Source organism: Pseudomonas sp. FG86, from assembly GCF_057808775.1.
This window is the reverse complement of sequence record NZ_JBMDIS010000027.1, coordinates 1-57671: the sequence shown is the minus strand read 5'-3', so window position 1 is coordinate 57671 and position 57671 is coordinate 1. Positions and strand designations below refer to the sequence as shown.

Here is a 57671-nt window from a genome sequence, read left to right as displayed (position 1 = left end):
CAACTCACGGCGTTCCCAGCCACTTTTGTTGCGTTTTTTCAGTAGCGGGTGCTCACGCAGCGCGGCGAGTGTTTCGCGGCTGACGCGGAGCTTGATTTCGGTTTCTTTCTGCATGGCCGGAAAATCCAGGATCGGGAGCGCAGCCGGGGAAAAGAGTGGCTGCCAAGGTCGTGCAGTGTACAGGACTGAGCCCGGCAGCGCGCCGCAACGGTTTATTGTGTCGTGCAGATGCCTCTATAGTGAGGTTCATCCGGGAAGTAGGGAGACCGCGCATGCCGTTGCCGTCCATGAAAGAGCAATTCGCCGCCTTGATTGCCGCGCCGTCGGTCAGTTGTACCCAGGCGTCTCTCGACCAGAGCAATCGCCCGGTGATCGACCTGCTCGCCAGTTGGCTGGGCGACCTGGGATTCGCCATCGACATCCAGCCCGTCAGCCCCGGCAAGTTCAACCTGTTGGCCAGTTTCGGCAGCGGCCCGGGTGGCTTGGTGCTGGCAGGTCATAGTGACACCGTTCCTTATGACCCGGCGCTGTGGAAGACCGACCCCCTCAAGCTGACGGAAGTCGATGGCCGCTGGGTCGGATTGGGCAGTTGTGACATGAAGGGTTTCTTCGCGCTGGCCATCGAAGCGGTGTTGCCGCTGCTGGAGCAGCCGTTCAAGCAGCCGCTGCTGATCCTCGCCACCTGCGATGAAGAGAGCTCCATGTCTGGCGCCCGTGCCTTGGCGGCCGCCGGGCGCCCGCTGGGGCGTGCGGCGGTGATTGGCGAGCCGACCGGCCTCAAGCCGATCCGCCTGCACAAAGGCGTGATGATGGAGCGCATCGATATTCTCGGCCAAAGCGGCCATTCGTCAGACCCGAGCCTGGGCCACAGCGCCCTTGAGGCCATGCACGATGCCATCGGCGAATTGCGCGGCCTGCGCCTGGCCTGGCAGCGCGAGTACCGCAACCCGCAATTCAGTGTGCCGCAGCCGACCCTGAATTTCGGCTGCATCCATGGCGGCGACAATCCCAACCGCATCTGTGGCCAGTGTTCCCTGGAATTCGACCTGCGGCCCCTGCCGGGCATGGACCCCCAGGCGTTGCGCGCCGCCATCCGGCAGAGACTCGAACCGCTCGCCGAGCGCCATCAAGTCAAGATCGACTACGCGCCGTTGTTCCCCGAAGTGCCGCCGTTCGAACAGGCCGAAGACGCCGAGCTGGTGCGGGTGGCGGAACGATTGACCGGTCATCGTGCCGAAGCAGTAGCGTTTGGCACCGAAGCGCCTTATCTTCAGCGCCTTGGTTGTGAAACCCTGGTATTGGGCCCCGGCGATATCGCTTGTGCCCACCAGCCGGGCGAGTACCTCGAAATGTCACGCTTGACGCCTACAGTGCGTCTATTGCGTGAGCTGATCGAGCATTACTGCCTCAAACCTGCATAAATTAACCCCCGTCCATTCGTACATAAGGAGAGCGAGCGTGTCGCCAAGCCTGTTCCGACGATAACCATCAGCCCGCTGTGCGTTTTCACGACTCATCCTTTTTCGGCTGCTTTTTATTACAGGCCCAGGTTCCATGCCCGAATACGTCAATTGGCTTCGTCACGCTTCGCCCTACATCAACGCCCACCGCGACTGCACCTTTGTGGTCATGCTGCCCGGCGACGGTGTGGAACACCCGAATTTCGGCAATATCGTCCACGACCTGGTGCTGCTTCACAGCCTGGGCGTGCGCCTGGTGCTGGTGCACGGTTCGCGCCCGCAGATCGAAGCACGCCTTGAAGCACGCGGCCTGACCCCGGCTTACCACGATGGTTTGCGCATCACCGATGCCGCAACACTGGAATGCGTGATCGATGCGGTCGGCCACCTGCGTATCGCTATCGAGGCGCGGCTGTCCATGGACATGGCCTCGTCGCCGATGCAGGGTTCGCGCCTGCGGGTGGCCAGCGGCAACCTGGTCACCGCGCGGCCGATCGGCGTGCTCGAAGGCGTGGACTACCACCACACCGGCGAAGTGCGCCGGGTCGACCGCAAGGGCATCAATCGCCTGCTGGACGAGCGCTCCATCGTGCTGTTGTCGCCCCTGGGGTATTCGCCCACCGGCGAGATCTTCAACCTGGCCTGCGAAGACGTCGCCACCCGTGCCGCCATCGACCTGGGCGCCGACAAGCTGCTGCTGTTTGGCGCCGACCTGGGCCTGATCGATGAAAACGGTCGCCTGGTCCGTGAACTGCGCCCGCAACAAGTGCCGGCGCACCTGCAACGCCTGGGCAGCAGCAACTACCAGGCCGAATTGCTCGATGCAGCGGCCCAGGCCTGCCGTGGCGGGGTAGGGCGCAGCCATATCGTCAGCTACGCCGAAGACGGCGCATTGCTCACCGAACTGTTTACCCGGGACGGCGGCGGTACGCTGGTGGCCCAGGAGCAATTCGAACTGGTGCGCGAAGCGGCGATTGAAGACGTCGGCGGCTTGCTTGACTTGATCAGCCCACTGGAAGAGCAGGGCATCCTGGTGCGCCGCTCGCGGGAGGTGCTGGAGCGTGAGATCGAGCAATTCAGCGTGGTGGAGCGCGAAGGCATGATCATCGCCTGTGCGGCGCTGTATCAGATTGCGGAGTCGGACGCGGGGGAGCTGGCGTGCCTGGCGGTCAACCCGGAGTACCGCCATGGCGGCCGTGGTGATGAGCTGCTGGAGCGCATCGAGACGCGTGCCCGGGCGCAGGGCTTGAAGACGTTGTTCGTCCTCACCACGCGCACGGCCCATTGGTTCCGTGAGCGCGGTTTCGTACCGAGCAGTGTGGACCGCCTGCCGTCGGCACGGGCGTCACTGTACAACTATCAGCGTAACTCGAAGATTTTCGAAAAGGCCCTGTAGGCCCGACTCGATAGATGAATGAAATTGCAATGTGGGGCGGGCTTGCTCCCGATGCGGTGGATCAGTCAATGAGTGTCGATCTGAACTACCGAAATCGGGAGCAAGCCCCCTCCCACATTTGATCTGCCCAGGGGCTGATAAATACGTCGGTCACACTGCTTCGATCCCTTCCCCATACCTTCAAAACCCTTGCCTTGTCCCCTTTAAGCGGGGCGTCGGCTTGTCGCGCCTGTGCATTCTGGAATGTAAGGCCGGCCAACGGTTCGGGGATACCGGCGGTGTTTAAACCTGTCAGTTTAGCGATTTTCTGTGCCGGTTAAAATCCATCATCCGGCCGTCTTTCTGGGCCACCTGGTCGGCGGATTTCAGGTTCACGCCGTTGATTTGTCTGGTGCCCAGCCCCCAAAGGCGCCAGTGCAACAGGCAGGCCGTAATGAGACAAGGAGGGGGTAATGGTTTTTGTCGAGCCGGTCTTGGGGTGCGTCAATTTGGCTGCCGTGAACCCCTACTAAAGTTTCAGAATTCTTGATTTGAGCCGATACGATCAAGGCGGCAGTGGGTAGATTGCACTAGGCTGCCGTGGTCAGAACGCTCCATACGACGGCTTTAATCCCGGAAAAAATATTAGCGATACAAAAACTGTAACAAATTGACGGGAGGATGCGCGTTTGGCCATGATGGCGTCGCTTTTTTGATCGTGGGTGACGTATGCAACCCCGCGGCCACACTAAGCGATCTAAAAAAGGCTAACAAATACCCTTTAGGAATTAGCTCGTGGAGTAGTTGGTCTAGGCTGACTCGCTCACCCCATGCTAGGGCTTATTCCCAAATCGTATGAAAAAGAATGAAACAATTCTTTTTGGGTGTATGAAAAACTCATTACCCTGCAGGGACCAAATCAACTGCAGTTAGACGAAGGTAGTAGACACACAAGGTTACGATTGACTTGTCAGTCACTATCCGGTGCTAATCGCGCATCTGTGGATCGAGGGCGTCAGACCCGAGACCAAAGAAATACAAAAATTAGAAATGAGAGGAGCGGTACATGAAGAAGTCCACCTTGGCACTGTCTGTAGCTTTGGGCGTAATCGCTCAGCAAGCAGGCGCTGCCGGTTTCATCGAAGACAGCCACGCCACACTGAGTGCGCGTAACTTCTACATCAACACTGATAACCGTGATGGCCAGCCATCGGCGACCTCGAACACCCGCAGCAAGAACGCTGAATGGGGCCAAGGCTTCGACCTGCGTTTCATCTCGGGTTACACCCAGGGCACTGTCCAGTTCGGCGTTGATGCGATCGGCCTGTACGGCGTGCGTCTGGATTCGAGCCGTGCAGAACACGGTAACTACACCGGTACTGCTTCCGGCGGCACCGTGTTCCCAAGCGACGGCAACACCGCTGTCAATGATTTCGCCAGCCTGGGCGTGACCGGCAAGGTCAAGATCTCCCAAACCGAACTGAAGCTGGGCACCCTGCAGCCTAAGCTGCCAGTTATCGTGACCAACGATGGTCGTCTGCTGCCGCAAACCTTCCAAGGTGGCCAGATCACTACCAACGACATCAAGGATTTGACCTTGGTTGCTGGTCAGGTCGAAAAGGCCAAGGGTCGTAACTCCAGCAACAACGAAAACCTGTCGATTGGCGGTGCCAACGGCAGCTCCAACTACAACGCAGGCAAGTTCACCAACAAGTTCTACTACGCCGGTGGTGACTACAAACTCACCAAAGACCTGACCGCCCAGTACTACTACGGCAACCTGGAAGACTTCTACAAGCAGCACTTCCTGGGTCTGACCCACAACTGGGCAATCGGCCCGGGCGTTTTGAAATCTGACCTGCGTTATTTCAACAGCTCTGACGATGGTAAAAACGGCAATACCCCTGCTTACTACAGCAGCGGTAACTACAACGGCTTCAGCGGCGGCAAGGGTAAGGTTGACAACAACCTGTACAGCGGCCTGTTCCTGTACACCGTTGCCGGTCACACCTTCGGTGGCGGTTACCAGGTCAGCAACGGTAGCAGCGACTTCCCTTGGTTGAACCAAGGCGACGGTTCGTCGGCTTACCTGACCACTGACATGCAGATCCAGAAGTTTGCCCGTGCCGGCGAACGCACCTGGCAAGCTCGCTACGCTTATGACTTCGCTAAAGTCGGCGTACCTGGCCTGACTGCTGGTGTTGTTTACCTCAAGGGTAGCGACATCGACACTGTTGGCACCAACGCTGCTCGTACTGAAATCACCGGTCAATCCGAGTGGGAACGTGACATCACCGTTGCCTACGTGATTCCAGAAGGCCCGCTGAAAAACCTCGGCGTTGCCTGGAAAAACGCTATGTGGCGTACCGACCTGGCGAACACCCGTTCCCAGGACGAAAACCGCCTGATCGTCAGCTACTCGCTGCCACTGTTCTAGTAGCGTAACGCTGTTGTAAGACTGTAAACCTTGCCCGGCGCAACGCCGGGCAAGGTGTCTTGCTTTTCAAGTCGGGCTCAACCCCCGCAAGCCCTTCCTGAACCCCTCTTCGTACAGCGTCTCAAGGCCTTCTCAAACCTTGAAATGGATGTTGCTCCTTGCCCGTTCCGGCGTCCAATGAACAGATTTTTAATATTCCATTATCATCTAGATAAATCGATATTTATTCTTTTTAAATAATCCACAATGCATGCACAGTGGGCTCCATAGCACTCACCAGGAGCCACACCATGAGCCTAAGACTGGGCGACATCGCCCCCGACTTCGAACAGGATTCCAGCGCTGGCAAGATTCGTTTCCACGAATGGCTGGGCGACAGCTGGGGGGTGTTGTTTTCCCACCCGGCAGACTTCACCCCGGTGTGCACCACCGAGCTGGGCTTTACCGCCAAGCTCAAGGACGAATTCGCCAAGCGCGGTGTCAAGGCCATCGCCCTGTCGGTAGACCCGGTGGACTCGCACCACAAGTGGATCGAAGACATCAACGAAACCCAGCACACGATCGTCAACTTCCCGATCCTGGCCGATGCCGACCGCAAGGTCTCGGACCTCTACGACCTGATCCACCCGAACGCCAGTGACACCCTCACCGTACGTTCCTTGTTCGTGATCGACCCGAACAAGAAGATCCGCCTGACCATCACATACCCGGCCAGCACCGGTCGCAATTTCCACGAAATCCTGCGGGTGATCGACTCGTTGCAACTGACCGACAACTACAAAGTCGCGACGCCCGCCAACTGGCAGGACGGCGATGAAGTGGTGATCGTGCCGTCGCTCAAGGACGAGGAAGAGATCAAGAAGCGCTTTCCGAAGGGGTATCGAGCGGTGAAGCCATACCTGCGTCTCACCCCGCAACCCAACCGCTGACACAGGACCCATGTGGGAGGGGGCTTGCTCCCGATAGCGGTGCGTCAGGACTGAATGTGTCGACTGACACGCTGCTATCGGGAGCAAGCCCCCTCCCACAGGTTGAGCGCATTTCAAGTCACACATAGCAGGGGTTTTCAGGCCGTTTCGACGGCCTATTTTTTCGCCTGTGAATTTATCTATGCTTTATGCATTTAAAGAATAAACAAATGAAAAAATAAGATTTATAGATATATAAATCTGCTGATATGGTCTGTTCCATCTTGGCGCCATCGCCACACAGCGAGCCGCCGACACTTGCTTAAGGAATTTCCTAGATGCTGGTCGTAACACTTGGAGGCAGTCCCAGCCAGCGTTCGCGCTCCGGGGTGTTGCTGGATAAAACCCGTCAGTGGTTGCAACACAAAGGCGTGGAAGTCGTGAGTTACCAGATACGGGACTTCCCGGCCGAAGACTTGCTGCACGCCCGGTTCGACAGCCCCAAGGTCATCGACCTGCTGCAACAGGTGGCCAATGCAGACGGCCTGGTGATCGCCACGCCGGTGTACAAGGCCTCGTTCTCCGGCGCGCTGAAGACCGTGCTCGACCTGCTGCCGGAACGCGCCCTGGCCCACAAGATCGTGCTGCCCATGGCGACCGGCGGCAGCATCGCCCACATGTTGGCGGTGGACTACGCGCTCAAGCCGGTGTTGTCGGCATTGAAAGCCCAGGAGCTGCTCCACGGGATTTTCGCCGAAGACAGCCAGATCGCTTATGGCGAAGGCAGTGCCCAGGCGCAGTTGGTGCCGGTGCTCGAACACCGTTTGCACGAGGCCCTGGAGACGCTTTATGGCGCCATGGCCCGTCGCCCGAAACCGCTGGACCCGCATGTGTTGAATGAACGTTTGTTGAGTGCTCGCTGGAGCATTTAAGTAAGCCTCACCGCTATATAGAAGTACTCACCTTACTCAGCCGCCAACGGCCAAGCAGGTGCAGCCAACCCCTTCATCGCATTTTTGGAGAGAGCGCCATGCGCACTGTCATCTTGCGTCGTGGTCTGGTCGCGCTGTTTGCCGCGGCTGTGTCCTTCGGCGCCATCGTTCAAGCCCACGCCGCCGAAACCCTGCGGATCGGTTATCAGAAGTACGGCACCCTGGTGCTGCTCAAGGCCAAGGGCACCCTGGAAAAACGCCTGGCCGCCCAAGGCGTGCAGGTGCAATGGACTGAGTTCCCTGGCGGCCCGCAGTTGCTCGAAGGCTTGAACGTGGGCTCCATCGACTTCGGCGTCACCGGCGAGACCCCGCCGGTGTTTGCCCAGGCGGCCGGTGCCGACTTGCTCTACGTTGCCTACGAGCCGCCCGCGCCGACCAGCGAAGCGATCCTGGTACCGAAAGATTCGCCGATCAAATCCGTGGCCGAACTCAAGGGCAAGAAAGTTGTGCTCAATAAAGGCTCGAACGTGCACTACCTGCTGGTACGTGCCCTGGAAGACGCCGGCCTGAAATACACCGATGTACAAACCGTATTCCTGCCGCCCGCCGATGCCCGTGCCGCATTCGAGCGTGGCAGTGTCGACGCCTGGGTTATCTGGGACCCGTACCAGGCCGCCGCCGAGAAACAACTGCAAGCGCGCACCCTGCGTGATGGCACCGGCATCGCCGACAACCACCAGTTCTACCTGGCTACCAAACCCTATGCCGAAAAACACCCCGAAGTGATCAAGGCGCTGGTGGAAGAAGTGCGCGCGGTGGGCGAATGGTCCAAGGCCAACCCCCAGGAAGTCACCGAACAAGTCGCTCCGCTGCTGGGCCTGCCGGCTGACATCACCCTGACTTCGGTGAAGCGCCAAGGCTACGGCGCGCTGTTCCTGACCCCGGAAGTGGTGGCGGCCCAGCAGAAAATCGCTGACAGCTTCTACCAACTCAAATTGATCCCCAAACCCTTGAGCATCAAGGACGTGATCTGGACGCCACCTGCTGCCGTGGCCAAAGCGCCGTAATTCGACTTCTTCAGGAGACAACTCCATGAGCCTCAATATTTTCTGGTTCCTGCCTACTCACGGCGACGGCCATTACCTTGGCACCGCCGAAGGCGCTCGCGCCGTCGACCACGGTTATTTGCAACAAGTGGCCCAGGCCGCTGACCGCCTCGGTTTCGGCGGGGTATTGATCCCCACCGGCCGGTCCTGCGAAGACTCGTGGCTGGTGGCCGCCTCGCTGATTCCGGTGACCCAGCGTTTGAAATTCCTTGTGGCGCTGCGCCCCGGGATCATTTCCCCGACGGTGGCGGCGCGTCAGGCCGCGACCCTCGACCGCCTGTCCGGTGGCCGGGCGTTGTTCAACCTGGTGACCGGTGGCGATCCGGAAGAATTGGCTGGCGACGGTTTGTTCCTCAGTCACGAAGAGCGCTACCAGGCCTCGGTGGAATTCACGCGCATCTGGCGGCGCGTGCTGGAAGGCGAGACCGTGGATTACGACGGCCAGCACATCAGCGTCAAAGGCGCCAAGCTGCTTTACCCACCGATCCAGCAACCACGTCCGCCGCTGTACTTCGGCGGTTCCTCGGAAGCGGCCCAGGACCTGGCGGCTGAGCAAGTGGACATGGTGCTGACCTGGGGCGAGCCACCGGCTGCCGTTGCCGAAAAAATCGAACAGGTGCGGGCCAAGGCGGCGAAGCTGGGGCGCACCGTGCGTTTCGGCATTCGTCTGCATGTGATCGTGCGCGAAACCAACGCTGAAGCCTGGAAAGCCGCCGACAAACTGATCTCCCACCTGGACGACGACACCATCGCCCGTGCCCAGGCTTCCCTGGCGCGCTTCGATTCCGTCGGCCAGCAACGCATGGCGGCCTTGCATGGCGGCAGCCGCGACAACTTGGAAGTCAGTCCCAACCTGTGGGCGGGCGTTGGCCTGGTACGCGGCGGGGCAGGCACTGCGCTGGTGGGCGATGGTCCGACCGTGGCCGCCCGGGTCAAGGAGTACGCAGCGTTGGGCATCGACACCTTTATCTTCTCCGGCTATCCACACTTGGAAGAGTCGTATCGCGTGGCCGAACTGCTGTTCCCACACCTGGATATCGAACGTCCCGAGCTGCCGAAAAGCGCCGGTTACGTCAGCCCGTTCGGCGAGATGGTGGCCAACGATATCCTTCCCAAAGCTGCATCACAGAGCTGAGGCAGCGCCATGAACCTTGAAAAATTGAGCCATCGCGTGGCGCCGTGGGTGTTGCCGGTATTGTTGTTGGCGGTGTGGCAGCTGTCAGTGTCGGCGGGCTGGTTGTCGACGCGCATCCTGCCGGCGCCCAGCGCGGTGATTGAGGCTGGGGTCAACCTGGTGCGCAGCGGCGAAATCTGGACGCACCTGGCGATCAGTGGCTGGCGGGCCGGCCTGGGCTTTGTGATCGGTGGCGGCATCGGCCTGGCGCTTGGGTTTATCACCGGCCTGTCGACGTGGGGCGAACGCCTGCTGGACAGCTCGGTGCAGATGATCCGTAACGTGCCGCACCTGGCGCTGATTCCATTGGTGATCCTGTGGTTCGGCATCGACGAGACCGCGAAGATTTTCCTGGTGGCCCTCGGCACGCTGTTCCCGATTTATCTCAACACTTACCACGGTATTCGCAACGTCGACCCGGCGTTGGTGGAAATGTCGCGCAGCTATGGCTTGTCCGGTTTCAGCCTGTTCTGGCAAGTGATCCTGCCGGGTGCGCTGCCTTCGATCCTGGTGGGCGTGCGGTTTGCCCTGGGCTTTATGTGGCTGACGCTGATCGTGGCGGAAACGATCTCTGCCAGCTCCGGGATTGGCTACCTGGCGATGAACGCTCGCGAATTCCTGCAAACCGACGTGGTGGTGTTGGCCATCGTGATGTACGCCATCCTCGGCAAGCTGGCCGACCTGGCCGCGCGCGGCCTGGAACGTGTATGGCTGCGCTGGCACCCGGCGTATCAAGTCAATAAAGGAGGTGCGGCATGACTGCTCAACAACCTCCACGCCTGTTGAAAGGCATCCCGCTGGCGGTGCGTAAGTTGCGCAAGGCCTTTGGCGCGCGGGAAGTGCTGAAGGGCATCGACCTGCATATCCCCGCGGGCCAGTTCGTCGCCGTGGTCGGGCGCAGCGGTTGCGGTAAAAGTACCTTGCTGCGCCTGTTGGCTGGCCTGGACAAAGCCAGCGGCGGCGAGCTGCTGGCCGGTTCCGCGCCGCTGAGCGAGGCGATTGAAGACACGCGGTTGATGTTCCAGGAAGCGCGCCTGCTGCCGTGGAAAAAGATCATCGACAACGTCGGGCTGGGCCTCAAAGGCAACTGGCGCCCTAAAGCCTTGGAAGCCTTGGAAGCGGTCGGCCTGGCCGAGCGTGCCAATGAGTGGCCGGCGGCCTTGTCCGGTGGCCAGAAGCAGCGGGTGGCGTTGGCTCGCGCCTTGATCCACCAGCCGCGCCTGCTGCTGCTCGACGAACCGCTGGGTGCCCTGGACGCCCTGACCCGTATCGAGATGCAGCAACTGATCGAAAACCTCTGGCAAAAACACGGCTTCACGGTGTTGCTGGTGACCCATGACGTCAGTGAAGCCGTGGCCATTGCCGACCGGGTGATCCTGATCGAAGACGGCGAAATCGGCCTGGACCTGCTCGTCGATCTGCCGCGTCCACGCGCCCGTGGCTCACACCGCCTGGCCGCGCTGGAAGCGCAAGTGCTCAACCGTGTGCTGTCGTTGCCCGGCACCCCGCCGGAGCCCGAACCTGTTTCACCGTTGCCTACGCAATTGCGTTGGGCTCAATAACTCACTTGTCCCACGAAGGAAGAACACCATGACTATTAAAGCCATCAACGTGCGTAACCAGTTCAAAGGCACCATCAAGGAAATCGTGGTAGGCGATGTACTGTCGGAAATCGACGTGCAGACGGCATCCGGCATCGTCACTTCCGTGATCACCACCCGCTCGGTCAAAGAGCTGGAGCTGGTGATTGGCAGCGAAGTGATTGCCTTTGTTAAGTCCACCGAGGTGTCGATCGCCAAGTTGTGATTTGCGTCGCTCTTGAGGCCGTCATCGGGGGCAAGCCCCCTCCCACATTTTGAATGTGTTCACAGATCAACATGTGGGAGGGGGCTTGCCCCCGATGAGGCCATCCCAGTCAACACAAGGCTTATCGCTTGGGCAGATACGCCGGCAAATAAAGCCCGACATAGGCGTCGAACACTCGCATCCCTTCCTCCGCCATGCGCGGCGTGATCAACCCATGCTGATGCACCGAGCGCGCATACACCCGGTCACTCAGTTCCAGCGCCAGGGCAAACACGTCCACATCCTTAGGCAGGCTCGGCACCTCGAAGTGACGATTGAACACCTCCAGCATCAAGTCGCCCAGTTCCAGATCATGCTGGCGATCCGCCTGGGTCACTTCGGTCAGCCCATGCTGCGCCAGGATCAGTTGGCGGGCGGCGGCGTCTTGGTCGTAGATGGTGAGCATGCGTTGCTCGACGATGCAGGACAGGTCACGCCAGTGCTTGAGTGAACCATGCTCGATGGGCGCCTGGATTGCTGCCCGGAAGGCGGCGTGGACGTCCGCCGTCAGTGCCTCGAGCAGCGCTGGCACACTGGCAAAAAAGTGATACACCGATGACGGTGGAATCTGCGCACGCTCGGCCACGCTGTAGATCGACAAACTGGCCACGCCTTCGGCGGCCAGCAAGGTACGGGCGGCATCAAGGATCGCGTCGATCCGGGCCTGGCTGCGGGCGCGGGGTTTGCGAGGGGCGGCGGGGCGGGGTGGCATGGAAGTCTCCTACAAGGCAGCGGGCATTGTATGAGCAGGAACCGGTGTTGTCTGCCAAGGCGCCATCGGGAGCAAGCCCCCTCCCACAGTTGACTGAGTTCCAACCTTGAAATGCAGTCAAGTGTGGGAGGGGGGCTTGCTCCCGAGGAGGCCGACTCGGTCAACCGGAAGAAACCCATAAAAAAACGCCACAGACCAAAGGTCGGAGGCGTTTTTCAGTACAACCACTGCTTACACGGTATGCAGGTACCAGTTGTACTCAAGGTCGGAGATGGAGTGTTCGAACTCTTCCAGCTCACTTTCCTTACAGGCGACGAAGATATCGATGTATTTAGGATCGATGTACTTGGCCATCACCTCGCTGTCGTCCAACTCGCGCAAGGCATCGCGCAGGTTGTTCGGCAGGCTTTGCTCGTTCTGCTCGTAGCTGTTGCCTTCCACGGGAGCGCCCGGTTCGATCTTGTTGGTCAGGCCGTGGTGCACGCCTGCCAGGACCGAAGCCATCAGCAGGTAAGGGTTGGCATCGGCGCCGGCCACGCGGTGTTCGATACGCACCGCATCGGACGAGCCGGTCGGTACGCGAATCGCCACGGTACGGTTATCCAGGCCCCAGCACGGCGAGTTCGGCACGTAGAACTGTGCGCCGAAACGACGGTAGGAGTTGACGTTAGGGCACAGGAACGCCATTTGGGCGGGTAGGGTCTCGAGCACACCGCCGATCGCGTGACGCAATGCGGCGTTCTGCTCGGGATCCTCGCTGGCAAAGATGTTCTTGCCGTCCTTGTCCAGGATCGAAATGTGTACGTGCAAACCGTTGCCTGCCTGGCCTGGGTAAGGCTTGGCCATGAAGGTGGTGTCCATCTCATGGTCGTAGGCGATGTTCTTGATCAGGCGCTTGAGCAGTACCGCGTAGTCGCAAGCCTTGATCGGGTCGGCCACGTGGTGCAGGTTCACTTCGAACTGCGCCGGGGCACTTTCCTTGACGATGGCGTCGGCCGGGATGCCTTGTTCCTTTGCACCTTCCAGGATGTCCTGGAGGCAGTCGACGTATTCGTCGAGGTCGTCGATCAGGTAGACCTGTGTCGAGTGCGGGCGTTTGCCGGAGATCGGCGAGCGGGGCGGTTGCGGGCGGCCGTTCACGTTCTCCTGGTCGATCAGGTAGAACTCAAGCTCGAAGGCAGCACAGATGGTCAGGCCGAGGTCATCAAATTTGCTTACAACTTGGCGGAGCACTTCGCGCGGATCGGCGAAGAAAGGTTCACCTTCAAGTTCGTGCATGGTCATCAGCAGTTGCGCGGTAGGGCGCTTTTGCCAGGGTTCATTGCACAGGGTGTCAGGGATCGGATAACAGATTCGGTCAGCATCACCGATATCCAGGCCCAGGCCGGTGCTTTCCACCGTAGAGCCATTGATATCCAGGGCAAATAGAGAGGCAGGCAGGTTAATGCCCTTCTCGTAAACCTTGTGGAGGCTGGTGCGTTCGATGCGCTTACCGCGCACCACACCATTCATATCCGCAATTAGAAGGTCTACGTACAGAACCTCAGGATGATCCTTAAGGAACGCGTTCGCTTCGTTAAGCTGAACGGCACGCGGGGGTACCGACATGATGCAACACCTTTGTTGTTAAAAATATCAATCATTGATCTTTTCTGGTTTCAGTCAACCCGAACGGCATGCCGAAGTCAAGCGAGGCCTTTTTTGCCCTAAAAAAGCGCCTTGAGGGCTTTTTTGAGGCTTTTTGGGGCTGTTTTTTCGATTTGACCGCCGTGGGACCAGCAGGCTTGAGCGGGCCGTGTTGTATTTTTTACGGGGGTGTTGTGTAAAAAAATGAACAAGGCTAAGCTCGATTCAAACCCATAACAGCAATAATACCGGGGTGTTTCATGTGTCTCCTGCCGCCACTTGGCGTCTTGGCCTGCTCCATACAGGCTTTGTCATCCGTTCATCCGTCCTGTGTGAACACCCGCGCCCCGGCCAATATTCTTGACGCTTCGGCGGACCTCTTCTATGCCTCTGCGCTTCCCTCGAATTTACCCCTGAACGGCTCCCGTGCAAGGTGCTGCTCATGATTCTGCACGACTTTGGCCTGAGGAATGCAACGCTGCAGCAAATGGCAGGTAAGCTCCTACTCTGAACGAAAAAAACGACGCGGATGCTGCGTCAACCAACGCCTGGCCTTTAATGGATGCCAGGAAACCCAGCCCAGAGGCATTTATGAGTAACAACCTCGACCAGCTCACCGATTGGTTGAAAGACCACAAGATCACAGAAGTCGAATGCATGATTGGCGACCTCACCGGCATCACCCGGGGCAAGATCTCGCCGACCAACAAGTTCATCGCCGAAAAAGGCATGCGCCTGCCCGAGAGTGTGCTGTTGCAGACCGTGACCGGCGACTACGTCGAAGACGACATCTATTACGAATTGCTCGACCCGGCCGACATCGACATGATCTGCCGCCCCGACCAGAACGCGGTATTCCTGGTGCCTTGGGCCATCGAGCCGACCGCCCAGGTGATCCACGACACCTACGACAAGCAAGGCAACCCGATCGAGCTGTCGCCGCGCAACGTGCTCAAGAAAGTCCTCAAGCTCTACGCCGACAAAGGCTGGCAGCCCATCGTGGCGCCGGAGATGGAGTTCTACCTGACCAAGCGCTGCGAAGACCCGGATTTCCCGCTGCAGCCGCCGATTGGTCGTTCCGGTCGCCCGGAAACCGGCCGCCAGTCCTTCTCCATAGAAGCCGCCAACGAATTCGACCCGTTGTTCGAAGACGTCTACGACTGGTGCGAGCTGCAGGAGCTGGACCTCGACACCCTGATCCACGAAGACGGCACGGCGCAGATGGAAATCAACTTCCGTCACGGCGATGCCCTGTCCCTAGCCGACCAGATCCTCGTGTTCAAGCGCACCATGCGGGAAGCCGCGCTCAAGCACGACGTGGCCGCCACCTTCATGGCCAAGCCGATGACCGGCGAGCCTGGCAGCGCGATGCACCTGCACCAGAGCATCATCGACATCGCCACCGGCAAGAACGTCTTCTCCAACGAAGACGGGACCATGAGCCAGCTGTTCCTCAACCACATTGGCGGCTTGCAGAAATTCATCCCCGAATTGCTGCCGTTGTTTGCCCCCAACGTGAACTCGTTCCGCCGCTTCCTGCCCGACACCTCGGCGCCGGTCAACGTGGAATGGGGCGAAGAAAACCGCACCGTCGGCCTGCGCGTACCGGATGCCGGCCCGCAAAACCGCCGTGTGGAAAACCGCCTGCCGGGGGCCGACGCCAACCCGTACCTGGCGATTGCCGCCAGCCTGCTGTGTGGCTACATCGGCATGGTCGAAGGCCATAACCCGAGCGCACCAGTGGTTGGTCGTGGCTACGAACGGCGCAACCTGCGCCTGCCGTTGACCATCGAAGACGCCCTGGAACGCATGGAAAACAGCAAGACCATCGAGAAATACCTGGGTCATAAATTCATCACAGGCTACGTCGCGGTCAAGCGGGCCGAGCATGAAAACTTCAAGCGCGTGATCAGTTCGTGGGAGCGGGAATTCCTGCTCTTCGCCGTCTGATGCGCCGGGCGTGCCGTGGGAACGGCGCGCCCTCACCTGAAAAGTCTAGGAGATTGGTATGTCCAGCAACAACCCGCAAACCCGTGAATGGCAAGCCTTGAGCAGTGAGCACCACCTGGCACCGTTCAGCGACTTCAAGCAATTGAAAGAGAAAGGCCCGCGGATCATCACCAAAGCCCACGGCGTTTACCTGTGGGACAGCGAAGGTAACAAGATCCTCGACGGCATGGCCGGCCTGTGGTGCGTGGCGATCGGCTACGGTCGCGATGAACTGGCCGACGCCGCCGCCAAGCAGATGAAAGAACTGCCGTACTACAACCTGTTCTTCCAGACCGCACACCCGCCGGTACTCGAATTGGCCAAGGCCATTTCCGACATCGCGCCTGCTGGCATGAACCACGTGTTCTTCACCGGTTCCGGCTCCGAAGGCAACGACACCATGTTGCGTATGGTCCGCCACTACTGGGCGATCAAGGGCCAACCGAACAAGAAAACCATCATCAGCCGCAAGAATGGCTACCACGGCTCCACCGTGGCTGGCGCCAGCCTGGGCGGCATGACTTATATGCATGAACAGGGCGATTTGCCGATCCCGGGCATCGTCCATATCGCCCAGCCCTATTGGTTCGGCGAAGGCGGTGACATGAGCCCCGAAGAGTTCGGGGTGTGGGCTGCCAACCAGCTGGAAGAGAAGATCCTGGAGCTGGGTGTGGACAACGTCGGGGCCTTTATTGCCGAGCCGATCCAGGGCGCCGGTGGCGTGATCGTACCGCCCGCGACCTACTGGCCGCGCATCAAGGAAATTCTCGCCAAGTACGACATCCTGTTTGTCGCCGATGAAGTGATCTGTGGTTTCGGCCGTACCGGTGAGTGGTTCGGTAGTGATTTCTACGACCTCAAGCCCGACATGATGACCATCGCCAAGGGCCTGACCTCGGGCTACATCCCGATGGGCGGCCTGATCGTGCGTGACGAGGTGGTTGCCGTGCTGAATGAAGGCGGCGATTTCAACCACGGCTTCACCTACTCCGGTCACCCGGTGGCAGCGGCGGTTGCGTTGGAAAACATCCGCATCATGCGCGATGAAAAAATCGTTAACCGCGTTCACGACGAAACGGCACCGTATTTGCAGAAACGTCTGAGGGAGCTGGCTGACCACCCGTTGGTGGGTGAAGTACGCGGTGTCGGCATGCTCGGTGCAATTGAACTGGTCCAGGACAAAGCGACGCGCAAGCGTTACGAAGGCCGTGGCGTTGGCATGATCTGCCGCACCTTCTGCTTCGAGAATGGCCTGATCATGCGCGCCGTGGGCGACACCATGATCATTTCGCCGCCACTGGTGATCAGCAAGGCTGAAATTGATGAGCTGGTAACCAAGGCTCGGCATTGCCTGGACCTGACTTTGGCGGCATTGCAGGGCTAAGTGCTAGGCTCAGTGCGCGGTGGCTTTGCCGCTGCGTCTGGGCAGCTATAAATATGCATGTATAAATCGAGGGCTTTGGTTGAAAGCCGGCCCTCTAAGTTGCCAGACTGTCGCCCTGTTTTGTTGCCCTTTGTGGGCCGCGAAACACACACAAGCTTGTGGCCCAAAAAAGAAAAATTGGAGCATCACCAAATGAAGGCATTAGGTTTGAAGAACGCGGGCAAGACCCTCCTCGCCTTGTCCCTGATGGGCGCAATGGCAGGCGCGGCCCAGGCAGACGATAAAGTGCTGCACGTCTATAACTGGTCCGACTACATCGCTCCGGACACCATCGCCAACTTTGAAAAAGAGTCGGGCATTAAAGTGGTGTACGACGTTTTCGACAGTAACGAGACCCTGGAAGCCAAGTTGCTGGCAGGCAAGTCCGGCTACGACATCGTCGTACCGTCGAACAACTTCCTTGCCAAGCAGATCAAGGCTGGGGTCTACCAGGAGCTGGACAAGTCCAAATTGTCCAACTACGGCAACCTGAACAAAGCCCTGCTCAAAGCCGTGTCGGTCAGCGACCCGGACAACAAGCACGCATTCCCGTACATGTGGGGCTCGATCGGTATCGGCTACAACCCGGAGAAGGTCAAGGCTGCGCTGGGCGTGGACAAGATCGATTCGTGGGACACCCTGCTCAAGCCGGAAAACATCGCCAAGCTGAAAAGCTGCGGCGTGAGCTTCCTCGATTCGCCAACCGAAATGCTGCCAGTGGCGCTGCATTACCTGGGCCTGCCGACCGACACCCAGAAAAAAGAAGACCTGAAGAAAGCTGAAGATCTGTTCCTCAAGATCCGTCCTTCGATTGGCTACTTCCACTCGTCCAAATACATCTCCGACCTGGCCAACGGCAACATCTGCGTGGCCGTGGGCTACTCGGGTGACATCCAGCAGGCCAAGTCCCGCGCGGCTGAAGCCGGTGGCAAGGTCAAGGTGGCCTACGACATTCCGAAAGAAGGCGCCGGTAGCTTCTACGACATGGTCGCCATCCCTAAAGATGCCGAAAACGTCGACGCTGCCTACAAGTTCCTGAACTACCTGCTCAAGCCGGAAGTCATGGCGAGCATTACCAACAGCGTCCGTTTCCCGAACGGTAACGAAAAAGCCACCGCACTGGTCGACAAAGACATCACCAGCGACCCGGGCATCTACCCGTCGGCGGAGGTGCAGGCCAAGCTCTACGCCATTGCTGACTTGCCGGCGGCAACCCAGCGTGAAATGACACGCAGCTGGACCAAAATCAAGTCGGGCAAGTAAGCCTTAAAACCTGTGGGAGGGGGCTTGCCCCCGATGGCGTTGTATCAGAAACACTTGTGCAAGCTGACACACTGCCATCGGGGGTAAGCCCCCCCCCACACAATAAATGACAGAAAGTTTTGCCGGATCGGTTTATCGAGGGTAAGTTGCGCGCCGGTTTTGTTGCCGGGCAACAACTTTGGGCCCAACTATTTAAGAGGACCTCCACTTGCCATTTTCTTTATTTCGCAAAGCCTTGCTGGTGGGTGCAGGTATCACGCTGGCTGTCAGCGTGCAGGCCGCATCGACCGTGCATGTTTATAACTGGTCGGACTACATCGGGCCCGACACCCTGGCCAACTTTGAAAAAGCCAGCGGCATCAAGCCGGTGTATGACGTGTTTGACTCCAATGAAACCCTGGAAGGCAAGTTGCTCGCCGGGCGCACGGGTTACGACGTGGTCGTGCCGTCCAACCACTTCCTCGGCAAGCAGATCAAGGCCGGAGCATTCCAGAAGCTCGACAAGTCGTTGCTGACGAACTACGCCAACCTTGATCCGGCGTTGCTCAAGCGCCTGGAAAAGAACGACCCGGGTAACCAGTACGCTGTACCGTACCTGTGGGGCACCAACGGCATTGGCTACAACGTCGATAAAGTGAAGGAAGTACTGGGTGTCGACCATATCGACTCGTGGGCCGTGCTGTTCGAACCGGAAAACATGAAGAAGCTGGCGTCCTGCGGCGTGTCCTTTATGGACTCGGCGGATGAAATGCTGCCGGCAGTACTCAACTACATGGGCCTCAACCCCAACAGTACCAACCCGGACGACTACAAGAAGGCCGAAGAAAAACTACTGAAAGTGCGTCCCTACGTGACCTACTTCCACTCCTCCAAATACATCTCCGACCTGGCCAACGGCAATATCTGCGTGGCTGCCGGGTTCTCCGGTGATGTGTTCCAGGCCAAGGCCCGGGCGGCCGAAGCGGGTAAAGGCGTGAACATCGCCTACGCGATTCCGAAAGAAGGCGGCAACCTGTGGTTTGACGTGCTGGCGATTCCCAAGGATGCCACCAACGTCAACGAAGCCCACGCCTTTATCAACTATTTGCTGCAACCTGAGGTGATCGCTCAGGTCAGTGATCACGTCGGTTATGCCAACCCTAACCCAGGGGCGGACAAACTGATGGAGCAATCGATACGCACCGACGCAGCGGTTTACCCACCGCAGGCGGTTCTCGACCGGACATTCGTCAACTTCGAGCTACCCCCGAAGGTGCAGCGTTTAATGACCCGTAGCTGGACCAAGGTCAAGACGGGCAAGTAAGGCTCTAACTATCCAAGGTTCGCCCACCTCGGGCAAACCGCACTCTTTTTTTTGGGAGTTTCGTAAATGGCAGTTGCCTCCGGCGCCTATAAGAAAGCCCTCGAGGGCGACCAGACACCGAAAAAGGTGCTGGTCAAAATCGACCGGGTCACGAAGAAGTTCGACGAGACGATTGCCGTGGACGATGTGTCCCTGGAAATCAAGAAAGGCGAGATATTCGCCTTGCTCGGCGGTTCGGGTTCGGGCAAATCCACCTTGCTGCGCATGCTCGCAGGCTTTGAGCGCCCCACCGAAGGTCGCATCTACCTCGACGGCGTGGACATCACTGATATGCCGCCCTACGAGCGGCCGATCAACATGATGTTCCAGTCCTACGCCTTGTTCCCGCACATGACCGTGGCGCAGAACATCGCGTTCGGCCTGCAGCAGGACAAGATCCCCAAGGCCGAAGTGGATGCGCGCGTGGCCGAGATGCTCAAGCTGGTACAGATGAGCCAGTTCGCCAAGCGCAAGCCGCACCAGTTGTCGGGCGGCCAGCGTCAGCGCGTGGCCCTGGCCCGTTCCCTGGCCAAGCGCCCGAAACTGCTGCTGCTCGATGAGCCGATGGGCGCACTCGACAAGAAACTGCGTTCGCAGATGCAACTGGAACTGGTGGAAATCATCGAGCGTGTCGGCGTGACCTGCGTCATGGTGACCCACGACCAGGAAGAGGCCATGACCATGGCCGAGCGCATCGCAATCATGCACCTGGGCTGGATCGCCCAGATCGGCAGCCCGGTCGACATCTACGAGACCCCCACCAGCCGCCTGGTGTGCGAATTCATCGGCAACGTCAACATCTTCGACACCCAGGTGGTGGACGACGCCGAAGGCCACGCGGTACTCAAGTGCCCGGACCTGGACCGCGACATCTACGTGGGCTACGGCATCGCCACAGCGGTCGAAGACAAGTCGGTGACCTACGCCATCCGCCCGGAAAAACTGCTGGTGACCACCGAAATGCCGACCTGCGAGCACAACTGGTCCAGCGGCAAGGTGCACGATATCGCCTACCTGGGTGGCCACTCGGTGTTCTACGTCGAGCTGCCGAGCGGCAAGCTGGTGCAGTCCTTCGTTGCCAACGCAGAGCGCCGTGGCCAGCGTCCGACCTGGGGTGACCAGGTGTACGTATGGTGGGAAGACGACAGCGGCGTGGTACTTCGCTCATGAATATGAAAAAGTTCAAGCGCCAGCTGCAACGAATAACCCCCGGTGGCCGGCATGTGGTCATCGGGATCCCTTTCCTCTGGCTGTTCCTGTTCTTCATGCTGCCGTTCTTCATCGTCCTGAAGATCAGCTTTGCCGAAGCCGACGTGGCGATCCCGCCATACACCGAGATCTACACCTTCGTAGAGCAGAAGTTGCAGTTGGTGCTGAACCTGGCCAACTACGCGATGCTCGGCGACGACGAGTTGTACATCGCCGCGTACCTGGGCTCGCTGAAGATGGCGTTTTTCAGCACCATCCTCTGCCTGGTGATCGGCTACCCGATGGCCTATGCGATTGCCAGTGCGCGCAAGGAGATGCAGACCGTACTGGTGCTGCTGATCATGATGCCGACCTGGACCGCGATCCTGATCCGCGTGTATGCGTGGATGGGCATTCTCAGCAACAACGGCTTGCTCAATGGCTTCCTGATTTCCATGGGCCTGATCAACGAACCGTTGCAGATCCTCAACACCAACATCGCGGTGTATATCGGCGTGGTCTATTCGTACCTGCCGTTCATGATCCTGCCGCTGTACGCCAACCTGGTGAAGCATGACCAGAGCCTGTTGGAAGCCGCGTCAGACCTCGGGTCGAGCACGTTCAACAGCTTCTGGAAGATCACCGTGCCGCTGTCCAAGAACGGCATCATCGCCGGCTGCATGCTGGTCTTCATTCCGGTAGTGGGCGAGTTCGTGATCCCGGAACTGCTTGGCGGCCCGGAAACCCTGATGATCGGTAAAGTGTTGTGGCAAGAATTCTTCAACAACCGTGACTGGCCGGTGGCCTCTGCCCTGGCGGTGGTGATGCTGGCGATCCTGATCGTGCCGATCATCCTGTTTAACCGCAGCCAAGCCAAAGAGATGGAGGGCAAGATATGAAGCGCGTCAGTTTCTCAAGCTTCATGCTGGTGGCGGGGTTGTTGTTCATCTACCTGCCGATGCTGATCCTGGTGATCTACTCGTTCAACGAATCCAAGCTGGTGACAGTGTGGGGCGGTTGGTCGATCAAGTGGTACGTGGGCCTGCTGGACAACACCCAGTTGATGGGCTCGGTGGCGCGCTCCCTGGAAATCGCCTGCTACACGGCGGTGGCGGCGGTGGCGCTGGGCACCTTGGCCGCGTTCGTCTTGACGCGCATCAGTCAGTTCAAAGGCCGTACGCTGTTCGGCGGCCTGGTGACTGCACCGTTGGTGATGCCGGAAGTGATCACCGGTCTGTCACTGTTGCTGCTGTTCGTGGCGATGGCGCAGATGATCGGCTGGCCCCAGGAGCGTGGCATTGTCACCATCTGGATCGCCCACACCACGTTCTGCGCGGCCTATGTGGCGGTGGTGGTGTCGGCGCGCCTGCGTGAACTGGACCTGTCGATCGAAGAAGCGGCGATGGACCTGGGTGCGCGGCCGTGGAAGGTGTTCTTCCTGATCACCATCCCGATGATCGCGCCGTCGTTGGCGGCCGGTGGGATGATGTCGTTCGCGCTGTCCCTGGATGACCTGGTACTGGCCAGCTTCGTGTCGGGCCCGGGTTCGACCACCTTGCCGATGGAAGTGTTCTCGGCAGTGCGCCTGGGGGTTAAACCCGAGATCAACGCCGTGGCCAGCCTGATTCTGCTGGCGGTATCGCTGGTGACCTTCCTGGTGTGGTTCTTCAGCCGGCGTGCCGAAGAAATGCGCAAGAAGGCGATCCAGCAGGCGATCGAAGAAGCAGCGGCGGATGGCTGGCAGCAGCCGGATGTGCGTCGGGCGCCAGCGCCGGTCTAAAAGCCTGCGCGGTCAAAATGTGGGAGGGGGCAAGTCGAAACGTCGCACCGCCCCTCCCACAGTTGATTGCATTTCAACTCCGCTACGCCAACCACGGCGACTGGCGAATCACCTCGACAAAATTCATCGGCTTGAACCCCGGCTCCTGGTCCACCAGCACATCGGTCTTCACGTTGCCAAACGTGGTCTGCGGACGATGGCGCAAGCCGTCGGCGAAGGCGCAGATGATGCATTCCTTGAACCCTTCACCACGTGGATGCGCATGCACCACGGCTTCGCGCTGCACGCTGGGAAAGGCGGCGTAGTCCATGCCCAGCACGTCCATTTCCACGCCAGCCGTCACCAGCGCCACGGTCGGGCGCAGATGCTGTGGCACACCCGGTGTGGTGTGCAGGGCGATGGACAGCCACACCTGTTCGATATCGTCGTCGCTCAGTCCGTAGGGCTTGAGAAAATCCGCCGCTGCGTTGGCACCGTCTACTTCGAAACGCTCGTTGTCACTGCGATGGCCTTCCACCAGGCCCAGGTCATGGAACATCGCACCGACGTACAGCAACTCGGGGTTGTAGGCCAGTTGCCTGCGCTCACCGCTCAAGGCGCCGAACAGGAATACCCGGCGGGAGTGGTGGTAGAGCAGGTCGGATTCAATGTCGCGGATGTACTCGGTGGTGGCCTTGGCCAGGGCGCTGTCCGGGATCTTGATGCCGGCGATGGTGGTGCTCATGGTGGTTCTCCTCTGGAAAGCCTCCAGTCTGGCCGCGCGCCCGTGAAGCGGCCATGGTGACGAGGGGGCGATCCCGGCCAATCTGCCGTCACATCGTGCCAAGGGGAAATCGACTAGGGTGTAGCGGGCGATATCACTCTCGAAGCCTGCGAAAATCAAAATGTGAGAGGGGGCTTGCCCCCGATAGCTGAGCACCAGGCACTGCATCTGCTGACTGATACAACGCCATCGGGAGCAAGCTCCCTCCCACAGGGTTTGCATTTTATTCCGCTAGAAAAAGGTGTCTGTGAGCATGCACAAGACCGTCGCCATCCTGATCTTCCCCGGCGTCCAGTCACTGGATGTGACCGGCCCCCTGGATGTGTTCTGCGAAGCCAACCGCTTTCTGCCGCCCCAGGATCACTACCAGATGGAGGTCATCGGGCTGGGCCACGGCACGCTGGCTGCCTCCAACGGTTTGTCATTGCAGGCCCACCGGCACTACAGCGAAGCCCTGCAAGCCTATGACCTGCTGCTGGTCCCCGGTGGCCCGCAATTGCCCTTCGAGGAATTTGGCGCCCCGTTCGATGATTGGCTGCGTGGTGCAACCGCCCGGGCGCGGCGCTTCGGTTCAATCTGCAACGGCGCCTTCACGCTGGCGCGCGCCGGGCTACTGGATGGAAAAACCGTCACGACGCATTGGAATGATGCGGCAGGCCTGGCGCGTTTGTGCCCCCGCGCCCAGGTCGAAGCTGACCGCCTCTACGTGCAAGACGGCAACCTCTACACCTCGGCTGGCGTCACGGCGGGTATCGACCTCTCGCTGTACCTGTTGGCCCAGGACCATGGCCCGGAGGTGGCGCTGAGCGTGGCCAAGCGCCTGGTGGTGTTCACCCAGCGCTCGGGTGGGCAGTCACAGTTCAGCCCGTTCCTCACGCCCCATGCCGAAACCACCTCGGCGGTAGCGCTGGTGCAGGTGTACGTCTTGGCGAACCTGACCGGTGACTTGACCATCGCCGACCTGGCCAAGGCCGCGAATATGAGTGCGCGTAATTTCTCTCGGGTGTTCACCCGTGAAGCGCGGATAACGCCTGCGGAGTTTGTCGAGCGGGCGCGGGTGGATGCGGCGCGGATGATGCTCGAAAGCAGTCCCGCGCCGCTCAAGACCGTGGCCTATCAGTGCGGTTTTCGCGATGCGCAGCACATGCGCAGCGTGTTCAATCGCCGCCTGGGCGTGACGCCGCAACAGTTCCGGCGCAACTTTGCGGCGCCGCTCTAAACGGAACACACCGTGGGAAGGGCTGTATTAAACGACGGCATTTTTTGTGGCGAGCGGGCTTGCCCCGCGTTGGGCTGCGCAGCAGCCCCAAAACACAGCCCCGGAGCTGACTGACACACTGCAGCGCTCTTATTAGGGCTGCTGCGCAGCCCAACGCGGGGCAAGCCCGCTCGCCACAAGGGCCCGCTTGCCGCAGGGGGCCAGTTTGCTGGGCGACAGCGCTAAGTCGGAGGTTTAGCGGGACCTCCCACAGGTTTGATCGCGTTTCAGGCCGTTATCGAGCGGGCAATAGCTTCAGCGTACCGCGTGTATTGGCCGTGACTTCCTCATCACTGAAATGCGCCTGCTCGTAACCCCCTTCGATATAGGTTTCCGCTTGATCGCTGTAGTGCTTGTCGAACGGCACGCCGCTTTGCCCCACCGGGTTGATGGTCAGGGCGTGGGCCGGGTCAGCGAAGTCGATCAGGCGGCGGGTCGATGGGCCGTAGGTCACCGGCCATGGCGCCGGGCCGATGGCGGCCGACTGGTTGTTCGGCACTTCGTGGGTGCCGGGCGCCGGGAAGGGGCCGACGTTGACGATCAAGTCCAATGGCTTTTGCGAGCCCAGTGGATGGCTGTGGGTCAGGGTATGGGCCTTGCCCCACTGCCACTGAGTCGGGTCATCGCCGAAGGTGGTCTTGAGGTGCGCCAGGCTGTTGTCCCAGGCCAGTTTGACGAGGTCGGCGCGCTTGCCGTCCCACCAGGGTGAATCCGCCGATGCGGCCAGGCGTGGCAAGGCGGCGTCGATCACGCGGGTGCCGAGCAGGGTCTTGAACATGCCGTCGCCCAGTTTCGGGTGGAAGGTGGCATCGGCCAGGTTGAACAGGAACTGGTTGAACAGCGTGGCGCTGGTGGAGTCCAGCGGGTAGTCGCCTTTCCAGCTGGCAAGCTGTTCCACCAGCTTCAATTGCGCCGGGTCCTTGACCACCTCGCGCAGCACCGGCAGCAGCGGCGCCAGCAGGCGCGGGCCGTAGGCGGTGGTGGTGCCCAGTTGCAAGGCCTGGCTGTTGTTCACATCCCACTTCACGCTCTTGTCGCTCAACTGCGCGTTCAACTGTTGGCCCCGGTCGGCCAGGTTGTAATAACCGGGGATCTCCATGCCCGTGGGCGATACCGGCTGGGCGTTGGCCGACACCACATAGCCACGCGCGGGGTTTTCTTCCTGGGGGTTGGCGCTGAAGGGGTAGAAACCCAGCTTGTCGGCCTGGGCGCTGCTACCGTCGAGGATAAACCCGGCGTTGACACCGGCCGGGCGGATCGGCAACTGTGCCGCCGCCCACCAGCCGATATCGCCCTTGGCATTGGCCCACACGATATTCAGCCCCGGCGCGGAAACCTTGGATGCAGCCGCGCGCGCCTTGGCCAGGGTGTCGGCGCGGTTGAGCTGGTAGAAACCTTCGAGGATCGGGTTCTCGGTGTCGAGGAACGCCCACCACATGGCAATCGGCGTCTTGCCGGCATTGTCGCCAAGCACGTCATTGATGATCGGGCCATGGGGCGACTGGCGCAGGGTGATCGTGACCGGTGCCTGGCCTTTCACCGCGATCTGTTGCTCGCTGCTGGTCATGTCGACCCACTGGTCGTGGTACCAGACCTGGTTGGAATTGTCCGGGTTGACCTTCTCGGCGATCAGGTCGAGGTCATCATTCTGGAACATGGTCAGGCTCCAGCCGAAGTCCAGGTTGTGCCCCAGGAACGCCACCGGTACCAGCGCGTTGTGATAGCCGTACAGTTCGAAGCCCGGCGCCGACAACTGCGCCTCGTACCACACCGACGGCACCGAGAAGCGGATATGCGGGTCACCGGCCAGCAACGGCTTGCCGCTTTTGGTGCGGTTGCCACTGATGGCCCAGGCGTTGCTGCCTTCGAACTGCGGCAAGCCGTTGTCGGCCAAGGCTTGTTCGCTCAGGGACGCGATGGCGCCAAGGGTTTGCCAATCGCCGGCGGCCAGGTTGAGTGCGCCCTTGGGTTGCCAGTCGAGGTCGAACACTTTCAGGTAATCGCTGCCCAACTGGTCACGTACATAGGTCAGCAAGGGCTCTGTACGAAACGCGGCGGCAAAGCTGTAGGCCAGGTAGCCGGCGACGCTGATGGTGTCTTCGGCGGTGAACCGGCGCTTGGGAATGCCCAGCACGTCGAACTCCATCGGGCTGGCGTGGCTGTCCTGATACGCATTGATCCCGTCCAAATAGGCTTGCAGGGCCTTCCACGACGCAGACTCGCGGTCCATATGCTCCACATAGCTCAGGGCGCGCTCACGAATGCGCAGGCTGCGAAACAGCTTGTCGGTCTCCAGCAGCTTGGGCCCCAGCACCTCGGCCAGCTCGCCACGGGCCAGGCGCCGCATGATTTCCATCTGGAACAGCCGGTCCTGGGCCTGCACATAGCCCAGGGCGCGGTACAGGTCGGTCTCGTTCTCGGCGCGGATATGCGGCACGCCACGGTCGTCGTAGCGCACGGTGACCGAGCCTTGCAGGTGCGCCAGCTCAACCGTGCCCTGGCGGGTGGGCAGTTTGCTGTAGACGTACCCGCCGGCGCCGAGAGCGATCAGCACCACCAGAACCGCGAGAGCCTGCAAGACGCGTTTCATGAACATTCCTTAGCAAGAGAGGGGAGTGGGCTACGAACCTGTTGGCCACGAACAATAGCAGCCCACCGCCAGGGTGTGAGTGGCATTCACTGCGCGTCCGTCTTCAAGAGCCTTGAGGATCGGCTCGATAAAGCTGTTGCTGGAATTGCACGTCAGCCCTTCGCTATAAGGCCCGAAATACGCAAGCTTGCCCGTGCGATCCCAGATCCCCACGGCGGGGACGGCGGGTATCTGGTCGGCACCGGGCAGGGCGGTGAGGATTTTCATCTGGCGCAGGTTATCGGGCAATTGGCCGTGGCTGCCGGTTTTTTGCAGGGCGTAGAATTCGACGCCCTGGGGCGCGTAGTGCTCGATCAGCTCGGCCAGGTGTTGCTGGTTGCCGACGTTGCACGGGCAGGCCGGGTCCCAGAAGTGCACCAGGCGGATGTTGCCGGGGCCGGCAAGGTCGGCGGGCAGGCGCAGGGCGTCGCCGGAAAAGACCGCTGTATGTTCGCTGAAGGCGCGCAGGTAGCGGCCTTGGAACCAATCATAGGCGGCCCATAGCACGCCGGCGCAGAGGATCAGGAGCAGGCTGGCGAATAAGGCACTGCGGTAGGGCTGTCGCATTCAGATCTATCCTCGAAGGTCGCGTAGCTTGCCATGCTTGCCCTGACAGATGAATATCGCAGCTCGATATTCATCTGCGCAGTGCGTGAAGCCTCAAGTCTGGAACCTCCTATGCCCGTCACCTTTGACCCCGATCATCTGCGCGAAAGCTTGCGACCCCTGGTGGATGCGCAGCCGCTCAGCGCCGAGGCGCGGGTCTACCAGCGTTTCTACGGCCTGGACCTGGCCGCACGCAAAGTGCCGGCAGTGAGCCGGCTTGGACGTTTCGAGGTCGATGGGTTCCAGGTGGTGGCCCAGGTATGGTGGCCGCCCGCACCGGTGGCGACGATGTTCATGTTCCACGGCTTCTACGACCACATGGGGCTGTATCGCCACGTGGTGGACTGGGCGCTGGACCAGGGCTTTGTGGTGATCGCCTGCGATTTGCCAGGCCATGGCTTGTCCAGCGGCGCGCGTGCCAGCATCGATGATTTTGCGGTGTATCAGGACGTGGTGCAGGCACTGTTCGCTCAAGCCCAAGCGCTGCAATTGCCGCAGCCCTGGCACTTGTTCGGGCAAAGCACCGGAGGCGCGGTGGTGGTCGACCACCTGCTCAGCCGCGGTGCCGACAGCCCGGCCCAAGGCAAGACCTTCCTGCTGTCTCCGCTGGTACGGCCGCGTGCGTGGGGGTGGTCGCAGGTCAGCTATTACCTGTTGCGCCCGTTCGTCAAAGGCATCGCCCGGCGTTTCAGCGAGAACACCAACGACCCGCAGTTCAAGCCGTTCCTGGAGGCCGACCCGCTTCAGCCGCGCCAGCTGCCAACCGCCTGGGTGGGGGCGTTGGCGCGCTGGATCAAACGCATCGAAGCCGCACCGCGCAGCCCACGGCGGCCGGTGATTGTGCAGGGAGAGGAAGACATGACCGTGGATTGGCAGCACAACTTGCAGGTACTGCGGGGCAAGTTCGACCAGCCCGAGGTGTTGATGCTGCCGCGTGGCCGGCATCACCTGGCCAATGAGATTCCGGAGATTCGTGAAGAGTACTTCCGGTATTTGACAGACCATTTGAAATAACGCAATCCAAATGTGGGAGGGGGCTTGCCCCCGATAGCGGTGCATCAGTCAGCTTATCTGTAGCTGACCCACTGCCATCGGGGGTAAGCCCCCTCCCACATTTTCTACTGCGTCAGGCTTGAAGTGCTTTGGCCGACCGCCAGCCCTGCGCGAACCGCTGCCAGCGCCGCCCGGTAATACGCCTTACCCTCCGGCGACTCCGCAAACGTCGCGAATTCTTCCAACTCCGGGTCAGACAAATCTCGATAGACGTACAGCAGTGTGTTGTTCAGGTCATTGCCGATCTGTTGCATCAAGCGCTCGCGTTGCCCATCCAGCATGCCCTGGGCTTGGTCGCCGCCCAACAGGCCGGGAATCATCTGGCTCAAGCTGTCGGCCGCCACGCCGGCGATTGCCAGGCTGACTTCCGCACCGGCTTCACGGGCGGGCAGGGCTTGGGCCAAGTGGCCGATGATCAGGCTGCGGGTGGCGTCGGCTTCGACATGCGGCAGGCCCTGGGCATTTTTAGCCAACTGGTCGCGGCGGGTGGCGAGCAATTCGGCGGCGACGATCTTGCGGCCCAGCGGCGATTGGAAGAACGCCAGGGCCGGCTTGGGGTCAGCCAGGTGCTGGCGCAATTGCGCTTCGGCACGCTGGTCCATGGCCTGGGCGGCGAAGCGTTTGTTGCTGTTGTCCACCAGCGCCTGGTACACCGCCGGCGGCAGGCTGTTGCGGTAGCGTTGCTGGGCGGCACTGAGGGCATCATTGAAATGCGCACGTTGTTCGGCCCAGCCGGCGACCTTGTACAACTGGTCATGGCCGTCTGCCCAGGCGGGCAAAACGCAGAACATCAGCAAGGAAAAAAACAAACGACGCATATGGACTCCTGTCAGTCGGCCACTATTGTCCGTGTCGGGCGTAGGATTTGTCGAGAAGTCCTATCAGTCACCTGACTAAAGTGCATTCAGACGCTCGGCGGCTCTGTCGGATTCATAGGCGTATGGATACTATGCGCGCCATGCAAATACCCTTTGATCACCCGCTGCTGCAACGCATCGTCGACGACCTGGCCGAGAAAGGCTGGTCGCAGCAGAACGCCTTCCTGTCCCAGGCTCTGACCCTGGAACTGGCGGCTGAGTGCCGTAAACGTGCGGCCGAAGGTGAGCTGTCGCCGGCGGCGGTGGGGCGCGGGCCGGCCCAGGAAATTCGTGAGGGTATTCGCGGCGACCATATCCAGTGGCTGGAAGAGGGCGACGCGGCGGTCTGTGGCGACTATATGGCGCTGATGGACAGCCTGCGCCTGGCGATGAACCGCAACCTGTTCCTGGGCCTGGAGGATTTCGAAAGCCACTTCGCGATGTACCCGCCAGGGGCCTTCTACCTCAAGCACCTGGACCGGTTTCGCGATGATGATCGGCGCACGGTGTCGGCGGTGATCTACTTGAACGACGCCTGGCTGCCCGAGCATGGCGGCCAGTTGCGCATGTACCTCAAGGACGGCGTCGAATACGACGTGGTGCCCACCGGCGGTTGCCTGGTGGTGTTCCTGTCGGGCGAGGTACCCCACGAAGTTTTGCCTGCTACGCGTGAGCGCCTGTCCCTGACGGGCTGGTTTCGCCGGCGGGGCAATGAGCCGTTTTGAGCATGCAAAAGATTCTGGTCAGCCGCTGCCTGCTCGGGCACAAGGTGCGTTACGACGGCGGGGCCAGCGGGCCGTTTGACCAGTTGGCCGCATGGCAGGCCGAGGGGCGTGTGGTTGCGATCTGCCCGGAAGTGTCGGGTGGTTTGCCAACGCCACGACCTGCCGCCGAGATCCCAGGCGGGCAGGGTGTGGATGTGTGGGAGGGGCGCGCCCAGGTGCTGACGGCCGAGGGCGAAGATTTCAGCGCCGCCTTTCTCGACGGCGCCTGCCAGGCCTTGGCGCTGGTGCAACGCCACGCTATTCGCATCGCCGTGCTCAAGGCCAACAGCCCGTCGTGTGGCAACCTGCTCACTTATGACGGCACCTTTACCGGCGTGAAAGTGAAGGGCGAGGGCGTAACCGCGGCGCTGCTCAAACGCCACGGCGTGCAGGTGTTCAGTGAGCTGGAGTTGCCTGAGGCTGCGCGGGCACTGGCGCAGCTGTAGTCGGTGCTTCTGCGTCAAACCACTTCTGCGACAGCGCCTTTAACCGGCCATCCTCCTTCACCCGTTTCAGCGCGCCGTCCAGGCTCGTCTTGAACGCGGGGTTACCCTTTTGGAACGGGATCACCAAATCGGGCTTCTCGCGATAAACCTCACTGAAATCGAACTGATCCTCAAGGTCGGCAGTCTTAGCGATATGGTTAATGGCCACGTCGTACTTGCCGGTTGCCACCCCTGGCAGCAAGTCGGCGTCATCGGTGGTGATGAACGAGGAGCGTACGTCCATTTCCTTTGCCAGCAGTTCACCCAGTTCCACTTCAAAACCGGTGAGTTTGTCGCCGTCCTTGAAGTTGAACGGTGGCGTATTGGCTTCAAGGGCGATGCGCAGTTCGCCACGATCGAACACATCATCGACCAGTTCGGCGTGAGCCAGGGGGCTCAGAAGGGGAAGCAGCAGTAACAGGCCAGGCGAAAAGCGCATGGTCACTCCTAGAGAATTTTTATGTGCGAGGCGCCGTTCAGCATCGCTTTGCTATGGTGTTGAGTGCCTTGGACAGCAATTTGTCGCGAAGTTGTCATAACCCTACAGATTTCACAGAAAAACTGGAGAAGCGAATGAAAGCCCTTTTGTCCCGTGCCACGCTGGCCTCCCTGATGCTGGGTGCTTCGATGTTGGCGAATGCTGCTGATGTTCCCCGTACACCCGCCCCCAAGGGCGCTGAGGTGTTTATCGTCTCGCCCAAGGATGGCGCGACCGTCGACAAGACCTTCACCGTCAAGTTTGGCGTGAAGGGGCTGGACCTGGAACCGATCGACAAGCAGGTGCCCGGTGCCGGTCACCATCACCTGCTGGTCGACCAGGACGTGACGGCGCTTAAAGCAGACGAGGCTATCCCGTCCAGCGCCACCTCGATCCATTTCGGCAAGGCGCAAACCGAAACCGAACTGACACTGGCCCCAGGCAAGCACACCTTGCAACTGGTGGCAGGCGATAACGTGCACCACCAGTTCGAGCCCACTGTAGCCTCGAAAGTAATCACGGTTAACGTCAAGTAAGATTTGTTCAGATGCAAAAAAGGGAGCCCCGAGGGGCTCCCTTTTTAGTGGTGCGGTTGAAGCCTTAGAACAGCACGCGGCTACGGATGGTGCCGTTGATGTGCTGCAGCTTCTCTTGCGCCAGGTCCGAGTACTCGGCGTCGACGTCGATCACCACGTAGCCAACCTTCTCGTTGGTCTGCAGGAACTGACCGGAGATGTTGATGCCGTTTTCCGCGAAGACCTTGTTGATCTCCATCATCACACCCGGGATGTTCTGGTGGATGTGCAGCAGACGGTGCTTGCCAGGGTGAGCCGGCAGGGCCACTTCCGGGAAGTTGACGGACGAGACCGACGTACCGTTGTCGCTGTACTTGACCAGTTTCTCCGACACTTCCAGGCCAATGTTGGCCTGGGCTTCAGCGGTGGAACCGCCGATGTGCGGGGTCAGGATCACGTTGTCCAGGCCACGCAGCGGGCTTTCGAAGATGTCGTCGTTGGAGCGCGGCTCCACCGGGAACACGTCGATGGCGGCGCCGATCAGGTGCTTGTCCTTGATCGCCTCGGCCAGGGCGTCCAGCTCGACCACGGTGCCGCGTGCAGCGTTGATCAGGATCCCGCCTTTCTTGATGGCGCGGATTTCCTTCTCGCCGATCATCCACTGGGTCTCAGCGGTTTCCGGCACGTGCAGGGTGACGATATCGGACATGCCCAGCAGCTCGGTCAGGCTCGACACTTGCGTGGCGTTGCCCAATGGCAGCTTGGTCAGGGTGTCGTAGAAGAACACCTGCATGCCGAGGCCTTCAGCCAGGACCGACAGCTGAGTACCGATCGAGCCGTAACCGACGATACCCAGCTTCTTGCCGCGGATTTCGAAGGAGTTGGCTGCGCTCTTGATCCAGCCGCCACGGTGGCAGGAGGCGTTCTTCTCAGGAATACCGCGCAACAGCAGGATCGCCTCGGCCAGCACCAGTTCCGCAACGGAGCGGGTGTTGGAGTACGGTGCGTTGAACACCGCGATGCCGCGCTCGCGCGCTGCGTTGAGGTCGACCTGGTTGGTGCCGATGCAGAAACAGCCGACCGCCACGAGTTTCTTGGCGTGATCGAAGATCTCTTCGGTCAACTGGGTGCGGGAGCGAATGCCGATAAAGTGCGCGTCGGCGATCTTTTCCTTGAGCTGGGCTTCCGGCAGAGAACTGGTGATGTACTCAATGCTGGAGTACCCGGCGGCCTTCAGTACTTCGACGGCCGATGGGTGGACGCCTTCCAGAAGAAGGAACTTGATCTTGCTCTTATCGAGAGAAGTCTTGCTCATCTGCGTAAACCTGTATCCCGGAGAAAAATGGCAGGGAATCGGATCGCTTAAGCTGACCCGGACGGCAGGAAAGCCGTCACCGCAGAAACGCCTTTGGGCTCTGTCCTGCGGGGGCGGTATGCTAGCATACGCGCCCCGCTAAACACCTATTCCTGCGACGTGAAGCGTTCTCAGGATGACCATGAATTGTTCGAGAGTTCTGTCGATGACCCATCCTGCCCTGATTGATGAGCTAAAGACCCTGGTTGAGCCCGGCAAAGTGCTGACCGATGCAGACTCCCTGGAGGCTTACGGCAAGGATTGGACCAAGCACTTCGCTCCCGCCCCCACCGCCATCGTCTTCCCCAAGACCATCGAGCAGGTGCAGGCCATTGTCCGCTGGGCCAATGAGCACACAGTGGCGCTGGTGCCGTCCGGTGGCCGTACCGGCCTGTCGGCCGCGGCGGTCGCGGCCAATGGCGAAGTGGTCGTCTCGTTCGACTATATGAACCAGATCCTCGAGGTGAACCTCACCGACCGCACCGCCAAGTGCCAGCCGGGGGTGGTCACCAAGCAATTGCAGAACGTCGCCGAAGAAAACGGCTTGTACTACCCGGTGGATTTCGCGTCGTCCGGTTCGAGCCAGATTGGCGGCAATATCGGCACCAATGCCGGCGGGATCAAGGTGATTCGCTACGGCATGACCCGTAACTGGGTGGCCGGCATGAAAGTCGTCACCGGCAAGGGCGATGTGCTGGAGCTGAACCGCGACCTGATCAAGAACGCCACCGGCTACGACATGCGCCAGCTGTTCATCGGTGCTGAAGGCACCCTGGGCTTTGTGGTCGAAGCCACCATGCGCCTGGATCGGGCGCCGAAAAACCTCACCGCCATGGTGCTCGGTACCACTGACTTCGATTCGATCATGCCGGTGCTGCATGCCTTCCAGGGCAAGCTAGACCTGACCGCGTTCGAGTTTTTTTCCGACAAGGCCCTGGCCAAAGTCCTCGGTCGTGGTGATGTGCCTGCACCGTTCGAAACCGAATGCCCGTTCTATGCGCTGCTGGAATTTGAAGCCACCACCGAAGAAGTTGCCAACCATGCCCTGGAAACCTTCGAGCACTGCGTGGAGCAGGGTTGGGTGCTGGACGGCGTGATGAGCCAGAGCGAAACCCAGCTGCACAACCTGTGGAAGCTGCGCGAGTACATCTCGGAGACCATTTCCCACTGGACGCCCTACAAGAACGATATCTCGGTGACTGTCTCCAAAGTGCCGGCGTTCTTGAAGGAAATTGACGCGATCGTCGGCGAACACTACCCGGACTTCGAAATCGTCTGGTTCGGCCATATCGGCGACGGCAACCTGCACTTGAACATCCTCAAGCCGGAAAACCTGAGCAAGGACGAGTTCTTCGCCAAGTGCGCCACCGTGAATAAATGGGTATTCGAAACCGTTCAGAAGTACAACGGCTCGATCTCCGCCGAGCACGGCGTGGGCATGACCAAGCGCGATTACCTGACCTACAGCCGCTCGCCGGTTGAAATCGAATACATGAAGGCCGTGAAGGCCGTGTTCGACCCGAAAGGGATCATGAACCCTGGCAAGATCTTCGCTGTTTAACCGCCCCTGAAGGAGTCGTTTCATGAGCTACCAGCACAAGTATGTCGACGGCACCAACATCCACTTTCCTGTGGGTAAAGTGGTGTGTATTGGGCGTAACTACGCCGAACATGCCAAGGAACTGGACAACCCGGTACCGACCGAGCCGTTGTTGTTCATCAAGCCGGGCAGTTGCGTGGTGCCGCTGGAAGGTGGTTTCAGCATTCCGACCGAACGCGGTTCGGTGCACTACGAAGCGGAAATCGCCGTGCTGATCGGCAAGCCCCTGTCGACCAAGCCCAGCCGTGAAGAAGTGCTGGACGCCATCTCCGGCTTCGCCCCGGCCCTGGACCTGACCCTGCGGGACAAGCAGGCTGAGCTCAAAGCCAAGGGCTTGCCGTGGGAAATCGCCAAGTCCTTCGACGGCGCGGCGGTGATTGCCCCGTTCGTGGTCGGCAGTACGTTCCCGGACCTGGCCGATATCGGCATTCGCCTGACCATCAACGGCGAAGTGCGCCAGGACGGCAATAGCGCGCAGATGCTCAACCCGATCGTCCCGATGATCCAGCACATGGCCGGCTGTTTCTCACTGCAAGCTGGCGATGTAATCCTCACCGGCACCCCGGCCGGCGTAGGCCCGCTGAATGTGGGTGATGAATTGGTGCTGGAACTGTCTGGCGTGAACCGCTTCGAAAGCAGCGTTCGCTGAGCGCCTGACGAAACGCGGTAAAAATGTGGGGGGTTGCGCTAACTCTCGCATCCTTGTGGCGAGCGGGCTTGCCCCGCGTTGGGCTGCGCAGCAGCCCCAATAAGAGCGCTGCAGTGTTTCAGTCAGCTCCGGGGCTGTGTTTTGGGGCTGCTTCGCAGCCCAACGCGGGGCAAGCCCGCTCGCCACGGGGTAGTGGGATGTTCCACATTTGGGTCTGCCTGGCGGTGCAAGTCGGAGTTTTTTCAGGCACCGATCTTGATCGACGCCAGCACCTGCTTCTGTCCCATGGAGCACGGCACGCCTTCAGGCTGCGCCCGTACCCCCTCAATCACGCCCAGCAACTGCGCCTTGCTATGAGCCAACTGCGCCTGCATCACCTCGATCTGCGTCACCTTGCGCTCCAGCGCCTCTATTAACTCCTCACGCTTGTGCTCCCCCGGCGCAGGCATCAATGCCTTGAGTTCCTGCAGGGTAAACCCGGCCTGTTGTGCACTCTGGATCAGTTGCAGCGTTTGCAAGGCATCGGGCGCATAGCGTCGATAACCATTGGCCTGGCGCCCCACTTGGCTGATCAGACCTTCGGACTCGTAAAAGCGGATACGCGACGCCGCCAACCCACTCTGCTTTGCCAGCTCACCAATATTCATCAAAACACCCGCTTGACATTAAAGTTAACTTTAAGCTTAGCCTGAGGCCTCCCCCACTCCGGAGTCAACTCATGTCACCCTTTGAGCCCTTGCAACTGCCCAATGGCCAGGTCCTCGCCAACCGCATCGCCAAGGCGGCGATGGAAGAGAATATGGCGGACGCCGATCAAGCACCTTCCCGTGAACTCAAGCAGCTGTACACAGCCTGGGCCGACGGTGAGCCCGGCCTGCTGCTGACCGGCAATGTGATGATCGACCGCCGCGCCATGACCGGCCCCGGCGGCGTTGCCCTCGAAGACGAACAACACCTGGACAGCTTTCGTGAATGGGCCGACGTGGCCCGCGACAAGGGCGTGCACTTTTGGGTACAGCTCAGTCATCCGGGCCGCCAAACCATGGCCAACCTCGGCCAGCAAGCCCTGGCGCCCTCCGCGATTGCACTGGACCTGGGCAGCTTTTCGAAGATGTTTGCCAAGCCCAAGGCGATGACCGAGGACGACATTCAGGACGTGATCAAACGCTTCGCCACCAGCGCACGCCTGGCCGAGAAAGCCGGGTTCACCGGGGTGCAGATCCACGGCGCGCACGGCTACCTGCTCAGTCAGTTTCTCTCGCCGTTGAGCAACCAGCGCACTGACCGCTGGGGTGGCTCGCTGGAGAACCGCGCGCGCCTGCTGCTGGAGGTGATCCACGCGGTTCGTGCCAGCGTCAGCCCGTCCTTTTGCGTCGGGCTAAAGCTCAACTCGGCGGATTTCCAGTGCGGCGGATTCGCAGAGGCCGATGCTCGCGCAGTGGTGGAAATGCTCAACCCCCTGCCCATCGACCTGCTGGAGTTGTCCGGAGGCAGCTACGAAGCGCCAGCCATGCAAGGCGAAGCGCGGGACGGTCGCACCCTGGCCCGTGAAGCCTACTTCCTGGAGTTTGCCAAAGAGCTGGCGACCATCGCCAAGATGCCGCTGATGGTCACCGGCGGCATTCGCCGCCTGCCCATCGTGCAACAGGTGCTGGACAGCGGTATCGCCATGGCCGGCATCGCTACCGCCCTGACCCTGGAACCGCAACTGATCAAACACTGGCACGAGGGGCGCGACCTCAACCCGCAACTCAAACCCGTCAGTTGGCAGCGCAAACCCTTGGCCGCCCTCGCCACCCTGGCCGTGGTGCGTGACCAGATGCGCCGCCTGAGCCGTGGCCGCCTGCCCGATGCCAATGTCGCCCCCTGGCTGGCGCTGCTGCGCGACCAGTGGTTTATCGCGCGGCGCACCCGGCAATACCGCGCGACCATGACGCAATCTTCACATTAAAGGCGGAGCATTCGCCGTGATCGAACTGTCCTCTACTGATCAGCAGCTTTTACCCTCACTGACGATTGGAGTTCTTCATGGCGAAAATCAACCTGGCCCAACAACTGGCGACCACCCTTGAGCAGGCGGGCATCAAGCGCATCTGGGGCCTGACCGGCGACAGCCTCAACGGCCTCACCGATGCGTTGCGCACCATGGACAGCATCGAGTGGATGCACGTTCGCCACGAGGAAGTCGCCGCATTCGCCGCCGGTGCCGAAGCGGCGGCCACCGGTGAATTGACGGTGTGCGCTGGCAGTTGCGGGCCGGGCAACCTGCATTTGATCAATGGCCTGTTCGACTGTCATCGCAACCATGTACCGGTGCTGGCGATCGCGGCCCAGATCCCGTCTTCCGAGATTGGCCTGAACTACTTCCAGGAAACCCACCCCCAGGAGCTGTTCAAGGAGTGCAGCCACTTTATCGAGCTGGTGACCAACCCTGAGCAAATGCCGCACGTGCTGCACCGTGCCATGCGCTCGGCGATCCTCAATCGCGGCGTGGCCGTGGTGGTGATTCCGGGGGATGTGTCATTGCTGGAGGTCGAGAACACGCTCAAGCCCTGGCCGGCCCTGCATGCACCCCGCACCTTGCCAGCGGAACAAGACCTGCAGCGCCTCGGCGAAATCCTCGCCAGCAGCCAGAAAGTCACTCTGCTGTGCGGCAGCGGTTGTGCCGGCGCCCATGACCAAGTGGTGGCGCTCGCCGACGCCCTGGGCGCACCGGTCGTACACGCCCTGCGCGGCAAGGAACATGTGGAATGGGACAACCCATTCGACGTGGGCATGACCGGCCTGATCGGTTTCAGCTCCGGCTACCACGCCATGCTCGACTGCGACACGCTGATCATGCTCGGCACTGACTTTCCGTACCGCCAGTTCTACCCCACTGACGCGAAAATCATCCAGATCGACCGCAACCCGCAGGCGCTGGGGCGTCGCGCCACCCTGGACCTGGGCATCGCGGCGGATGTGAGCGAGACCATCGGCGCGCTCCTGCCGCGCCTGACCCGCAAGACCGATCGCAGCTTCCTCGAGACCTCCTTGAAGCACTACGAGAAAGCTCGCCAGGGCCTGGATGACCTGGCGCAACCGTCCAAGGCCGGCCGGCCGATTCACCCGCAATACGTCGCGCGCTTGCTCAGCGAGCTGGCCGACGACGATGCGATCTTCACCGCCGATGTCGGTTCTCCGACCGTGTGGGCAGCGCGCTACCTGAAAATGAACGGCAAGCGCCGCCTGATCGGCTCGTTCAACCACGGCTCGATGGCCAACGCCATGCCCCAGGCCATCGGTGCCCAGGCCGCCTTCCCCGGCCGGCAAGTGATCTCGATGTCGGGCGACGGGGGTTTTGCCATGCTGATGGGCGATTTCATTTCATTGGCGCAACTGAAATTGCCGGTGAAAGTCATCGTGTTCGATAACTCGTCGCTGGGTTTTGTCGCCATGGAAATGAAAGCGGCCGGCTATCTGGATGCCGGTACCGAGCTGAAAAACCCGGACTTCGCGGCCATGTCCAATGCCATGGGCATCCTGGGGATTCGTGTGGAGCAATCCGAAGACCTGGAACCGGCCCTGCGCCGCGCCCTGGCCCATGATGGCCCGGTGCTGGTGGACGTGGTCACCGCCACGCAAGAGCTGGTGATGCCGCCGAGCATCAAGCTGGAACAGGCCAAGGGCTTCAGCCTGTACATGCTCAAGGCGGTCATGAGTGGACGGGGGGATGAGGTGATCGAGTTGGCGCGGACCAACTGGTTGCGCTGATCCAGTACTGTGAGAGGGGGCAAGCCCCCTCCCACATTGGATAATCAGTGCCGATTCATGCGCTCTGTTTTTCTACCCATTTGCCGTAGGCATCGATAAACGCCTGCAGGAACGGCTTGGTCTTTTCCGATACCGCGCCAGCGTCATCGAACACATTGCCAGCCCCACCCAGATAGGCTTCCGGCTGCTGCATGCACGGCACATCGAGAAACACCAGGGACTGGCGCAGATGGTGGTTGGCGCCAAACCCGCCAATTGCCCCTGGCGAGACGCTGATGATCGCCCCCGGTTTGCCGCTCCAGGCACTTTGCCCGTAAGGGCGCGAACCCACGTCAATCGCATTCTTCAACGGGGCGGGCACGGAACGGTTGTATTCCGGGGTTACGAACAGCACCGCGTCGGATGAACGTACCTGTTGACGGAAAGTACTGTAGGCTGCGGGCGGTGATGCCCCGTCGATGTCCTCGTTGTAGAGCGGCAAATCGCCAATTTCGACAATATTCAATGTGAGGTTGGCTGGGGCCAGTTCGGCCAAGGCCAAGGCGACCTTGCGGTTGATCGACTCTTTTCTCAAGCTGCCAACCAGGACGGCAATCGTGTAGACCTTGCTCATTGAGGTTTTCCCGACGTCTGACTAAAGGAGCTTGTAGTTATAGAGTCTTCGCGGCGGGTTCACCAGAGGGTTTTGATAATCCCCAGGCGTTTGCCTCGTAGCTGCTTACGTAGGACGCATCTGAAAACATCAGCGAATAGTATTTTTTTTCAATAGGTAAACTACCCCGCTCTACGACGGTCTACAGAACCGAAAATCGAGTGTTTATCTCCAGAGGTTCTAAACAGATGGCAGCAGTATTAGTCGGACAGTTTCATGCCAGAGACGCAGAAGGACGTGTGTATTCGGTGCATGAGTTCCAGGAATCCAACCCGGCGCAAGGCGACCTGGCTGGCTCGGCACCCACCACCACCTACAAGCTGGCCATTGGCGACCGTGTAGAGAAACTGGAAGGCGATGAATTCAAACTGATCCAGTCGGGGACCATTATCGTCCGCGAATCGCAAACCACCCTCGCCTCATAAGATTGATCACCCGAGCGTACCTGCTCAGTCCTGGCCATTGACGGCATTGACTGGGCCGGGCGATCACGGACGGCGAATCTCCGTCACTTCAATCCCCTGATCCCCCTCGATCTGCTTGAGCGTCACCATCAGTTGCCCTTTCTCGCCCTCAACGGCATACATCAAGCGCTGGTAGCCCGGCGAGCCGTACGCGGGATACGCCACCACCTGCCGCACCAGCGTGACGCCCAATATCGCCCCGACTTGTTCGCTCACCTGTTCCTGTGAACGGATAAAGGCAACCCGTGCAAGGCTTTCGGGCGTGGCGTCATCGTGATTACTGAAAAGATAAGCGGCCACGCACCCCACGGTCACCAGGACCAGCAGTTGCCTGGCCGTTACCCCGAGGAGTTTCGTGGGCATCGGCATTTGAGACCAGACCTGTTTTTGTTGTAAGTACCGGGTAACCGGCATTGGTCGTTAGTGATCAGACGAGCCATTCTAATCAGGTCGATGGGTAATGCCAGATGAATCAGTTGTCTCCGTAGGTAATATCCTTGTTATCCCCGACACCGCCCAATGTCCGGTCCTTGCCGAATGAGAACAGATCGAACGAGACCTGGGGCTGGGTCGGCGGAAAGTGGTACTGATAGGCAACCCCCCAGGGATCGTTCAGCAGATCCTCGTCGATGTAAGGGCCCTTCCACTTCACCTCGCCTGCAGGCTGCTGGACAAGCACCTCCAGGCCCTCCTTATCTGTCGGGTAGCGCCCCGTGTCGTTATGAAACTGTTCGACAGCCTTGCCCAACTCGGCGACCTGGGCCTTGGCCGTGGCAATTTCCATCAGGGTCACCTCCCCAAACAGCCGCGGCCCCAACGCCAGGGCCAGCAAGCCGATGATGACCAGTACTACCAGCACCGCCCACCGCGTAAAGCCGCGATGGGTGCGCAAATTGCCGACTGCGATTGCTACAGGCATCGTGAGCCCCCCCTTGTCTCTCGGTTGATACGCTCGTTATATGACCTGCTTGTTGCAGTTGCGCAAGGCCAACGTTAGTCGACGCGAATCAACGTTCACGCTGTTTTTTGACAGGCCATTGAATCCCTGCACGGCTGACCCTAGACTCCGGCCATGCGTTTACGTCATATCGAAGTGATTCAGGCTATCTTGCAGACCGGACACCTCGGCACGGCCGCCGAATGGTTGCAACTCCCCGTGGGCGATGTGGACGCCACGCTCAAGGATGCCGAGCAGCAAATGGGTTTCATGCTGTTTGCCAGTGTACGCGGGCGCCTGCAGGCAACCCGGGAAACCCTGGAACTGCAGGCCGAAATCGCCCACCTCTATGAAGCGCTGGAGCCCATACAACGCCTGGCCAGCCGCCTGAAGCACCATCACGCCCCCACACTGCGCGCCCTGTGCACTCCGCCGCTGGCCAACCAACTGTTGCCGCAAAGCATCGCGGTGCTGCGCCGCCGCTTCCAGGACACGCCGTGCAACCTGTCGAGCCAGCCGACCCGGGAAATCGTCAGGAGCCTGTTGCTGCACGAAGCCGATGTTGGCCTGAGCCTGCATGACCCGGAACACCCACAAATCCAAAGCACCGTATTGGCCCAGGGCAAGCTGCAACTGCTCGCACCCCATGGCTGGCTGAAACCCAAGCAGAAGTACATTGCGCTACAGGACCTGGCCGGGCAGTCGATGATCGGGCTGGAAGGCCAGGACCCGCTGAGCCGCCTGCTGGACGCCAAGCTGCAAGCCTTGCGCCCGCTGCCGGTGGTGCAGACGCGGGTACAGACCTACCAGATGATGCGCAGCATGGTGGAGGCCGGTGAAGGCCTGGCGATTGTCGATCCGTTCACCGCATTCGGTGCGCGGGAGGCCGGGCTCGATACCTGCCCGGTGTCGCCGCCGATCCTGGTCAACCTGTACGCACTGACACTCAGGGATGGCGCAACCTCACCGGCGTTGAATGCATTGCTGGAGATTGTCACGCAGAAAGCCGAAGGCCTTCTCTCTGGCGAGGCAAAACCCCTGTAGGCGCGAGCTTGCGCGCGAAGACCTGCAACGCTGGCGCAGGCAGTCAGGCTTAACGCGACGCCGGTGTGTTTTTCGCGAGCACGTTCGCGCCTACTGCTTGAACAACCGGTACCAGAAAATCGCCACCTCCCGGGTTTGTGGGTCGATGCCGCGATAACGCAGGTGGTCGATTCCGCCCATCACGTACCCACAGCGCTCGTACAGCCGGCAGGCACCGAGGTTGTTGTTCTGGGTTTCGAGCATCATGCCCGGCAGGTTTTTCTTGCGGCTCCAGAACTGCGCCACGTCCAGCAGGGCCTTGGCCACCCCATGACGGCGGGCGGGCAAGGCCACCGCCAACTCGTCGACATGGGCAAAGCCATTCCAATTGGTACTGACCACGATATGCCCCACCGCACGGTCATCCAGGAAGGCCATGAAGATCGCGCTGTCCGGCGCATCGCGAAAGCTGGCGAACTCTTCCGGGTCGATGCCATAGCACTTGCGGTACGGCAAGATACGCTCCACGGCCCATTGATCGACCCGCTTGCCCATCTCGGGCACACCATAGGCGCTGACCTCAAAACTGAAATCATTGCCCCATACGTAGGCATCGAAGCCTTCGTCGGCGACCCGCACACTGAGCCCTGGATACTTCGGGTTCATTACAGCTTGCATAAACATCCTTAACCCTTGATGCAATCGACGGTGTAACAACGGCCGTTGCCGTCATCTTCGTGTTGCAATCCATGAACATCCGCGACAAACCCAGGGAAACTGCTATCAAATGTCCGGGCAAACGCCAGGTAGTCGATGATCGATCGCGTCGATTCGGTAAAACGCTCGCCCGGCATAATCAATGGAATACCCGGCGGATAAGGCACCAGCATCACGGCTGCGATGCGCCCTGGCAAGGCATCAATGGAAACCGCCTCCACTTCCCCCTTCACCAACTGGTCGTAGGCGTCGGCCGGTTTCATCGCGATTTCCGGCAACACCGTGTACATCCTCTTGAGGTGCCTGGCAGTGGCATTGCTACGGTAACAGGCGTGCAATTGATCGCACAGGTCGCGCAAACCCAGGCCTTGATAACGGGCGGGGCCTTGGGCAAACACCGAGGGCAGGCAACTGGCCAGGCTGATGTTGGCGTCGTAGCTGCGCTTGAACTCCAACAATTCGGTAAGCAAGGTACTCCATTTGCCTTTGGTGATGCCCATGGAAAACAGGACCAGGAACGAATACAAACCGGTCTTCTCCACCACCAGCCCACGCTCCCAGAGAAACTTGCTGACCACCGCTGCCGGGATCCCGCAGTCGCTCAACGCGCCACCGGCGTTGAGGCCGGGCATGACCAATGTCACTTTGATCGGGTCCAGCAATACGTAATCTTCAGCCACGTCACCAAAACCGTGCCAATCATCCTCAGGCTGCAACAGCCAATCCGCCGTGGCGACGCGATCGATACCCGCTACCGAGGGCGGCTGCCAGATGGAAAACCACCAGTCCTCGGCTGCAATATGCTGGCGCAGGTTGGCCAGGGCACGTCGGAAGCTCAGGGCCTCGTCAAACATTTCCTGCAACAGCGAGCGCCCTGCGGGCCCCTCCATCATCGCTGACGCCACGTCCAGCGAGGCGATGATGCTGTACTGCGGCGAAGTGGAGATATGCATCATGAACGCTTCATTGAAACGGTCGCGGTCCAACTGCCGTGCGCCGCCGTCCTGCACATGAATCATCGAGGCCTGGCTGAACGCAGCCAGCAATTTGTGCGTGGAGTGAGTGGTAAACACCAGCGGGCTGTCGGGGGTTCGCGAAGTGCCCATGCCGTAGCGCCCGGCGAAAAACTCGTGAAACGCCGCGTAGGCGTACCAGGCTTCGTCAAAGTGCAGCACCTCGACACTCCCGCCCAATTGCTGCTTGATCAGCTCGGCGTTGTAGCACAGGCCGTCGTAGGTGGAGTTGGTGACCACAGCCAGCTTCACTTTCGCTGGGCGGCCACGGGTCAGCGGGCTGGCGTCGATCTTGGCGCGGATCGACGCGGGGCTGAATTCGCTGAGGGGGATCGGGCCGATGATGCCAAGTTCGTTGCGCTCCGGGCACAGGTATAGGGGGATGGCACCGGTCATGATGATCGAATGCAACACCGACTTGTGGCAGTTGCGATCCACCAGCACCAGGTCATCGCGACCGACCATCGAATGCCAGACGATCTTGTTGGCGGTCGACGTGCCGTTAATCACGAAGAACGTGTGATCGGCGCCAAAATTGCGCGCGGCGCGGGCTTCGGCTTCGGCCAAGGGCCCGGTGTGATCCAGCAGCGAACCCAGCTCCGGCACCGAGACAGAAAGGTCCGAACGCAGGGTGTTTTCCCCAAAGAACTGATGGAACGCCTGCCCTACCGGGCTCTTGCGATAGGCCACGCCGCCGCCATGGCCTGGCGTGTGCCAGGAGTAATTGGAGTCGGCGGTGTGCTGCACCAGGGCTTTGAAGAACGGCGGCAACAGGCCATCAAGGTAAGTACGCGCCGCGCGCGCGACCTGACGGGCCAGAAACGGCACGGTGTCTTCAAACAGGTAAAGGATGCCGCGCAGTTGATTGAGCTCACTCATCGCATCGGCCGGTGCATTTTCCAGGGTGACTTGCTCGCCCAGGGCAAAGATCGGCAGGTTGGGCGCTCTCACCCGCGCCAGGCGGATCAGCTCGACCATGTTTTGCAGCAAGTGGGTATTTTCCCCGGCGCCTTCGGCAGCAATCAGCATGCATGCCAGGCCGTGATGGGTAGACGCCACCAGCCGGCCTTCGGCGTAGTCCACCGCGGAAAAGATACTGAACCCCTCTTGTTCCAACTCTCTGGCGATGCCTCGAACCCGGTCACCGGCAACGGTGTCGGCCTTGATGTCTCGGTGCACGATAAGGACGGGAAACTTCAGGTCTTTATACATGAGGGCTTGTAGTCCTGAGGGCTATGCACTCAAGGGTAGAAGCTCGGGGACGATCTTGCGAACGTCCTGTGCGGGAGCGAGCAAGCCCGCGCCTACATCAGCTGGGTCCACAACGCCGGCGCACCCGCCGACTTTGCAATCGCTTCCAGCCGCGCCGCGTGCTCGGCCAGGTCCTGCTCGCTGGCGCGGATGATTGGGGTTGGCTTGCGATCGGCCGGCAGACGGCGGATTTCCGAAGGGCGGTTGCCCGAGCCTTCCGCCGAACCGGCACCATCGGAGGCGTTGCCGGCCAGGGACAGGCTGGTCTGCCCGCCGGTCATGGTCAGGTAAACGTCGGCGAGAATCTCGGAGTCGAGCAAGGCGCCGTGCAGTTCACGGCCGGAGTTGTCGACGCCATAGCGTTTGCACAAGGCATCGAGGCTGTTGCGCTGCCCAGGATGACGCTCACGGGCCATCATCAAGGTGTCGAGGATCGTGCAATGCCGGGAAATATCCGCACGGTCCGTCTGCCCCATCAGGGCAAATTCGTTATTGATGAAGCCGATGTCGAACGCCGCGTTATGGATGATCAGCTGTGCGCCGTTGATGAACTCGAAGAATTCATCGGCCACTTCGGCGAAACGCGGCTTGCCCTTGAGGAATTCATCGGTGATGCCGTGGACGCCAATCGCGCCTTCGTCACTTTCCCGGTCCGGTTGCAGGTACACATGGAAGTGGCGACCGGTGAGGCGACGACCCATGAGTTCGACACAGCCGATTTCAATGATCCGGTGGCCGTCGGTCACCGGCATGCCGGTGGTTTCGGTATCGAGTACAACAGATCGGATGGCCATCAGGGTTCAGCTCTCAACGGTGTGGTATGCAGTGTGGTGTGAGTCAACGTGGGCGATGTTAACACGTCAGCCAGCCTCAACTCTGCTTGTAGCCGCGCACTTCATCGACACCACGGTTGGCCAGTTGGTCGGCGCGTTCGTTGCCATGATGGCCGATGTGCCCACGCACCCATTTCCAGGTAATGTTATGGCGATTGCATTGCTCATCCAGCAATTGCCAGAGGTCGGCATTTTTCACCGGCTCCTTGGCGGCGGTCTTCCAGCCACGCTTCTTCCAGTTGACCATCCATTCGTTGATGCCCTTCATCACGTATTGCGAGTCGGTCACCAGCAGCACGTCGCAACGACGCTTGAGTTCTTCCAGCCCACGGATGGCGCCCATCAGCTCCATGCGGTTATTGGTGGTGTTGGCTTCGCCGCCCCACAGTTCCTTCTCCACGCCCTTGCACACCAGCAAGGCGCCCCAGCCACCGGGACCGGGGTTGCCCTTGCAGGCGCCATCGGTGAAGAGTTCTACGCTATCGGTCATCGGTTGCATCCATCAAGACGGGCCGCCGGCCATCGGCCGACAGTATCCCGAGGCCGAGTGACCCGGCCTGAAATCAAAAAAGAGTTTTACGGTTCGCTTTGCTTGCGATTGACCTTGGCCATCGGCATCGGCACCAGCTTGCCCATGGGCTGACGTAGCACCTGGCGTACCGGGCGCAGCCCCACCACGATCTTGCGCGCCACCACTAAATAGAAGCCGCCACCCGACAATTGCCAGGCACCCGCCCGACGTTCCCAGCCGGCCAGGCGGCCCTGCCACTTGGTCGACGCCAGCGGCGGACGATAGCACCCGAAGCGGCGTTTCTCCAGCGCGAAGCCCAGCAGGTTCAGCCAGTCACCCACCCGTGACGGCGAGATACAGCGTGCCTGGCGCAGCCCGTCATGGGCGAATACATGCCGCAGGCCCCAGCTGCTCCAGGGGTTGATCCCGATAATCAGCAAATGGCCGCCTGGACGCACGGCGCTGGCGGCTTCACGCAGCAGGCCGTGGGGCGACAGGCAGAAATCCAGGCCATGCTGCAACACCACCACATCGGCGGCGTGCTCGCTCAACGGCCAGGCCTGTTCCTCGCAGACAATCTCCACCCCCGGCAACGGCGCGCCCAGGCGTACATTGCGTTGCACCTGCGGCGCGGCAGGCGGCGTCTGGGCCGAGGGACCGTAATGCACCAGGTAACCACCAAAGAACCGCCCCAGCTCGTCCTCGAGCATGCGCCGTTCCTCGTCCAGCAAAAACTGCCCGATCGGACCCGACAGCCACTCCCGGGCTGCGCTGATCAGGGCCAGCCATTCAGGATCGGCCTGGGCGAACGCTTTATCAGTCATTGCATTCTCCAACTCGCCTAGACGTTCTAAGATGCACCAATGTGTTCAGCTTGGCGAATCAAAGAATGATACAGATCAGTGCCCTACCCGCCTTCACCGACAACTACATCTGGCTGTTGCAGGACCCCCATACCCACCGTTGCGCCGTGGTCGACCCCGGCGATGCCGCTCCCGTACTGGCCTGGCTCAAGCAGAACCCCGAGTGGCACCTCAGCGATATCCTGGTCACCCACCATCACCATGATCATGTCGGCGGCGTGGAGCAGATCAAACGTGTGACCGGCGCCAAGGTCTATGGCCCGGCCAACGAGCAGATCCCGGCGCGGGACGTCGACCTGCACGATAACGACCGCATCAGCGTACTGGGCTGGGATTTCGACGTGTATGCCGTGCCTGGCCATACCCTGGGGCACATCGCGTTTTATCACCCGGGCGTGCTGCTGTGTGGCGATACCCTGTTCGCCGCCGGCTGCGGTCGCCTGTTCGAAGGCACACCCGAGCAGATGCACGCCTCGCTTGAGCGCCTGGCGGCCCTGCCCGCCGACACGTTGGTGTACTGCACCCACGAATACACACAAAGCAACCTCAAGTTTGCCCAGGCCGTGGAACCGCACAACCGCGATATCGCCGAACGAGTGGAAAGCGTCAACCAACTGCGCGCCCGTGGCGAGATCACACTGCCTTCCAACCTGGCCCTGGAAAAGCGTACCAACCCCTTCCTGCGCACCTCTGAAACATCCGTTAAACAAAAAGCGGACGAACGGAATGGTCGCGACAACCGCTCTGGGGCCGAGGTATTTGCTAGCTTGAGGGCATGGAAAGATAAGTTCTAAGCCAACGCAATCTGATACGTAATTTCTGAATGGTTGACCGGAACCAAAGCGCTTTCTAGAATCGCCCGACATTTTTGCCCGGAACTTACTTCCAGCCAATGTCGTCATCTACTCGTAAATCCAACCATTCAGACGCATTGACCCGCCTGGCTCAAGCCGTGGCGGTGGCTGTCTCCGCAACTCTGGCGGGCTGCCAATCGACAAATTTCGCTGCACAATCCACCGTGCAACCCAAACCGAATCTTGCTGCCAAGATCAAGCAAAAACCTATCTGGCTTTCAGAGAAGCCCAGCCCCGAAGCCCCCCAGGATGTCTGGGAGCGCATGCGCCGGGGCTTTCAATTGCAGGACGGCCTGGGCGTCAACCCGCGCATCGAACAGCAACGCCTGTGGTTCGCGAGCAACCCTTCCTTCCTGGAGAACGCCGGCGAACGCGGCAGTCTCTACATTCACTACATCGTCGAACGCCTTGAAGAACGCAACATGCCCCTGGAACTGGCGTTGCTGCCAGTGATTGAAAGTGCCTACAACCCAATGGCCTATTCGCGCAGCGATGCGGTTGGCTTGTGGCAGTTCATTCCCTCCACCGGGCGCTACTTCAACCTGCGCCAGACCCGCGCCTACGACGGCCGCCGCGACATCACCGCCTCCACCACCGCGGCCCTGGACTACCTGACGCGCTTGCATGACATGTTCAACGGCGACTGGCTGCTGGCGCTGGCGGCGTATAACGCCGGCGAAGGCACGGTAAGCCGGGCCATCGAGCGCAACGAAAAGCTCGGTTTGCCGACGGACTACTGGAACCTGCCCCTGCCCCAGGAAACCAAGGACTACGTGCCCAAGTTCCTGGCGCTGTCCCAGGTGGTGCTGGCCCCGGAGGCCTACGGCGTCAACCTGAACCCGATCGCCAACACGCCGTATTTCGAAGTGGTTGAGGTCAAGCAAAGCATGGACCTGTCCCGGGTCGCGGCACTGGCCGAGATCGATGAAGACGAACTGTTCCAGCTCAACCCGGCGCTCAAGCAACGCACCACCCTGGATGGCCCGCAGCATCTGTTGGTACCCAGTTCGAAGGCACAGTTACTCACCAGCACGCTTTCGACGATGAAGCCGGAAGAATTGCTGGCGATGCGCCCGAAAAAACAGGTGTTCGACGAAGTTGAGACCGCGCGGGTGGCCGGCCGTACCCGCAGCTACAAGGTACGCACGGGTGACAACCTGACGCTGATCGCCAAGGCCAACAAGGTCGACGTACACGACCTGCAACGCTGGAACAAGCTCAATGGCCAGGCCCTCAAGGTCGGCCAGACCCTGGTGATGCAGGACACGCGCAAGCTGGTCGCCAAGGCCGACAGCAAGAAGCCTGTGCAATACAAGGTCAAGAAAGGCGACTCGCTGTACATCGTCGCCAAGCGCTTCAACGTCGAGATGCAACATCTCAAGCGCTGGAACCCACGCACTGGCCAGGCGCTGAAGCCGGGGCAGATGCTGGTGGTTTCCGGGCCGCGCTGATACCTCAAGAACACTGTAGAACCAATGTGGGAGGGGGCTTGCCCCCGATAGCAGTGTGTCAGCCACCAGATTCATTGGCTGATCCACCGATATCGGAGGCAAGCCCCCTCCCACATTGGTTCTCCAGTGTTTCCAACCGGCTTTTTCCAACCGGAACAAGCTGTTACTGTACCGAGCTTAAAGCCCAAGCCGCCTGGATCGGATCTCTGACTTGAAGCGACCCCTCCTTCTACTAATAAGTCTGGCCTTGAGCTTTGCTGCGAATGCGACGATTACCGAGAGTCACGGTTACACGCAGTTCGGCACGCTCAAGTACCCAGCCAAATTCACCCACTTCGATTGGGTAAACCCCGCAGCGCCGAAAGGCGGGACGTTGCGGGTCATGGCTTTTGGTACGTTCGATACCCTCAACCCCTACACCTTCAAGGGCTCAAGCCCGGTCTCCACGCCCAACTTCCTGCAATACGGCGTCAATGAGCTGAACGAGCCATTGATGGTCGGCACTGGCCAATACGCGCCATCCGGCGATGAGCCCACCTCCAGCTACGGCCTGATTGCCCAATCGGTGGAGTACAGCGAGGACCGCAGTTGGGTGGTGTTCAACCTGCGCCCCCAGGCACGCTTCCACGATGGCAAGCCAATCACTGCCTATGACGTGGCGTTTTCCTATCGCACCCTGCTGACCGAAGGCCACCCGCAGTACCGCACCAACCTGCAGGAAGTGGCGCGGGTCGACATCCTCAATCGTCACCGCATTCGCTTCGTGTTCAAACGCGCCGGCAACCCATTGCTGATCCTGCGCCTGGGCGAGTTACCGGTTCTGCCCCAGCACTACTGGAAAAATCGGGATTTCAAGGCCACCACCTTCGAGCCACCGCTGGGCAGCGGGCCGTACCGCATCAGCAAGGTCACCCCCGGGCGGCAACTGGTGTTCGAGCGGGTCAAGGACTACTGGGGCAAGGACCTGCCGGTCAACCAGGGCTTCTATAACTTCGACAAGGTCGAAGTCGAGTTCTACCGCGACAGTGACGTGGCCTTCGAAGCGTTCAAGGCCGGCGAGTTCGATATCTATATCGAACACCAGGCCAAGAACTGGGCGAATGGCTACAACTTCCCGGCCGTCAACCGCGGCGACGTGATCAAGGCGCAGATCGCCCACCAGATCCCGACCCAAAGCCAGGGCCTGTTCATGAACACCCGGCGCCCGACCTTCAGCCAGACCAAGGTGCGCGAAGCCCTGGGGCTGATGTTCGACTTCGAATGGACCAACCGAACGTTGTTCAGCAGTGCCTACAAACGCACCTTGAGTTACTACCCCAACAGCGAATTCTCGGCCACCGGCGTTCCGGTCGGGCATGAATGGCTGATGCTCTCGCCCTACCGCGACCAGTTGCCGGCCAACCTGTTGACCCAACCGTTCAGCCTGCCCCAGACCGATGGTCGCGGGATCCCGCGCGAGACCCTGCGCCGTGCCCTGGCCCTGCTCGGGGAAGCCGGCTGGAAGCTGTCCGGCCAACGGTTGCTCAACAAGGACGGCCAACCGCTGCGCTTTGAAATCCTGCTGGTCAACCCGAACCTGGAGCGCATCCTGCAGCCCTATGTCGAGAACCTGATCAGTGTCGGCATCGATGCACGCCTGCGCACGGTTGACCGAGCGCAATACAAGCAACGCCTCGATCAGTTCGACTTCGACATGATCCTGATCACCCTCAACCAAACCCTCAGCCCCGGCCTCGAACAGTGGCAGTACTTCCACTCCAGCCAGGCGACGATCAAGGGCAGCAAGAACTACGCAGGCATCGCCAACCCGGTGGTCGACCATCTGCTGGAACAACTGCTGGCCGCGCAGACCCGCGAAGAACAACTGGCCGCCGGCCGGGCCCTGGACCGGGTCCTGCTCTGGCAGCACTACAGCATTCCCAACTGGTACCTCAACTATCATCGCTTGGCGTACCGCAACCGGTTCGCCTTTGTCACCACGCCGCCCTATACCCTGGGCCTGAGCGCGTGGTGGCTGAAAGCTTCGGAGAAAGCCCAATGATGTCTTTGCGTACTGCACTGCTCGGCAGCCTGTTGCTGTGCACTGCGGCCAATGCCGCCCCGCAACATGCGCTGACCCTCTACAACGAACCGCCCAAATACCCCGCCGACTTCAAGCACTTCGACTACGTCAACCCGGATGCGCCCAAGGGCGGTACTTTCCGCGAGTCCGCGATGGGCGGTTTCGACAGCCTCAACCCCTACATCAGCAAGGGCGTGCCAGCGGACAACCTGCCGCTGATCTACGACACCCTGGCCATGCAAAGCCTGGATGAGCCCATCACCGAATACGGCCTGGTGGCCGGCAGGATCGAGAAGGCCCCGGACAACAGCTGGGTACGCTTCTACCTGCGCCCGGAAGCGCGCTTCCACGATGGCCATCCGATCCGCGCCGAAGACGTGGTGTTCACCTTCCAGGCCCTGATAAAAGACGGCTCGCCGCTCTACCGCACCTACTACGCCGATGTCGACGAAGTGGTCGCCGAAGACCCACTGCGCGTGCTGTTCAAGTTCAAGCGCACCAACAACCGCGAATTGCCGCTGATCCTCGGCCAATTGCCGGTATTGCCCAAACATTGGTGGGCGACCCGCGACTTCACCAAGGGCAACCTGGAAATTCCGCTGGGCAGCGGGCCGTACAAGGTGGCAGAGGTCAAGGCCGGGCGCATGATTCGCTATGAGCGGGTCAAGGACTACTGGGCCAAGGACCTGCCGGTCACCAAAGGCTTCTACAACTTCGATAACCGCATCACCGACTATTACCGCGACAGCACGGTATCCCTGGAAGCGTTGAAGGCCGGGCAGTTCGACTACTGGCTGGAGTTCAGCGCGAAGAACTGGGCCAACGCCTACAACATTCCCGCAGTGGCCGAGGGTCGGTTGATCAAGGAAGAAATCCCCAACGGCAACCCCACCGGCATGCAGGGCTTCGTGTTCAACACGCGCAAGCCCATGTTCCAGGACGTGCGCGTACGCAAGGCCATCAGCCTGTTGCTGGACTTCGAGTGGAGCAACAAACAGCTGTTCAATGGGGCTTACACCCGTACCCGCAGCTACTTCGAAAACTCGGAAATGGCGGCCACCGGCTTGCCCGGCCCGGACGAACTGGCGATCCTCGAACCACTGCGCGACAAGATCCCGGCCGAAGTCTTCACCCAGGCGTTCGAACCGCCCAAAACCGACGGCAGCGGCATGATCCGCGCCCAACAGCGCGAGGCTTACCAGCTGTTGCAGGAGGCCGGCTGGCGTATCGTCGACGACAAGATGGTCGACACCACGGGCAAACCGGTGACCATCGAGTTCCTGCTGGCCCAGACTGAATTCGAGCGTATCCTGCTGCCGTTCAAGCGCAACCTGGCAGACCTGGGCATCGACTTGGTGATCCGCCGGGTCGACGTCTCCCAGTTCGTCAACCGTATCCGCTCGCGGGATTTCGACATGCTGGTGGGCAGCTTTCCGCAGTCCACTTCACCTGGCAACGAACAGCGCGAATTCTGGAAATCCTCCAGCGCCGACAAGCCCGGCAGCCGCAACTACATGGGGCTCAAGGACCCGGCCGTCGACCAACTGGTGGAAGAGTTGATCGACGCCGACTCGCGCAAAAGCCTGATCGCCCACGCCAAGGCGTTGGATCGCGTACTCCAGTTTGGCTACTACGTGATCCCCAATTGGCACATCAAGACCTTCCGCGTGGCGTACTGGAACCATCTTGGCCACCCGAAAGTCTCGCCGCGCTATGACGTCGGCACCTCGACCTGGTGGGCCAAACCTGACACAAAACCTGCGATCCCCCTGAATACGAGCGCCGATCCGGCGAGCGGAGGCGATTAAATGCTGGCCTATATTGTTCGCCGCCTGTTGCTGATTATCCCCACGCTGTTCGGGATCCTGCTGATCAACTTCATCATTATCCAGGCCGCCCCAGGCGGCCCGGTGGAGCAGATGATCGCCAAGCTCGAAGGCTTTGAAGGCGCCACCAGCCGCATTGCCGGCGGCGGTGCGGAGGTGTCGGTTGCCGGCGCCAGCAGCTACCGCGGCGCCCAGGGCCTGGACCCGGCGCTGATCAAGGAAATCGAAAAGATGTACGGCTTCGACAAGTCGGCGCCGGAACGCTTGTGGATCATGGTCAAGAACTACGCCCGGCTGGACTTTGGCGACAGTTTCTTCCGTGACGCCAAGGTCATCGACCTGATCAAGGAAAAAATGCCGGTGTCCATCTCCCTCGGGTTGTGGAGCACGCTGATCATGTACCTGGTGTCGATCCCCCTGGGGATCGCCAAGGCCACGCGCCATGGCAGCCACTTCGACGTGTGGACCAGCTCGGCCATCATCGTCGGCTACGCGATCCCGGCGTTCCTGTTTGCGATCCTGCTGATCGTGGTGTTTGCCGGCGGCAGTTACTTCGACTGGTTCCCCTTGCGCGGGCTGACCTCCAACAACTTTGACGAACTGAGCTGGGGCGGCAAGATCCTCGATTATTTCTGGCACCTGGCATTGCCGATTACCGCCCTGGTGATCGGCAACTTCGCCACCATGACCCTGCTGACCAAGAACAGTTTCCTCGACGAAATCAACAAACAGTACGTGGTCACCGCCAAGGCCAAGGGGCTGACCAACCACCGTGTGCTCTATGGCCACGTGTTCCGTAACGCCATGCTGCTGGTGATCGCCGGCTTCCCGTCGGCGTTTATCGGGATTTTCTTCACCGGCTCCTTGCTGGTGGAAGTGATCTTCTCCCTCGACGGCCTGGGCCTGATGAGTTTTGAAGCGGCGATCAATCGCGATTACCCGGTGGTCTTCGGCACGCTGTTTATCTTCACCCTGCTCGGGCTGGTGGTGAAACTGATCGGCGACCTCACCTACACCCTGGTCGATCCGCGCATCGACTTCGCCAGCCGGGAGCATTGAGATGAACCTATCCCCCCTCAATCGCCGCCGGTTCGAGCGGTTCAAGGCCAATAAACGTGGCTGGTGGTCGCTGTGGCTGTTCCTGATCCTGTTCGTGTTGAGCCTGGGCGCCGAGTTGATCGCCAACGACAAACCGCTGGCGGTGCATTACGACGGCGACTGGTACTTCCCGGCACTCAAGCGCTACCCGGAGACCACCTTCGGCGGTGAATTCCCCCTGGAGGCCAACTACAAGAGCCCGTATATCCAGGAACTGCTCAAGACCAAGGATGCCTGGACACTGTGGGCGCCAATCCCCTTCAGCTACCAGAGCATCAACTACGACCTGAAAGTCCCCGCCCCCGCGCCCCCCTCGTCGATGAACCTGCTGGGCACCGATGACCAGGGCCGCGACGTGCTGGCGCGGGTGATCTACGGCTTCCGCGTGTCGGTGCTGTTCGCCCTGACCCTCACCGTGCTCAGCTCGATCATCGGCGTGATCGCCGGGGCCCTGCAGGGCTTCTATGGCGGCTGGGTCGACCTGGCCGGGCAACGCTTCCTGGAGATATGGTCCGGCTTGCCGGTGCTGTACCTGCTGATCATCCTCGCCAGCTTCGTGCAGCCGAACTTCTGGTGGCTGTTGGGGATCATGCTGCTGTTCTCCTGGATGAGCCTGGTGGACGTGGTACGCGCCGAGTTCCTGCGTGGGCGCAACCTCGAATACGTACGCGCGGCCCGAGCCCTGGGCATGCAGAATGGCGCGATCATGTTCCGCCACATCCTGCCCAATGCCATGGTCTCGACCATGACCTTCATGCCGTTCATCCTCACCGGCGCCATCGGCACCCTCACCGCCCTGGACTTCCTCGGGTTCGGCCTGCCGGCCGGCTCGCCGTCCCTGGGTGAACTGGTGGCCCAGGGCAAGTCCAACCTGCAAGCACCGTGGCTGGGCATGAGCGCGTTTGCCGTGCTGGCAATCATGCTGAGTTTGCTGGTGTTTATCGGCGAGTCCGCTCGCGATGCCTTCGACCCGAGGAAATGAGATGAATCAGGACAATCTGATCGAAATCCGCGACCTCTCCGTCGAGTTCGTCACGGGCGAGCATCACCACCGCGTGGTCAACAACGTCAGCTTCGATATCAAGCGCGGCGAGACCCTGGCGCTGGTCGGCGAAAGCGGCTCCGGTAAATCGGTGACCGCCCACTCGATCCTGCGCCTGCTGCCCTACCCGCTGGCACGGCATCCGTCCGGCACCATCAAGTATTCCGACCAGGACCTGCTGACCCTCAAGGAAAAAACCATCCGGCACATTCGCGGTAACCGTATCGCGATGATCTTCCAGGAGCCGATGACCTCGCTCAACCCCCTGCATTGCATCGAGAAACAGATCAACGAAGTGCTCGGCCTGCACAAGGGGCTGACCGGCAAGGTCGCCACCCGACGCACCCTGGAACTGCTCGAACTGGTGGGCATCCCCGAGCCGCACAAGCGCCTCAAGGCCCTGCCCCATGAACTCTCCGGCGGCCAGCGCCAACGGGTGATGATCGCCATGGCCCTGGCCAATGAACCGGAGTTGTTGATTGCGGACGAGCCGACCACGGCCCTCGACGTCACGGTGCAGTTGAAGATCCTTGAACTGCTCAAGGAGTTGCAGGCACGGCTGGGCATGGCCTTGCTGCTGATCAGCCACGACTTGAACCTGGTGCGGCGCATCGCCCATCGCGTGTGTGTGATGCAACAGGGTTGTATTGTCGAGCAGGCCGATTGCGAGACGCTGTTCCAATCGCCCCAGCACCCCTACACCCAGGAACTGCTCGCCGCCGAACCCAGCGGCGGACCGGCCAGCACGGCGATCGGGCCGCCCTTGCTGGAGGTCGACGACCTCAAGGTGTGGTTCCCGATCAAGAAAGGCTTTTTGCGCAACACCGTCGATTACGTCAAGGCGGTGGACGGCATCAACTTCAGCCTGCCCCAGGGCCAGACCCTGGGCATCGTCGGCGAAAGCGGCTCGGGCAAATCCACCCTGGGCCTGGCGATTCTGCGCTTGATCGCCAGCAAAGGCGGGATTCGCTTCGAAGGCCAGCAACTGGACACGCTCAGCCAACAGCAAGTACGCCCATTGCGCCGGGAAATGCAGGTGGTGTTCCAGGACCCATTCGGCAGCCTGAGCCCGCGCATGTGCGTCAGCGAGATCGTCGGCGAAGGTTTGCGCATCCACAAGATGGGCACGCCTGCGGAGCAGGAGGCGGCGATTATCGCGGCGCTCAAGGAAGTCGGGTTGGACCCGGACTCTCGGCATCGGTATCCCCATGAATTCTCGGGGGGCCAGCGTCAACGCATCGCCATCGCCCGCGCGTTGGTGCTCAAGCCACGCCTGATTTTGCTGGATGAGCCGACGTCGGCACTGGACCGAACGGTGCAGCGGCAGGTGGTGGAGTTGTTGCGTAGTTTGCAGGCCAAGTACAACCTGACGTATCTGTTTATCAGCCATGACTTGGCGGTGGTGAAAGCGCTGAGCCATCAGTTGATGGTGGTCAAGCATGGGCAGGTGGTGGAACAGGGGGAGGCGTCGGCGATTTTTGCTGAGCCGCAGCATGCTTATACGCGGCAGCTTTTGGAAGCGGCGTTTTTGGTTTGACCGGGGGGACTTGCGGTGGCTGTGGTAATTGCGGCTGGGGGGTCCGGGTACATATCCGTTGCTGCGGGAATGGCCACTGGCGGTTCCGCTCTTACAGCGGGTCACTTTTGGAAAAGAGCCCCAAAAGTAACCAAAAGGCTCATGCCCCACCACTCGGCACCTCGCCTAGGCTCGGTATGCCCGAACGCAGGCTTGAATCCGTGGGCCGCCGTC

General features: G+C 60.5%; 53 protein-coding genes (1 of these 53 running past the window's edge). 35 read left to right on the top strand and 18 right to left on the bottom strand.

Going from position 1 to position 57671, the window contains the following annotated elements; translation table 11 throughout:
* Positions 1-114, bottom strand: the 5' portion of a protein-coding gene (locus ACODSV_RS18515; RefSeq protein WP_024077987.1) for a CYTH domain-containing protein. The gene continues 1254 nt to the left of window position 1, outside the view; the window shows 114 of its 1368 coding nt (coding positions 1-114); it begins with the start codon at positions 112-114; the stop codon falls past the left edge of the window.
* Between the two features lie 158 nt (positions 115-272).
* Between ACODSV_RS18515 and argE the strand changes: the two genes are divergently transcribed.
* The 10 genes from argE to ACODSV_RS18465 all read left to right on the top strand — a co-directional run bounded on the left by argE (position 273) and on the right by ACODSV_RS18465 (position 11198).
* Positions 273-1421, top strand: coding sequence for an acetylornithine deacetylase (argE, locus tag ACODSV_RS18510; protein WP_024077986.1), 1149 nt, complete (start codon positions 273-275; stop codon positions 1419-1421).
* A 133-nt stretch (positions 1422-1554) separates the two neighbouring features.
* Positions 1555-2856: an amino-acid N-acetyltransferase gene (gene argA, locus ACODSV_RS18505; RefSeq protein WP_024077985.1), complete on the top strand. Its 1302-nt coding sequence runs from the start codon at positions 1555-1557 to the stop codon at positions 2854-2856.
* A 1045-nt stretch (positions 2857-3901) separates the two neighbouring features.
* Positions 3902-5272, top strand: coding sequence for an OprD family porin (locus ACODSV_RS18500; RefSeq protein ID WP_069077239.1), 1371 nt, complete (start codon positions 3902-3904; stop codon positions 5270-5272).
* A 290-nt stretch (positions 5273-5562) separates the two neighbouring features.
* Positions 5563-6201 carry a peroxiredoxin gene (locus ACODSV_RS18495; protein ID WP_024077983.1) on the top strand — a complete coding sequence of 213 codons (639 nt, stop codon included), beginning with the start codon at positions 5563-5565 and terminating at the stop codon, positions 6199-6201.
* A gap of 317 nt (positions 6202-6518) precedes the next feature.
* Positions 6519-7112, top strand: a complete 594-nt coding sequence (ssuE, locus tag ACODSV_RS18490; protein WP_024077982.1) for an NADPH-dependent FMN reductase — start codon at positions 6519-6521, stop codon at positions 7110-7112.
* A 98-nt stretch (positions 7113-7210) separates the two neighbouring features.
* The gene (locus ACODSV_RS18485; RefSeq protein ID WP_024077981.1) at positions 7211-8179 is read left to right on the top strand and encodes a sulfonate ABC transporter substrate-binding protein; all 969 of its coding nucleotides are present in this window, start codon (positions 7211-7213) and stop codon (positions 8177-8179) included.
* A gap of 25 nt (positions 8180-8204) precedes the next feature.
* Entirely contained in the window at positions 8205-9353 is a 1149-nt protein-coding gene (ssuD, locus tag ACODSV_RS18480) for an FMNH2-dependent alkanesulfonate monooxygenase (RefSeq protein ID WP_024077980.1), read from the top strand.
* Between the two features lie 9 nt (positions 9354-9362).
* Positions 9363-10151 carry an aliphatic sulfonate ABC transporter permease SsuC gene (ssuC, locus tag ACODSV_RS18475; RefSeq protein ID WP_024077979.1) on the top strand — a complete coding sequence of 263 codons (789 nt, stop codon included), beginning with the start codon at positions 9363-9365 and terminating at the stop codon, positions 10149-10151.
* Positions 10148-10954, top strand: coding sequence for an aliphatic sulfonates ABC transporter ATP-binding protein (ssuB, locus tag ACODSV_RS18470; protein WP_024077978.1), 807 nt, complete (start codon positions 10148-10150; stop codon positions 10952-10954). Before ssuC ends, ssuB begins: the two co-directional genes overlap by 4 nt.
* Positions 10955-10982: 28 nt before the next feature.
* Positions 10983-11198 carry a TOBE domain-containing protein gene (locus ACODSV_RS18465; protein WP_003176783.1) on the top strand — a complete coding sequence of 72 codons (216 nt, stop codon included), beginning with the start codon at positions 10983-10985 and terminating at the stop codon, positions 11196-11198.
* Positions 11199-11319: 121 nt separating this feature from the next.
* On the opposite strand, the gene ACODSV_RS18460 is transcribed toward ACODSV_RS18465, so the two are convergent.
* Both ACODSV_RS18460 and ACODSV_RS18455 read right to left on the bottom strand, forming a co-directional pair.
* Positions 11320-11949: a TetR/AcrR family transcriptional regulator gene (locus ACODSV_RS18460; protein WP_024077977.1), complete on the bottom strand. Its 630-nt coding sequence runs from the start codon at positions 11947-11949 to the stop codon at positions 11320-11322.
* Positions 11950-12180: 231 nt separating this feature from the next.
* The gene (locus ACODSV_RS18455; RefSeq protein ID WP_003213894.1) at positions 12181-13557 is read right to left on the bottom strand and encodes a glutamine synthetase family protein; all 1377 of its coding nucleotides are present in this window, start codon (positions 13555-13557) and stop codon (positions 12181-12183) included.
* 609 nt (positions 13558-14166) lie between these two features.
* Between ACODSV_RS18455 and ACODSV_RS18450 the strand changes: the two genes are divergently transcribed.
* The 7 genes from ACODSV_RS18450 (at position 14167) to ACODSV_RS18420 (ending at position 22560) form a co-directional block, all read left to right on the top strand.
* Complete coding sequence (locus ACODSV_RS18450; protein WP_017845082.1) at positions 14167-15525, top strand: glutamine synthetase family protein; 1359 nt, start codon at positions 14167-14169, stop codon at positions 15523-15525.
* A 58-nt stretch (positions 15526-15583) separates the two neighbouring features.
* A complete protein-coding gene (locus ACODSV_RS18445) occupies positions 15584-16948 on the top strand; it encodes an aspartate aminotransferase family protein (protein WP_150095532.1) in 1365 nt (454 codons plus the stop codon).
* 207 nt (positions 16949-17155) lie between these two features.
* Complete coding sequence (locus tag ACODSV_RS18440) at positions 17156-18250, top strand: polyamine ABC transporter substrate-binding protein (protein WP_150296462.1); 1095 nt, start codon at positions 17156-17158, stop codon at positions 18248-18250.
* Between the two features lie 208 nt (positions 18251-18458).
* Positions 18459-19553 (top strand): polyamine ABC transporter substrate-binding protein, encoded by a 1095-nt coding sequence (locus ACODSV_RS18435; protein WP_454843989.1) that lies wholly within the window; start codon positions 18459-18461, stop codon positions 19551-19553.
* Between the two features lie 66 nt (positions 19554-19619).
* Positions 19620-20762 carry an ABC transporter ATP-binding protein gene (locus tag ACODSV_RS18430; RefSeq protein WP_024077973.1) on the top strand — a complete coding sequence of 381 codons (1143 nt, stop codon included), beginning with the start codon at positions 19620-19622 and terminating at the stop codon, positions 20760-20762.
* Positions 20759-21679, top strand: a complete 921-nt coding sequence (locus ACODSV_RS18425; RefSeq protein ID WP_454843988.1) for an ABC transporter permease subunit — start codon at positions 20759-20761, stop codon at positions 21677-21679. The genes ACODSV_RS18430 and ACODSV_RS18425 overlap by 4 nt, the downstream gene beginning before the upstream one ends.
* Positions 21676-22560, top strand: a complete 885-nt coding sequence (locus ACODSV_RS18420) for an ABC transporter permease subunit (RefSeq protein ID WP_024077971.1) — start codon at positions 21676-21678, stop codon at positions 22558-22560. Before ACODSV_RS18425 ends, ACODSV_RS18420 begins: the two co-directional genes overlap by 4 nt.
* 82 nt (positions 22561-22642) lie before the next feature.
* On the opposite strand, the gene ACODSV_RS18415 is transcribed toward ACODSV_RS18420, so the two are convergent.
* A complete protein-coding gene (locus ACODSV_RS18415) occupies positions 22643-23284 on the bottom strand; it encodes an HD domain-containing protein (protein ID WP_024077970.1) in 642 nt (213 codons plus the stop codon).
* 292 nt (positions 23285-23576) lie between these two features.
* Between ACODSV_RS18415 and ACODSV_RS18410 the strand changes: the two genes are divergently transcribed.
* A complete protein-coding gene (locus ACODSV_RS18410; RefSeq protein WP_150095207.1) occupies positions 23577-24542 on the top strand; it encodes a GlxA family transcriptional regulator in 966 nt (321 codons plus the stop codon).
* Between the two features lie 274 nt (positions 24543-24816).
* On the opposite strand, the gene ACODSV_RS18405 is transcribed toward ACODSV_RS18410, so the two are convergent.
* Both ACODSV_RS18405 and ACODSV_RS18400 read right to left on the bottom strand, forming a co-directional pair.
* A complete protein-coding gene (locus ACODSV_RS18405; protein ID WP_150055955.1) occupies positions 24817-27171 on the bottom strand; it encodes a penicillin acylase family protein in 2355 nt (784 codons plus the stop codon).
* 30 nt (positions 27172-27201) lie between these two features.
* On the bottom strand, positions 27202-27777 hold the full coding sequence (locus ACODSV_RS18400) for a DUF6436 domain-containing protein (RefSeq protein ID WP_150055954.1): 576 nt from the start codon (positions 27775-27777) through the stop codon (positions 27202-27204).
* 111 nt (positions 27778-27888) lie between these two features.
* Between ACODSV_RS18400 and bipL the strand changes: the two genes are divergently transcribed.
* Entirely contained in the window at positions 27889-28830 is a 942-nt protein-coding gene (gene bipL / locus ACODSV_RS18395; protein WP_024077966.1) for a phospholipase BipL, read from the top strand.
* A gap of 104 nt (positions 28831-28934) precedes the next feature.
* On the opposite strand, the gene ACODSV_RS18390 is transcribed toward bipL, so the two are convergent.
* Entirely contained in the window at positions 28935-29687 is a 753-nt protein-coding gene (locus ACODSV_RS18390) for a DUF2059 domain-containing protein (RefSeq protein WP_150054711.1), read from the bottom strand.
* A gap of 131 nt (positions 29688-29818) precedes the next feature.
* Here ACODSV_RS18390 and ACODSV_RS18385 point away from each other — a divergent pair, with 131 nt between their 5' ends.
* The gene (locus ACODSV_RS18385) at positions 29819-30451 is read left to right on the top strand and encodes a 2OG-Fe(II) oxygenase (RefSeq protein WP_024077964.1); all 633 of its coding nucleotides are present in this window, start codon (positions 29819-29821) and stop codon (positions 30449-30451) included.
* Between the two features lie 2 nt (positions 30452-30453).
* Positions 30454-30936, top strand: coding sequence for a 2-thiouracil desulfurase family protein (locus ACODSV_RS18380; protein WP_150054712.1), 483 nt, complete (start codon positions 30454-30456; stop codon positions 30934-30936).
* Here the strand turns inward: ACODSV_RS18380 and ACODSV_RS18375 are convergent.
* Entirely contained in the window at positions 30887-31414 is a 528-nt protein-coding gene (locus ACODSV_RS18375; protein WP_024077962.1) for a transporter substrate-binding domain-containing protein, read from the bottom strand. The two genes, ACODSV_RS18380 and ACODSV_RS18375, sit on opposite strands and share 50 nt — an antisense overlap.
* Positions 31415-31548: 134 nt before the next feature.
* Between ACODSV_RS18375 and ACODSV_RS18370 the strand changes: the two genes are divergently transcribed.
* A complete protein-coding gene (locus ACODSV_RS18370) occupies positions 31549-31989 on the top strand; it encodes a DUF4399 domain-containing protein (RefSeq protein WP_150054713.1) in 441 nt (146 codons plus the stop codon).
* A 64-nt stretch (positions 31990-32053) separates the two neighbouring features.
* Here the strand turns inward: ACODSV_RS18370 and serA are convergent, their stop codons facing one another.
* Entirely contained in the window at positions 32054-33283 is a 1230-nt protein-coding gene (gene serA / locus ACODSV_RS18365) for a phosphoglycerate dehydrogenase (RefSeq protein ID WP_024077960.1), read from the bottom strand.
* Positions 33284-33488: 205 nt separating this feature from the next.
* Here serA and ACODSV_RS18360 point away from each other — a divergent pair, with 205 nt between their 5' ends.
* Positions 33489-34883, top strand: coding sequence for an FAD-binding oxidoreductase (locus tag ACODSV_RS18360; protein ID WP_069077232.1), 1395 nt, complete (start codon positions 33489-33491; stop codon positions 34881-34883).
* Positions 34884-34905: 22 nt separating this feature from the next.
* On the top strand, positions 34906-35571 hold the full coding sequence (locus ACODSV_RS18355) for a fumarylacetoacetate hydrolase family protein (protein WP_024077958.1): 666 nt from the start codon (positions 34906-34908) through the stop codon (positions 35569-35571).
* 242 nt (positions 35572-35813) lie between these two features.
* On the opposite strand, the gene ACODSV_RS18350 is transcribed toward ACODSV_RS18355, so the two are convergent.
* The gene (locus ACODSV_RS18350; protein WP_150055317.1) at positions 35814-36218 is read right to left on the bottom strand and encodes a MerR family transcriptional regulator; all 405 of its coding nucleotides are present in this window, start codon (positions 36216-36218) and stop codon (positions 35814-35816) included.
* A 71-nt stretch (positions 36219-36289) separates the two neighbouring features.
* Here ACODSV_RS18350 and ACODSV_RS18345 point away from each other — a divergent pair, with 71 nt between their 5' ends.
* A complete protein-coding gene (locus tag ACODSV_RS18345) occupies positions 36290-37522 on the top strand; it encodes an NADH:flavin oxidoreductase/NADH oxidase family protein (protein WP_150055318.1) in 1233 nt (410 codons plus the stop codon).
* A 77-nt stretch (positions 37523-37599) separates the two neighbouring features.
* On the top strand, positions 37600-39324 hold the full coding sequence (gene poxB / locus ACODSV_RS18340) for a ubiquinone-dependent pyruvate dehydrogenase (RefSeq protein WP_150055319.1): 1725 nt from the start codon (positions 37600-37602) through the stop codon (positions 39322-39324).
* A gap of 55 nt (positions 39325-39379) precedes the next feature.
* Here the strand turns inward: poxB and ACODSV_RS18335 are convergent, their stop codons facing one another.
* Positions 39380-39937, bottom strand: a complete 558-nt coding sequence (locus ACODSV_RS18335; RefSeq protein ID WP_150055320.1) for an NADPH-dependent FMN reductase — start codon at positions 39935-39937, stop codon at positions 39380-39382.
* A 227-nt stretch (positions 39938-40164) separates the two neighbouring features.
* Between ACODSV_RS18335 and ACODSV_RS18330 the strand changes: the two genes are divergently transcribed.
* On the top strand, positions 40165-40401 hold the full coding sequence (locus ACODSV_RS18330; protein ID WP_027606489.1) for a hypothetical protein: 237 nt from the start codon (positions 40165-40167) through the stop codon (positions 40399-40401).
* Between the two features lie 63 nt (positions 40402-40464).
* On the opposite strand, the gene ACODSV_RS18325 is transcribed toward ACODSV_RS18330, so the two are convergent.
* On the bottom strand, positions 40465-40809 hold the full coding sequence (locus tag ACODSV_RS18325) for a hypothetical protein (protein WP_150055321.1): 345 nt from the start codon (positions 40807-40809) through the stop codon (positions 40465-40467).
* 103 nt (positions 40810-40912) lie between these two features.
* Positions 40913-41359, bottom strand: coding sequence for a type II secretion system major pseudopilin GspG (gene gspG / locus ACODSV_RS18320; RefSeq protein ID WP_150055322.1), 447 nt, complete (start codon positions 41357-41359; stop codon positions 40913-40915).
* Between the two features lie 153 nt (positions 41360-41512).
* Here gspG and ACODSV_RS18315 point away from each other — a divergent pair, with 153 nt between their 5' ends.
* Positions 41513-42421, top strand: a complete 909-nt coding sequence (locus ACODSV_RS18315) for a LysR substrate-binding domain-containing protein (RefSeq protein WP_069075858.1) — start codon at positions 41513-41515, stop codon at positions 42419-42421.
* A 90-nt stretch (positions 42422-42511) separates the two neighbouring features.
* On the opposite strand, the gene ACODSV_RS18310 is transcribed toward ACODSV_RS18315, so the two are convergent.
* The 5 genes from ACODSV_RS18310 to ACODSV_RS18290 form a co-directional block, all read right to left on the bottom strand.
* A complete protein-coding gene (locus ACODSV_RS18310) occupies positions 42512-43066 on the bottom strand; it encodes a GNAT family N-acetyltransferase (protein WP_041160917.1) in 555 nt (184 codons plus the stop codon).
* 20 nt (positions 43067-43086) lie between these two features.
* Positions 43087-45342: an Orn/Lys/Arg family decarboxylase gene (locus ACODSV_RS18305; RefSeq protein ID WP_024075108.1), complete on the bottom strand. Its 2256-nt coding sequence runs from the start codon at positions 45340-45342 to the stop codon at positions 43087-43089.
* A 92-nt stretch (positions 45343-45434) separates the two neighbouring features.
* On the bottom strand, positions 45435-46169 hold the full coding sequence (gene dnaQ, locus ACODSV_RS18300; protein ID WP_168233117.1) for a DNA polymerase III subunit epsilon: 735 nt from the start codon (positions 46167-46169) through the stop codon (positions 45435-45437).
* Positions 46170-46251: 82 nt separating this feature from the next.
* On the bottom strand, positions 46252-46704 hold the full coding sequence (gene rnhA, locus ACODSV_RS18295) for a ribonuclease HI (RefSeq protein WP_069075857.1): 453 nt from the start codon (positions 46702-46704) through the stop codon (positions 46252-46254).
* Positions 46705-46790: 86 nt separating this feature from the next.
* Positions 46791-47549, bottom strand: coding sequence for a class I SAM-dependent methyltransferase (locus ACODSV_RS18290; RefSeq protein WP_150055325.1), 759 nt, complete (start codon positions 47547-47549; stop codon positions 46791-46793).
* Between the two features lie 65 nt (positions 47550-47614).
* Here ACODSV_RS18290 and gloB point away from each other — a divergent pair, with 65 nt between their 5' ends.
* The 7 genes from gloB (at position 47615) to ACODSV_RS18255 (ending at position 57458) form a co-directional block, all read left to right on the top strand.
* The gene (gene gloB / locus ACODSV_RS18285) at positions 47615-48382 is read left to right on the top strand and encodes a hydroxyacylglutathione hydrolase (RefSeq protein ID WP_024075104.1); all 768 of its coding nucleotides are present in this window, start codon (positions 47615-47617) and stop codon (positions 48380-48382) included.
* Positions 48383-48480: 98 nt separating this feature from the next.
* A complete protein-coding gene (locus ACODSV_RS18280; protein ID WP_150055326.1) occupies positions 48481-49893 on the top strand; it encodes a lytic transglycosylase domain-containing protein in 1413 nt (470 codons plus the stop codon).
* 211 nt (positions 49894-50104) lie between these two features.
* Positions 50105-51934, top strand: coding sequence for an extracellular solute-binding protein (locus ACODSV_RS18275; RefSeq protein ID WP_150055978.1), 1830 nt, complete (start codon positions 50105-50107; stop codon positions 51932-51934).
* Positions 51931-53763: an extracellular solute-binding protein gene (locus tag ACODSV_RS18270; protein ID WP_150055979.1), complete on the top strand. Its 1833-nt coding sequence runs from the start codon at positions 51931-51933 to the stop codon at positions 53761-53763. The genes ACODSV_RS18275 and ACODSV_RS18270 overlap by 4 nt, the downstream gene beginning before the upstream one ends.
* Complete coding sequence (locus ACODSV_RS18265; protein ID WP_150055980.1) at positions 53764-54840, top strand: microcin C ABC transporter permease YejB; 1077 nt, start codon at positions 53764-53766, stop codon at positions 54838-54840.
* A gap of 1 nt (position 54841) precedes the next feature.
* Positions 54842-55861, top strand: a complete 1020-nt coding sequence (locus ACODSV_RS18260; protein WP_024075099.1) for an ABC transporter permease — start codon at positions 54842-54844, stop codon at positions 55859-55861.
* 1 nt (position 55862) lies between these two features.
* The gene (locus ACODSV_RS18255) at positions 55863-57458 is read left to right on the top strand and encodes an ABC transporter ATP-binding protein (RefSeq protein WP_150294002.1); all 1596 of its coding nucleotides are present in this window, start codon (positions 55863-55865) and stop codon (positions 57456-57458) included.
* Positions 57459-57671: the final 213 nt, after the last annotated feature.

Bases quoted from the DNA above. Each gene is read 5' to 3' on its own strand.
- ssuC (WP_024077979.1), top strand. From the start codon at position 9,363: ATGAACCTTGAAAAATTGAGCCATCGCGTGGCGCCGTGGGTGTTGCCG.
- ACODSV_RS18500 (WP_069077239.1), top strand. From the start codon at position 3,902: ATGAAGAAGTCCACCTTGGCACTGTCTGTAGCTTTGGGCGTAATCGCT.
- ACODSV_RS18430 (WP_024077973.1), top strand. From the start codon at position 19,620: ATGGCAGTTGCCTCCGGCGCCTATAAGAAAGCCCTCGAGGGCGACCAG.
- ACODSV_RS18345 (WP_150055318.1), top strand. From the start codon at position 36,290: ATGTCACCCTTTGAGCCCTTGCAACTGCCCAATGGCCAGGTCCTCGCC.
- ACODSV_RS18260 (WP_024075099.1), top strand. From the start codon at position 54,842: ATGAACCTATCCCCCCTCAATCGCCGCCGGTTCGAGCGGTTCAAGGCC.
- ACODSV_RS18495 (WP_024077983.1), top strand. From the start codon at position 5,563: ATGAGCCTAAGACTGGGCGACATCGCCCCCGACTTCGAACAGGATTCC.
- ACODSV_RS18450 (WP_017845082.1), top strand. From the start codon at position 14,167: ATGAGTAACAACCTCGACCAGCTCACCGATTGGTTGAAAGACCACAAG.
- ssuB (WP_024077978.1), top strand. From the start codon at position 10,148: ATGACTGCTCAACAACCTCCACGCCTGTTGAAAGGCATCCCGCTGGCG.
- ACODSV_RS18400 (WP_150055954.1), bottom strand. From the start codon at position 27,777: ATGCGACAGCCCTACCGCAGTGCCTTATTCGCCAGCCTGCTCCTGATC.
- ACODSV_RS18375 (WP_024077962.1), bottom strand. From the start codon at position 31,414: ATGCGCTTTTCGCCTGGCCTGTTACTGCTGCTTCCCCTTCTGAGCCCC.
- gspG (WP_150055322.1), bottom strand. From the start codon at position 41,359: ATGCCTGTAGCAATCGCAGTCGGCAATTTGCGCACCCATCGCGGCTTT.
- bipL (WP_024077966.1), top strand. From the start codon at position 27,889: ATGCCCGTCACCTTTGACCCCGATCATCTGCGCGAAAGCTTGCGACCC.
- ACODSV_RS18420 (WP_024077971.1), top strand. From the start codon at position 21,676: ATGAAGCGCGTCAGTTTCTCAAGCTTCATGCTGGTGGCGGGGTTGTTG.
- argA (WP_024077985.1), top strand. From the start codon at position 1,555: ATGCCCGAATACGTCAATTGGCTTCGTCACGCTTCGCCCTACATCAAC.
- ssuD (WP_024077980.1), top strand. From the start codon at position 8,205: ATGAGCCTCAATATTTTCTGGTTCCTGCCTACTCACGGCGACGGCCAT.
- ACODSV_RS18355 (WP_024077958.1), top strand. From the start codon at position 34,906: ATGAGCTACCAGCACAAGTATGTCGACGGCACCAACATCCACTTTCCT.
- ACODSV_RS18290 (WP_150055325.1), bottom strand. From the start codon at position 47,549: ATGACTGATAAAGCGTTCGCCCAGGCCGATCCTGAATGGCTGGCCCTG.
- ACODSV_RS18265 (WP_150055980.1), top strand. From the start codon at position 53,764: ATGCTGGCCTATATTGTTCGCCGCCTGTTGCTGATTATCCCCACGCTG.
- ACODSV_RS18405 (WP_150055955.1), bottom strand. From the start codon at position 27,171: ATGAAACGCGTCTTGCAGGCTCTCGCGGTTCTGGTGGTGCTGATCGCT.
- rnhA (WP_069075857.1), bottom strand. From the start codon at position 46,704: ATGACCGATAGCGTAGAACTCTTCACCGATGGCGCCTGCAAGGGCAAC.
- ACODSV_RS18425 (WP_454843988.1), top strand. From the start codon at position 20,759: ATGAATATGAAAAAGTTCAAGCGCCAGCTGCAACGAATAACCCCCGGT.
- ACODSV_RS18315 (WP_069075858.1), top strand. From the start codon at position 41,513: ATGCGTTTACGTCATATCGAAGTGATTCAGGCTATCTTGCAGACCGGA.
- ACODSV_RS18335 (WP_150055320.1), bottom strand. From the start codon at position 39,937: ATGAGCAAGGTCTACACGATTGCCGTCCTGGTTGGCAGCTTGAGAAAA.
- argE (WP_024077986.1), top strand. From the start codon at position 273: ATGCCGTTGCCGTCCATGAAAGAGCAATTCGCCGCCTTGATTGCCGCG.
- ACODSV_RS18280 (WP_150055326.1), top strand. From the start codon at position 48,481: ATGTCGTCATCTACTCGTAAATCCAACCATTCAGACGCATTGACCCGC.
- ACODSV_RS18380 (WP_150054712.1), top strand. From the start codon at position 30,454: ATGCAAAAGATTCTGGTCAGCCGCTGCCTGCTCGGGCACAAGGTGCGT.
- ACODSV_RS18330 (WP_027606489.1), top strand. From the start codon at position 40,165: ATGGCAGCAGTATTAGTCGGACAGTTTCATGCCAGAGACGCAGAAGGA.
- ACODSV_RS18390 (WP_150054711.1), bottom strand. From the start codon at position 29,687: ATGCGTCGTTTGTTTTTTTCCTTGCTGATGTTCTGCGTTTTGCCCGCC.
- gloB (WP_024075104.1), top strand. From the start codon at position 47,615: ATGATACAGATCAGTGCCCTACCCGCCTTCACCGACAACTACATCTGG.
- ACODSV_RS18255 (WP_150294002.1), top strand. From the start codon at position 55,863: ATGAATCAGGACAATCTGATCGAAATCCGCGACCTCTCCGTCGAGTTC.
- ACODSV_RS18485 (WP_024077981.1), top strand. From the start codon at position 7,211: ATGCGCACTGTCATCTTGCGTCGTGGTCTGGTCGCGCTGTTTGCCGCG.
- ACODSV_RS18385 (WP_024077964.1), top strand. From the start codon at position 29,819: ATGCGCGCCATGCAAATACCCTTTGATCACCCGCTGCTGCAACGCATC.
- ACODSV_RS18360 (WP_069077232.1), top strand. From the start codon at position 33,489: ATGACCCATCCTGCCCTGATTGATGAGCTAAAGACCCTGGTTGAGCCC.
- ACODSV_RS18410 (WP_150095207.1), top strand. From the start codon at position 23,577: ATGCACAAGACCGTCGCCATCCTGATCTTCCCCGGCGTCCAGTCACTG.
- ACODSV_RS18465 (WP_003176783.1), top strand. From the start codon at position 10,983: ATGACTATTAAAGCCATCAACGTGCGTAACCAGTTCAAAGGCACCATC.
- ACODSV_RS18305 (WP_024075108.1), bottom strand. From the start codon at position 45,342: ATGTATAAAGACCTGAAGTTTCCCGTCCTTATCGTGCACCGAGACATC.
- ACODSV_RS18455 (WP_003213894.1), bottom strand. From the start codon at position 13,557: ATGTCGGTACCCCCGCGTGCCGTTCAGCTTAACGAAGCGAACGCGTTC.
- ssuE (WP_024077982.1), top strand. From the start codon at position 6,519: ATGCTGGTCGTAACACTTGGAGGCAGTCCCAGCCAGCGTTCGCGCTCC.
- poxB (WP_150055319.1), top strand. From the start codon at position 37,600: ATGGCGAAAATCAACCTGGCCCAACAACTGGCGACCACCCTTGAGCAG.
- ACODSV_RS18370 (WP_150054713.1), top strand. From the start codon at position 31,549: ATGAAAGCCCTTTTGTCCCGTGCCACGCTGGCCTCCCTGATGCTGGGT.
- ACODSV_RS18270 (WP_150055979.1), top strand. From the start codon at position 51,931: ATGATGTCTTTGCGTACTGCACTGCTCGGCAGCCTGTTGCTGTGCACT.
- ACODSV_RS18310 (WP_041160917.1), bottom strand. From the start codon at position 43,066: ATGAACCCGAAGTATCCAGGGCTCAGTGTGCGGGTCGCCGACGAAGGC.
- ACODSV_RS18325 (WP_150055321.1), bottom strand. From the start codon at position 40,809: ATGCCGATGCCCACGAAACTCCTCGGGGTAACGGCCAGGCAACTGCTG.
- ACODSV_RS18350 (WP_150055317.1), bottom strand. From the start codon at position 36,218: ATGAATATTGGTGAGCTGGCAAAGCAGAGTGGGTTGGCGGCGTCGCGT.
- ACODSV_RS18460 (WP_024077977.1), bottom strand. From the start codon at position 11,949: ATGCCACCCCGCCCCGCCGCCCCTCGCAAACCCCGCGCCCGCAGCCAG.
- ACODSV_RS18445 (WP_150095532.1), top strand. From the start codon at position 15,584: ATGTCCAGCAACAACCCGCAAACCCGTGAATGGCAAGCCTTGAGCAGT.
- serA (WP_024077960.1), bottom strand. From the start codon at position 33,283: ATGAGCAAGACTTCTCTCGATAAGAGCAAGATCAAGTTCCTTCTTCTG.
- ACODSV_RS18415 (WP_024077970.1), bottom strand. From the start codon at position 23,284: ATGAGCACCACCATCGCCGGCATCAAGATCCCGGACAGCGCCCTGGCC.